Below are 56390 nucleotides of genomic sequence, written 5' to 3'. Positions count from 1 at the left end.
CCCTTCACAACGACCTTGCGGGTGATCTCGCCTGCGGCGATGATCTTGGCCGACAGCGACAGCTCGCTCACCAGACCGGCCTGCTTCAGAACCAGCAGATCGATCTCGTCGACCGGCAGGTTGTTCAGGTCCGACAGGCGAACTTCGCCCACGAAACGACGCGTCAGCGACTTGAAACCACGCTTCGGCAGACGACGTTGCAGCGGCATTTGACCGCCTTCGAAGCCCACCTTGTGGAAGCCGCCCGAACGCGACTTCTGACCCTTGTGACCACGGCCGGCGGTTTTACCCAGACCCGAACCGATGCCACGGCCAACGCGGCGCTTGGCGTGCTTGGCGCCTTCTGCCGGCTTAATCGAATTCAATTCCATTTTGCCCTCGCTCAGTCGACGATCTTCACAAGGTACGAAACCTTGTTGATCATGCCCCGCACAGCGGGCGTATCCTGCAACTCGCTGACCGAATTGAGGCGACGCAGGCCCAGACCCTTGACGGTGGCGCGATGGTCTTCGCGCGTACCGATCAGGCTCTTGACCAGCTTAACTTTCACAGTTTGCTGCGACATATTGATCACCCTTAGCCGAGGATCTCTTCCACCGACTTGCCACGCTTAGCGGCGATGTCAGCAGGAGTCGATTGTTTCTTCAGGCCATCGAGCGTGGCGCGGACCAGGTTGTACGGGTTCGTCGAGCCAAGGCTCTTCGTCACCACGTTGGTCACGCCCATCACCTCGAACACCGCACGCATCGGGCCACCAGCGATCACGCCGGTACCGTCCTTCGCCGGCGACATCAGGACGCGCGAGGCGCCATGCTGGCCGAGAACGTTGTGTTGAAGGGTGCCGTTCTTCAGAGCAACCTTGAACATGTTGCGGCGGGCTTGTTCCATTGCCTTTTGAACGGCAACCGGGACTTCCTTCGCCTTGCCCTTGCCCATGCCGATGCGGCCATCGCCGTCACCAACCACGGTCAACGCGGCAAAACCGAGAATACGGCCACCCTTCACAACCTTCGTGACACGGTTGACCGCGATCATCTTCTCGCGAAGGCCGTCGTCGCGTTCGTCAGCCTGAACTTTCGCTTGCATCTTTGCCATGACGGATCCTTACTTAGAACTTGAGGCCGGCTTCACGGGCAGCGTCGGCCAGAGCCTTGACGCGACCGTGATAGCGGAAGCCCGAGCGGTCGAAAGCCACGCTTTCGATGCCGGCAGCCTTCGCCTTTTCGGCGATACGACGACCGATCAATGCAGCAGCGGCAGCGTTGCCACCCTTGCCTTCCTTGTCGCCCAGTTCCTTGCGCACTTCGGCTTCCAGCGTCGAAGCGCTGGCCAGCACTTGCGTGCCGTCTTCCGAGAAAACTTGCGCGTAAATGTGCACGTTGGTGCGATGCACGGAAAGGCGATGCACCTTTTGAGCTGCCAGCTTGATACGAGTCTGGCGAGCGCGGCGCACACGAGATTGTTTCTTGTCCATGTTTCGCACCCTTACTTCTTCTTGGTTTCCTTGAGGATCACCACCTCGTCCGCATAGCGGACGCCCTTACCCTTGTAGGGCTCGGGCGGACGGTAACCGCGAACTTCCGCAGCCACTTGTCCGATGCGTTGCTTGTCAACGCCCTTGATGATGATCTCCGTCTGCGTCGGGGTCTCTGCCTTCACGCCTTCCGGCATGGCATGCACGACATCGTGCGAGAAACCCAGCTCGAGCTTCAGGTTGTTACCTTCAGCCTTGGCACGGTAACCCACGCCAACGAGTTGCAGCTTCTTTTCGAAACCCTTGCTCACACCGGTCACCATGTTGTTGACCAGTGCACGTTCCGTACCATACAGCGCGTTCGCTTCACGGCTTTCGTCTGCCGGGGCGAAGGTGATGGTGCCGTCTTCGATCTTGACGTTCACGAGGGCGTTCACGCCGCGGGTCAGCGAACCCAGGGCACCCTTGACCGTCAGCACATTGCCAGCCAGCGTTGCTTCAACGCCCTTCGGCAGCGCAATGGGACTCTTACCTACTCGAGACATTTCAACTCTCCTCGGTTAGGCCACGTAGCAGATGACTTCGCCGCCCACGCCAGTGGCGCGTGCCTTGCGATCCGTCATCACGCCCTTCGGGGTCGAGACGATTGCAACGCCCAGGCCATTCATGACCTGCGGGATGTCGTTGCGGCTCTTGTACACACGCAGACCCGGGCGCGAAACGCGCTCGAGGCGCTCGATCACCGGACGGCCAGCGTAGTACTTCAGTGCGATGTTCAGCACCGGCTTGGTTTCTTCTGCTTCAACCGCGAAGTCTTCGATGTAGCCTTCGTCCTTCAGGACCTTGGCGATCGAGACCTTCAGCTTGGACGAGGGCATCTTCACCGATGCCTTCTCAACCATCTGAGCGTTGCGGATGCGAGTCAGCATATCGGCGATAGGATCGCTCATGCTCATGGTGCTTCTCCTATTACCAGCTTGCTTTGGTCACGCCCGGGATTTCGCCACGGAAGGCGATTTCACGGATCTTGTTACGGGCCAGGCCGAATTTGCGGAACGTGCCGCGCGGGCGACCGGTCAGCTCGCAACGATTGCGTTGACGCGTCGGGTTGGCGTTACGCGGCAGCTGTTGCAGCGCCAGACGTGCTTCATAACGCTCGTCTTCCGACTTGCTGGTGTCTTCGATGATCGCTTTGAGGTCAGCACGCTTGCCAGCGTACTTCGCCGCCAGACGGGCGCGCTTCTTTTCGCGTTCGATAAGTGCCAGTTTAGCCACGATTACCTCAGTTACGGAACGGGAATTTGAACGCCGACAGAAGAGCCTTGGCTTCTTCGTCAGTCTTCGCAGTCGTGGTGATGCTGATGTTCAGACCACGCAGTGCGTCGATTTTGTCGTACTCGATTTCGGGGAAGATGATCTGTTCCTTCACACCGATGTTGTAGTTGCCACGACCGTCGAACGCACGACCCGAAATACCACGGAAGTCACGCACGCGCGGCAGAGCCACGGTGATGAAACGATCCAGGAATTCGAACATACGCTCGCCGCGCAGCGTCACCATCGTACCGATCGGGTAACCTTCGCGGATCTTGAAACCGGCGATAGCCTTGCGAGCCTTCGTCACCACCGGCTTCTGGCCGGCGATCTTCGTCAGGTCGCCAACGGCGTGCTCAATGATCTTCTTGTCAGCGACGGCTTGACCAAGGCCCATGTTCAGGGTGATCTTGGTGATGCGCGGCACTTCCATGACGGACTTGTAACCGAACTGCTTCGTGAGCTCGGCGACAATCTTGTCCTTATAGAATTCTTGCAAACGGGCCATTATCTATACTCCCTGCGACTTAGGCACCGACGACCGCACCGGTCGTCTTGAGGAAGCGGACCTTCTTGCCGTCTTCGACCTTGATGCCCACGCGCGACGGCTTGCCATTGGCATCCACCAGCGCCACGTTCGAAACGTGGATCGGCATCGTCTTGTCGACCACGCCACCTTGCGTGCCCTTCATCGGGTTCGGCTTGACGTGCTTCTTGGCAACGTTCACGCCCTCGACGACCAGCTTGTCACCATCAACGGCCAGAACCGTGCCACGCTTGGCCTTGTCCTTACCCGTCAGAACGATGACTTGGTCACCCTTGCGAATCTTGTTCATGTGTCGGCTCCTTACAGCACTTCCGGGGCCAGCGACACGATCTTCATGAAGCGTTCGGTACGCAGTTCACGCGTAACCGGTCCGAAGATACGGGTGCCGATCGGCTCGAGCTTGGTGTTAAGCAGCACGGCGGCATTGCCGTCGAATTTGACCAGCGAGCCGTCCTGGCGACGCACGCCCTTGGCGGTGCGCACGACCACTGCGTTGTAGATTTCGCCCTTCTTGACGCGACCACGCGGGGCAGCATCCTTGACGCTGACCTTGATGATGTCGCCAATGCCGGCGTAGCGACGCTTGGAGCCGCCCAGCACCTTGATGCACATCACTTCGCGCGCACCGGTGTTGTCGGCTACTTCGAGCCGGGTTTCAGTTTGAATCATGGTGTTATCTTCCCAACTTAATCCGACACATAAGCGTCGGTCAGTCTTGGTCCCCGTCAGCACCAAAGGGTGCCGTTTGGGTTGAGTCGTTCAAAAGTGGACAACCTTGCTACCTCATCCAGACCCGTAGAGGATACGGATCGGCCTCGGAAGCCATCCACTTCCTTGCGAAACCAAAGACCGGTTTTGGCGAAAGAAGCGGAAAGTCCGGAATTATACAATGATAATTCCGGACTTGCAAGTCAAGCCTTCGCTTCAGACTGCCTTAGATGATACGGGCAGCTTCCACGAGACGGGCAACCGTCCAGGCCTTGGTCTTCGACAGCGGACGGGATTCTTGAATCTCGACCAGGTCGCCTTCCTTGTACTGGTTGGTTTCGTCGTGCGCGTGATACTTCTTCGAGCGCACGATGTACTTGCCGTAGAGCGGGTGCTTCATTTGACGCTCGATCAGCACGGTAACCGTCTTGTCCATCTTATCGCTGACAACGCGACCAACGAGGGTGCGCTTCAGCGAAGTCTTAGCGGTATCGTTCATTTCTGGCTCGCCTTCTCAGTCAACACGGTACGCACACGCGCGATGTCCTTGCGCACCTTCTTCAACTGGCTGGTGTTGCTCAGCTGTTGGGTGCCCGCTTGCATGCGAAGACCGAATTGGGCCTTCAACAGATCCGACAGTTCCTTGTTCAGGCCGTCGACATCCTTGGCACGAAGTTCGGATGCTTTCATTTCAAATTCTCCCTTCAGGCGCCAAGGCGACGTACGAAGAACGTCGTCTGAATCGGCAGCTTGGCTGCGGCCAGGCGGAACGCCTCGCGCGCCAGCGCTTCATCCACACCGTCCATTTCGTACAGCATCTTGCCCGGCTGAATCTCGGCGACGTAGTACTCCGGGTTACCCTTACCGTTACCCATACGCACTTCTGCCGGCTTTTGCGAGATCGGCTTGTCCGGGAAGATACGGATCCAGATACGGCCACCACGCTTGATGTGGCGGGTCATAGCACGACGAGCAGCTTCGATTTGACGAGCCGTCAGACGACCACGACCGACCGCCTTCAGGCCGAATTCGCCGAACGACACTTCGTTGCCACGGGTGGCGACGCCAGTGTTACGGCCCTTCTGCTCTTTGCGATACTTTCTGCGTTTCGGTTGCAGCATGATTATTCTCCAGTCTTGGCGTCGCCTTCAGGCTTGCCAGCCGGACGGCGTGCACCACCGCGCTTCGCACCGGCCTTGTCGCCAGCGTCGTCACGACGGGGGCGACGGTCGCCCGGACGCGCGTTGCGGCGCGGACGCTTTTCTTCGGCCGGCTCTTCAGCCACCGGAGCGTCGTTGCGGCCCAGCGTGTCACCCTTGTACACCCACACCTTGATACCGATGATGCCGTACGTCGTCTTCGCTTCCGAGGTTGCGTAGTCGATGTCAGCGCGCAGCGTGTGCAGGGGCACACGACCTTCACGGTACCACTCGGTACGAGCGATTTCGATGCCGTTCAGACGGCCAGCGCTCATGATCTTGATGCCCTGGGCACCCAGACGCATCGCGTTCTGCATCGCGCGCTTCATTGCGCGACGGAACATGATACGGCGCTCGAGCTGCTGAGCGATCGAGTCGGCGATCAGCTGCGCATCGGTTTCCGGCTTGCGGATTTCTTCGATGTTCACGTGCACGGGCACGCCCATGCGCTTTTGCAGCTCAGCCTTGAGGATTTCGATGTCCTCGCCCTTCTTGCCGATCACAACGCCCGGACGCGAGCTGAAAATCGTGATACGTGCATTCTTGGCCGGACGCTCGATGACCACGCGGCCAACCGAAGCGTTCTTCAGCTTCTTCTTCAGGTAATCGCGAACGCCGATATCTTCCTGCAGCATTTTCGCGAAATCCTGGTTGTTCGCGTACCAACGCGAAGCCCAGTTACGGCTGACAGCCAGACGGAAGCCAGTCGGATGAATTTTCTGTCCCATCGTGACCCCTTAGTTGCCCAGCGTCACAGTGATGTGACAGGTTTGCTTCTCGATGCGGTTACCACGGCCCTTGGCGCGCGCGGTGAAACGCTTGAGCGAGGTCGCCTTGTCAACGTAGATGCCCTTAACGCGCAGCTCGTCGATGTCAGCACCTTCATTGTGCTCGGCGTTGGCGATTGCCGACTCGAGCACCTTCTTGATGATGACCGCGGCCTTCTTCGGCGAGAAGGTCAGAACATTGAGCGCACGCTCCAGCGGCAGGCCGCGAATCTGGTCAGCGACCAGACGCGTCTTCTGCGCCGAGATACGGGCACCGCGATGAATTGCTTTCACTTCCATGATCGGCCCCTTATTTCTTCGCCTTCTTGTCGGCCGCATGGCCCTTGAAGGTACGGGTGAGAGCGAACTCACCCAGCTTGTGGCCGACCATGTTTTCCGTCACGTACACCGGCACGTGTTGACGGCCATTGTGCACAGCGATCGTCAGACCGATGAAATCGGGCAGGACGGTCGAACGGCGCGACCAGGTCTTGATCGGCTTCTTGTCACGCGATGCGGCTGCTGCTTCCACCTTCTTCAGCAGATGAGCGTCGCAAAACGGACCTTTTTTAACAGAACGAGTCATTTGCTAGCTCCAATTAACGCTTCTTGCGACGCTGAACGATCATGCTGTCGGTGCGCTTGGTCGAGCGGGTACGCTTACCCTTGGTATGCTGACCCCACGGGCTGACCGGATGACGACCAGCAGCCGTACGACCTTCACCACCACCGTGCGGGTGATCCACCGGGTTCATCGCCACACCGCGAACGGTCGGGCGAATACCGCGCCAACGCTTTGCACCGGCCTTGCCCAGTTGGCGCAGGCTGTGCTCTTCGTTACCGACTTCACCGATGGTGGCGCGGCACTCGATGTGCACGCGACGGACTTCACCCGAACGCAGACGCACTTGAGCGTACGTGCCTTCACGAGCCAGCAGCATGGCGGACGTACCAGCAGCACGGGCGATTTGCGCGCCCTTGCCCGGCAGCAGTTCGATGCCGTGAATCGTCGTACCGACCGGAATGTTACGGATCGGCAGCGTGTTGCCAGCCTTGATCGGCGCTTCCGAGCCGCTCACCACTTGCTGGCCGACGGTCATGCCCTTCGGTGCAAGGATGTAACGACGCTCGCCGTCGGCGTAGCACAGCAGTGCGATGTTCGCGCTGCGGTTCGGGTCATACTCAAGACGCTCAACCTTCGCCGTGATGCCGTCCTTGTTACGACGGAAGTCGACGATACGGTAGTGCTGCTTGTGACCGCCACCCATATGACGGGTGGTGATGTGACCGTTGTTGTTACGGCCAGCGGTCTTGCTCTTGGTATCGAGCAGCGGGGCGAACGGCTTGCCCTTATGCAGATCCTTGTTGACGACCTTGACCAGCGAACGGCGGCCCGGCGACGTCGGTTTCGTTTTGACGAGTGCCATGATTACTTGGCCTCCGCTTCAAAATTGATTTCCTGACCCGGCTTCAAGCTCACGTAAGCCTTCTTCTCGTGGTCGCGACGACCCATGAAGCGGCCAAAGCGCTTTTGCTTGCCCTTACGGTTCAGGATTTGCACCGACTCGACTTCAACCTTGAAGAGAAGCTCAACAGCAGCCTTCACTTCTTGCTTGTTCGCGTCGCGTGCAACTTGGAACACCACTTGTTCATTCTTGTCAGCCACCAGCGTCGCCTTCTCGGAGATCACCGGCGCGAGCAAGACCTGGTACAGACGATGGTCGTTTTTACGCACGTCGCTCATGACAGCATCTCCTCAATCTTGGCGATCGCGCCCTTCGTCAGCAGCACCTTCTTGAAGTAGATGAGCGACAGCGGGTCGGCGAAACGCGGCTCGGTGACGGCAACGTGAGCCAGATTGCGCGAGGCCAGGAACAGGTTCTCGTCCACGCTATCCGTGATCAGCAGCACCGACTCAAGGCCCATGGCCTTGATCTTTTCAGCGAGCAGTTTGGTCTTCGGGGCATCAAGCTTGATGTCTTCGACGACCGACAGACGACCTTCACGGGCGAGCTGCGACAGAATCGAGCACACACCGGCGCGGTACATCTTCTTGTTGACCTTGTGGGTGAAGTTCTCTTCCGGCGAATTCGGGAAGATACGGCCACCGCCGCGCCACAGCGGGCTCGACGACATACCGGCACGAGCACGGCCCGTACCCTTCTGACGCCACGGCTTCTTCGTCGTGTGCTTGACCTGTTCACGGTCCTTCTGCGCACGGTTGCCGCTGCGGGCGTTGGCTTGATAAGCCACCACAACCTGATGGATCAGCGCTTCGTTGTAGTCACGGCCGAACACGACGTCCGACGCGTTGACAGCAGCGCCTTCCTGACCTTGCTCATTCAGGAGCTTCAGTTCCATTGTTACGCTCCCTTCGCGAGTTTGGCTTTGACGGCCGAGGTCACGAAAACCTTGCCTTCGTTGGCGCCGGGAACGGCACCCTTCACGAAGATCAGGCCACGTTCAGCGTCAATGCGCGCGATTTCGAGATTCTGCACCGTCGTCGTGACGTCACCCAGGTGACCCGTCATGCGCTTACCCGGGAACACACGACCCGGATCCTGCGCCATACCGATCGAACCCGGAACGTTGTGCGAACGCGAGTTACCGTGCGATGCGCGACCCGAAGCGAAGTTGTAACGCTTGATGGTACCGGCGTAGCCCTTACCGATCGACACGCCTTGCACGTCGACCTTCTGGCCCACCTGGAACAGGTCGACACCGACCACTGCGCCCGGCTGCAGTTCAGCAGCTTTGGCAGCATCGATGCGGAATTCCTTGAGGATTTCACCGGCTTCGACACCCGCTTTCGCGTAGTGACCGGCGGCGGCTTTGGTCACGCGCGTGGCGCGACGATTGCCGAAAGTGACTTGAACGGCGGTATAGCCGTCCGTTTCATCCGTCTTGATTTGCGTCACACGGTTGTTAGACACGTCGAGCACGGTGACGGGAATCGAATCGCCGTCGTCCGTGAAAATACGCATCATGCCAACCTTGCGACCGACAAGGCCAAGGCTCATGATTTTCTCCATTCCCGACTGCGATTGGCCGGGGCTAAATGACAAAAGGATGGTCCACGGACGTGGGCCATCTTTTCAAAACTACACTTGAGCCCGCCATTATAGGCGGACTTTTATCGCTTGACAAGTGTTGCTAAATCACATAACAAAAGCCCCGCCGGGTCCAGCATTGGCGGGGCTTTCGAGAGCGAAACCGCTCGCAAGCCTTACTGCAGCTTGATTTCGACGTCGACGCCAGCCGGCAGGTCCAGCTTCATCAGCGCGTCAACCGTCTTGTCCGTCGGATCGACGATGTCCATCAGGCGCTGGTGCGTGCGGATTTCGAGCTGGTCGCGCGACGTCTTGTTGACGTGCGGCGAGCGCAGGATGTCGAAACGCTCGATGCGCGTCGGCAGGGGCACCGGGCCCTTGACGATCGCGCCGGTGCGCTTGGCGGTTTCAACGATTTCGGCGGCCGACTGGTCGATCAGGCGGTAGTCGAAAGCCTTCAGGCGGATACGAATCTTTTGGTTCTGCATGGAAATTCTCCAAAGAGCGTGGCAACCCTCGTTCGGGCGCCGGGTAAATCACAAAGAGCGAACAGAATGACGATGACGAAGGGCCGAAACCCTTCGCCATCCATCGATCCGTATTAGGCGACGATCTTGGCAACGACGCCCGAACCCACCGTACGGCCACCTTCGCGGATGGCGAAGCGCAGACCTTCGGTCATGGCGATCGGAGCGATCAGCTTGACGGAGATCGAAACGTTGTCGCCCGGCATGACCATTTCCTTGTCGGCCGGCAGGCTGATCGAGCCCGTCACGTCCGTCGTACGGAAGTAGAACTGCGGACGGTAGTTGTTGAAGAACGGGGTGTGACGACCACCTTCATCCTTCGACAGCACGTACACTTCGGCCGTGAATTCCATGTGCGGCTTGATCGAGCCCGGCTTGGCCAGAACCTGACCACGCTGAACGTCTTCACGCTTCGTGCCGCGCAGCAGAATACCGACGTTGTCGCCTGCCTGACCTTGGTCGAGCAGCTTGCGGAACATTTCAACGCCCGTGCAGGTCGTCTTGTCGATGTGCGGCTTGTCGCCGTCCATCTTGATACCGACGATTTCGATTTCTTCGCCGACCTTGACGACGCCCGACTCAACGCGACCCGTCACCACCGTACCGCGGCCCGAGATCGAGAACACGTCTTCCACCGGCATCAGGAACGGCTTGTCGACAGCGCGCTCCGGCGTCGGGATGTACGAATCCAGCGCGTCGGCCAGGTTCATGATGGCCACTTCGCCCAGTTCGCCCTTGTCGCCTTCCAGCGCCAGCTTGGCCGAACCCTTGATGATCGGGGTGTCGTCGCCCGGGAACTCGTACTTCGAGAGGAGTTCGCGAACTTCCATTTCGACCAGCTCGAGCAGCTCGGCGTCGTCGACCATGTCGCACTTGTTCAGGAACACGATGATGTACGGAACGCCAACCTGACGGGCCAGCAGGATGTGCTCACGCGTTTGCGGCATCGGGCCGTCAGCAGCCGAGCAAACCAGGATAGCGCCGTCCATCTGGGCAGCACCGGTAATCATGTTCTTGACGTAGTCGGCGTGGCCCGGGCAGTCAACGTGTGCGTAGTGGCGCGTAGCCGTTTCGTACTCGATGTGTGCCGTGTTGATGGTAATGCCGCGTGCCTTTTCTTCCGGCGCTGCGTCGATTTCGTCGTACTTCTTGGCTTCGCCGCCGAACTTGGCCGACAGAACCGTTGCGATAGCAGCCGTCAGGGTGGTCTTGCCGTGGTCAACGTGACCGATGGTACCGACGTTCACGTGCGGCTTGGTCCGCTCGAATTTTTCCTTTGCCATTTCCGAATCCTCAGATACTGAATAGACGATTAAACAGTGTGACGGGCGCTGCATCGCATGATGCAGACACCCCTCAATTCAATTACTTGCTCTTGGCGCTGATGATGGCTTCGCTCACGTTCTTCGGAGCTTCAGCGTAGTGCTTGAACTCCATCGTGTACGTGGCGCGGCCTTGCGTGGCCGAACGCAGCGCGGTCGAATAACCAAACATTTCCGACAGCGGAACTTCGGCGCGCACGATCTTGCCGCCGCCGACCATGTCGTCCATGCCCTGGATAATGCCGCGACGGCTCGACAAGTCGCCCATCACGTTACCCATGTAGTCTTCCGGCGTTTCCACTTCCACAGCCATCATCGGCTCGAGAATGACCGGGCTGGCGCGGCGCATGGCTTCCTTGAAAGCCATCGAACCGGCCATGCGGAACGCGTTTTCGTTCGAGTCCACATCGTGGTACGAACCGAACGTCAGGTGAACCGTGACGTCGACCACCGGGAAGCCGGCGAGAACACCGCTCTTCAGGGTGTCCTGGATACCCTTGTCAACGGCCGGGATGTATTCACGCGGAATCACACCACCCTTGATCTCGTCGATGAACTTGTAACCCGCGCCCTGCTCGCTCGGCTCAAGCGTAATGACAGCGTGACCGAACTGGCCGCGACCGCCCGACTGCTTGACGAACTTGCCTTCCACATCGGCTGCCGACTTGCGAATGGTTTCGCGGTAGGCAACCTGCGGAGCGCCGATGTTGGCTTCCACGCCGAATTCGCGCTTCATGCGGTCCACCAGAATTTCGAGGTGGAGCTCGCCCATACCCGAAATGATGGTCTGACCCGATTCTTCATCGGTTTGCACGCGGAACGACGGATCTTCCTGCGCCAGGCGGTTCAGGGCGAGGCCCATCTTTTCCTGGTCGACCTTGGTCTTCGGCTCGACAGCCTGCGAAATCACCGGCTCCGGGAACACCATGCGCTCGAGCACGATCGGGGCCGACGGGTCGCACAGCGTGTCACCGGTCGTTGCATCCTTCAGGCCGACGGCAGCGGCGATGTCGCCAGCGCGCACTTCGTCGATTTCTTCACGCTGGTTCGCGTGCATCTGCACGATACGGCCCAGGCGTTCCTTCTTGCCCTTGACCGAATTGAGCAGCGTGTCGCCCTTGTTCACAACACCCGAGTACACGCGGAAGAAGATCAGCTGACCAACGAACGGGTCCGTCATGATCTTGAACGCCAGCGACGAGAACTTCTCGTCGTCCGAAGCCTTACGCTCGGCCGGCTGTTCCTTGTCGTCCGTACCCTTGACCGGCGGAATATCGACCGGCGACGGCAGGAAGTCGATCACGGCGTCCAGCATACGCTGCACACCCTTGTTCTTGAACGCGGTACCGCACAGCATCGGCTGAATTTCGCAGGCGATGGTACGCAGGCGCAGGCCTTCAATGATGTCAGCCTCGGAGAGGTCGCCCTCTTCCAGGTACTTGTTCATCATCTCTTCGCTCGACTCGGCAGCCGCTTCGACCATGCCTTCACGCCACTTCTTGGCTTCGGCTTGCAACTCGGCCGGAATGTCGGTGTAGTCGAACTTCATGCCCTGGGACGCTTCGTCCCAAATGATCGCCTTCATCTTGATGAGGTCGACCACGCCCTTGAAGTTTTCTTCCGCGCCGATCGGCACCACCACCGGCACCGGGTTTGCCTTCAGACGGTTCTTCAGCTGGTCATAGACCTTGAAGAAGTTCGCGCCGGTACGGTCCATCTTGTTGACGAACGCCAGACGCGGCACGCCGTACTTGTTGGCCTGACGCCAAACGGTTTCCGACTGGGGCTGCACGCCACCCACGGCGCAATACACCATGCACGCGCCATCGAGAACACGCATCGAGCGCTCGACTTCAATCGTGAAGTCGACGTGCCCCGGGGTGTCGATGATGTTGATGCGGTGCTTTTGATAGTTGTTGGCCATGCCGGACCAGAAGCAGGTCGTGGCAGCCGACGTAATCGTAATGCCACGCTCTTGTTCCTGCTCCATCCAGTCCATCGTCGCCGCGCCATCGTGCACTTCACCGATTTTGTGGTTCACACCGGTGTAGAACAAAATGCGCTCGGTCGTCGTGGTCTTACCTGCGTCGATGTGAGCGCTAATACCGATGTTGCGGTAGCGCTCGATAGGGGTTGTACGAGCCACTTTAAGCCTCTTTCAATGTAGCCGCCATTTTTGAGGGGGCTACTAACACAAACGGGCGAGGCGCAATTTCTCATGCGCACCCGCCCCGGTTTCTGCTCTAGGTACTGCTTGCCAGCGTCAGAAGCGGAAGTGCGAGAATGCCTTGTTGGCTTCGGCCATGCGGTGAACTTCGTCACGCTTCTTCATGGCGCCGCCACGGCCTTCCGAGGCCTCGATCAGCTCACCTGCCAGGCGCAGGGCCATCGACTTCTCGCTACGCTTTTTCGCGGCCTCACGCAACCAACGCATCGCCAATGCCATACGACGCGACGGACGCACTTCGACCGGAACCTGATAGTTTGCACCGCCAACACGGCGGCTCTTGACTTCAACCACCGGCTTCACGTTGCCGAGAGCGGTGTTGAAGACTTCCAGCGGATCCTTGCCCGCCTTGGTTTGGATCTGCTCGAAAGCACCATAAACGATGCGCTCTGCCACCGACTTCTTGCCGGCAAGCATGAGCACGTTCATGAATTTAGCGACTTCAACGTTGCCGAACTTCGGATCGGGCAACACTTCGCGCTTGGGGACTTCGCGACGACGCGGCATGATTTCTTCCTTAATTGATTCAGTTGGAGCCAGGCTCCAGGCCACCTACTAGCCATTCGCTGGCCGAGTGACCACTTACTCAGTGACGATGCACCACCATCACCGAACGTATATCCGCTAAGCCGCTTAGGCCTTCGGACGCTTCGCGCCGTACTTCGAACGGGCCTGCTTACGGTCCTTGACGCCTTGCGTGTCGAGGCTACCGCGCACCATGTGGTAACGCACACCCGGCAAGTCCTTCACACGACCGCCGCGAATCAGCACGACCGAGTGTTCCTGCAGGTTGTGGCCTTCACCACCGATGTACGAGATGACTTCGAAACCGTTCGTCAGGCGCACCTTGGCAACCTTACGCAGAGCGGAGTTCGGCTTCTTCGGCGTCGTGGTGTACACGCGAGTGCACACGCCGCGACGCTGCGGGCAGTCCTGCAGTGCCGGGCTCTTGCTCTTGATTTGAGCAGAGGTGCGCGGCTTGCGGACCAATTGGTTAATCGTTGGCATTGTGATTTCCTAAACGTGTCAAAAGCATGAAGGCCAAGGCGGGCCGTCATGCGACCTTACTGCATACTCCCGGCTACCCCTGCGGATCATCCGCACCTAAACGCTTGATGCATAAGCACTTTGCATTAGGCACGGCCATGCCGCCGGAAAAACCGGAGCCTGCGACTATACCTGTGCCCCGCGCAAGTGTCAACGCACTTTCGCGTGTGTTCGCCTCGTAAGTCGTTGATTGTTAACGTCCAAACACAGGTCCAAAGACAGGTTCGCGCATCGGTTCGACGTCGGGGTGGCACCTGTCAAATTCAAGTCTTGCGACCCACATGTATGCAAACTACACTGCATACACCGCGAATTCACGCGCAAATATCCATACATAATACCGACATCGCTATGGAAGGCTCCCACGACACTCTGCGCGCCACCTTCTGGAAACCCGCCCTCTCGGCAGGCAAAGGCCCTCGATATCTGCGTCTGGCGAGCTTTATCGAGCAATCCGTCGCCGATGGCCGTCTGCGCCCGGGCGACCGGTTGCCGGCCCAGCGGGAGCTGGCGTCGTGGCTGGGCATCGATTTCACGACGGTCACCCGCGCCTACAACCGTGCGCGCGATCGAAACGCCATCGAAGGCCGCGGCCCGCTCGGCACGTTCGTGAGTACACCGCGCGTGGCCCTCGATCAGGTGCTCGATCTGGGCATGAACATTCCGCCCGCGCCCGCCGGGCTGTTCCTCGGAGAACTGCTGCAAAAGGGCATGGACGACGTGCTGCGCCACACCGACGCCTCCATGCTCATGGCCTATCAGTTGGGAGATGGCGGTGTGGCGGACCGCCAGGCGGGCGCGCTGTGGCTCGCGCCGATGCTCGGTCAGGTCGAGCCCGCCGACGTGCTTGTCTGTCCGGGCGCCCAGGCCACGTTGGCCGCCTTGCTGCTCATGGACACCGCACGCGACGAGACGCTCCTGTGCGAGCCGATCATTTATCCGGGCGTTCGCAGCGCAGCCCGCTCGCTCGGCCGCCGACTGGAAAGCGTGGCCGTCGACGACGACGGCATGCTGCCCGATGCCCTCGCCGCGGCCGCCCGGCAACACAACGCGCGCCTCGTCTATCTGAACCCCACGCTTCAGAACCCGACCACACGTACCATGCCGGAGCGCCGCCGCCGCGAGCTGGTCGCGCTCGCCGAGCAACTCGATCTGACATTCATCGAAGACGATCCCTACTGGCGCCTGACCCCGGATGCCCCACCGCCGCTCGCCCGTCTCGCGCCGCATCGCGTTCACTATGTTTCGACGCTGTCGAAGTGCCTCACCCCGGGCCTGCGCACCGCCTATGTCCGGCTCGCCCACGGTCCCGCACGCGACACCTTCCTGAACACGCTGCATTCCTTCGCGCTCATGGCCCCGCCCCTGATGGCGGGACTGGCCACCCAGTGGATTCATGACGGAATGGCAGATCGCATCATGAACGGCGTGAGAGAAGCCGCCGCGCAACGTCAGGCAATCGCGGCGGACATTCTCGGAGACGGCCTCACCGCCCCGATTCAGGGCATTCATCTCTGGCACGCCCTGCCTGCGCCGTGGACCGCCCGCGAGTTGACCATCGCGGCTCGCGCCGAGGGGCTGGCCGTCACCCCTGCCGACGCCTTTTGCCTCACCTCCGATGCCCCGAACGCCATCCGCATCTCGCTGGGCGGGGTGCGCGACCCCGAGCGCCTCGCAAGCGCGCTCAGGCGCTTGCGGTCGTTGCTGCGTGAAGCGCCGCCGAGCTTGCGCGCCGCCATCGTCTGACGGATGGGGCATGTGCGTCGGGATTGCAAATGAAGGCGTCCCGACACGACAGCCCGAATTCGGACAGCAGGAATACTCCGGCCACCACGGCAACGCCCTTTGCCCTCAACCGGAGTGACGACGATGCATTTTTCGCTTGGAGAATGGTTGACGACCGCCCTGACGTTCACGAACGGGTGGACCGTGCCAACCGGACACACCTGGAATCTCGCGACGACGCTCACGCGTGCCGCCTCGGCGCCGAATCACATCGGTTTGCCGAGCGGCCCGGCGAGCAGATCGCCGCTCGACCGGGCTCAGCCACTGCATCACGGACCCATCACGCGCGCCCAGGTTTTCGCCGAGCGACTGGCGCACGTGCGGCCGATATGCGTGGTGGGCAGTCGAGACGATCAGGAGAATTGCCTGCTCGATCTCCCGGCGGATGTGCATCTCGATGTCAGCGCGACACGCCTGCTGCTGGCCGGTTGCGAAGCCTCGCTCCCCGCCGGGCTGAGCAAGGCACTGGCCGAAGACGGACGCAACGCCAGTTCACTCGAACGGCGCTTCTTCGAGGCACACGCCGCCGAATCGCAAGGTCCGTACGCCGTACCCGCATTGGTCCGTCGTCTGAACAAGCGCCTCAATCAGCTGATGCCAGGGTGGCAACGACTGCTGCGCAGAACGAACGCGTACCTCCAAGTGCCACAACTCACGTTCCAACGCGTGATCACCAGCGAGCAGGAAGCCCGCCGCCATGGCATTCAAGTGCCGTTTACTCGGCCGGACCTCCACCTCCCCTTGGGTGAGCCCGTCGCGCACGACGCCATGCTCGGCGCGTACCTGCGGATACCAGCCGATGGCGTGACACATACGTTGTTCGTTTCGCTGCGCCTGCCCCAGACCCTGGAGATCATCGAACAGACACCGCAAGCGCATGCCGCGGCACGGTTCACCGATCTGTTTGGCGATATCCCGGCTCACTTTCAGACATCGAACCTGCGAATGCGCACCGTGGCGCATTGCGACGATCTCGTTGAGGCGCTTGCCGAGCATCTCCACCTGGGTCACCGGCGCTATCGCGAGTTCGCCTATGGCGCGACGCGCGAAGCCCTTGCGCCCACCTCGCATTCGCAAGTTCGCCAACGCCTCTGCCCGCGGGCCCGACCGCTGGCGACGTCTCCGCCACGCCCGGGCGAGCCGGACCGGGCGACCGCCGGCCCGTCGCCCTCGATGTTGAAGACGGCGAAGGCGACCGAGACGGCGAAGCCAGCGCCCACCTCCACCGCGCCCGACACCATGCACGCGCCACCACGCCGACGCCCCTCGCAGCGCGACCAACCGTCGCTGCGGGAGCTCGAATGGGCGATCGCCGAGCTGGAGCGACTCGACACGCTATACACGGTACAGGGTCGCCCCCGCTACGGCTGACGCGGTTCGTCCAACGCGAAGGCGGTCGCCCCGGCGCGACGGCGGATAAACGTCGAATGAGCGCCAAACGGCACGCGCACGGGATAGCGGACGACGAACGTGAACGCCCCCCCTGAGTCAAGCTATCAATTCCGCTAGCCGATTCTGTCGCGTCAGGCGTAGCCGCTGTCACTCGCCACGTTTTGCACGACACGACGAATTCGTACACTCCCTCATTTCGGCGGTAGCATTGACGCCATTCGTCCAGACACGAGTTCCCTCCCCGCCATGCAGGCAAGTTTCGAGAAAGACAGCATTCTGGTGCTCGATGTCGACGGCACGCTGACCGATTCGGTACGTATCCACCAGCGCGCACTGCTCGGTGCCATGGAGTCCCTGGCATTCGAGGCACTGAATACGGACTGGGGCAGCTACCCGCACCACACCGACACCGGGATTCTGATCCACGCGCACGTCGAGAATGGCCGCGCATTGCCGCTGCCGCACGATCTGGCCCGTTTCGAGCACGAAATCGACGAACGTTTCACCGCCCTGCTCAATGCGCACGGTCTCGCCGAAATTCCCGGCGCACGTGCGTTCGTCGAGGCGGCCCACCGGTCACGATGGGGCGTGGTGTTCGCCACCGGCGGCATTCGTCAGGTAAGTCACCGCAAACTGCGCTCGGTTGCCATCGACTACACGGACGCGATGCTGATCACGGCGTCCGAGTACAGTTCGCGCGAACAGCTCGTCGCCGAGGCGATCAAGCGTGCGCAGGTCGGTTATGGCATCACGCGCCCGCGCGCCGTGGTCTCGATCGGCGACGGCATGTGGGATCTGAAAGTTGCGCGCCAGCTCGGCATCGAATTCGTCGGCATCGGCTCGAAGCGCCAGCGTTCGCCGTTGCTCGACGAAGGCGTACCGGTCTACGACGACATGTGGGACGCCATGCATTGGCTCAATCCGGGCCGCGGGCGCGCGTCAGGTATTCGCTTGGCGTCACGCCCATAAACCGCCGGAACATGGTGGAGAACGCGCTGGGGGTGTCGTAGCCTACTTCCAGCGCGACCTGCGTAATGGGTCGTCCCGCGCCCAGCAAGGGCAACGCGCCCAGCAGACGCATCTGCTGACGCCACTCCCGGAACGGCAATCCGAACTCCGTCATGAAGCGACGCTCGAGCGTGCGACTCGACGCCCCGACCTCGACCGCCCAGTCCTGAAGACTGCGCGCGTCGGCTGGGGTACTCAGATAGGTGTCGAAGATCTTGCGCAAACGCGCATCGCGCGGCACCTGCAAATGAAGCGGCGAGTCGCTTTTCCACTCCACCTCCTGAAGCAGCAGCGCGATCACGAGCGCGTCCTTGCCGTGCGGCGACCAGTCCGGCGGCAGTGTCATCGCCCGCAAAATCAGCTCGCGCAATAGTGCGGAGACACGAATGACCACTGGCGTATCGGGCGCCGACATGCCGCAGCGTGCCGCGTCGACATACACCGTGCGCATCTCGACTTTGCCGCGCATGCGCACTTCATGCGTGACTTCCGCAGGAATCCACAGCGCCCGCTGCGGAGGAATGACCCAGAACGACGTATCCGTGCGCACTTCGAGAATCCCGGCGCAGGCATACATCAGTTGTGCGCGTCGATGGCTGTGTGGCCGTACCACGTGGCCGTCCGGGTAGTCCTTCGCCAACACGCCGACCGGACGGTCGTGAGCCTGAAACGCCAGGGGGATCTCACCGGTGATCGGCATGGGAACCAGGTCTCTCAATAGGCAAAAGGGAGCGGAAAAACGACAGACGGCGACAGACGGAAGGGGCGAAACAACGGAAGGACAAAGAGATGACGACGTCACAAGCGTAACATCGCCCACAGGCCACGACCAAGCCGAATCCGGTCCCGACTGCCTTACGGCATTACAGCCACGTCGCAGCCACATCCGCCGCTTCGAAGCCGCCTCGAAGCCGCCTCGAAGCCACTTCTCAGCCACTTCTCAGCCGCATCGCAGCCGGAATCACAACCGGGGTCACCATCAGTCGCTCACGGCTCAAAAGGGTTTGACGATGACCAGCGCGACGATTCCCGCCATGGCCACCAACACCACGGGCAACGCGCGCGTGAACAGGTTCGTCGGCGTCGGCCCGGTGTTTCGCCCCTGGCGATCCAGGCGACGCAGCGTCGCCGACAAGCGTCCGTGCAGCGCGGACACAACGATCACCAACACCAGCTTGGCCATGAACCATGGGGCATGCCACCAGTTGCCCATGACGGCAAGCACAGGCCCGGTGATCCAGACCACGCCCAACGCCGGGGACGCCATGGCGTAATCCGCGCGCCGCGCGACGCGACGCCATTCCGCCTGGACGAGGCGGGCGCCAAACGCCGTCGCCATCGTCACCAAGCCCGCGATAAGGACGATGACGGCGATCAGATGCAGCGCCTTGATCCACAGATAGAGCATCGCCTGTCTCCTGAAGGCCGCGAATGATTATTTCCATCTAAGCAAGAGTTGCTTGTGATAAGTCGCCTTTATCACGAAGAGTCACATTAATACACTGCAACTGTCGACGATGAATAACACATCGCCCCCTTCAAAAGACAGGAGAAAACATCATGAAGCGCACCCTTATTACCTCGGCTCTGGTTTCCGCAATGCTGGCCGTCTCGGCCGGTTCCGCATTCGCCAGCGACGCATTCGACGGCCCCTCGGAATTCTCGTGGGTGCCGCAGACCAGCGCCCTGAGCCGTGCTCAGGTTCGTGAAGAACTCGTTCAGGCCCAGCAAGCCGGTCTCGTGGTTCAGCACGACGCCGTGTACCCGAAGGCGGCCCCGAGCGCCCAACCGGCTGTGGCCAGCGCCGCAGTGACCGTGGGTTCGGTTGGCGGTCTGCCGCGCGTAGGCACGACCTACTTCGGTTCGTAATGTAACTCGTCGCGCCGCGCGTCTCTTCTATGACGAGAGACCGCGGCGCGACGCGCGTTCTGCGCATAACGACGCACCGGTTGCCCGGTGCACAGTGTGATCTCCGGTCTTCTCCGACCTAAGACTCCTGTCGCTGTGCGTAGCGGTTTGACGCACAGGACTTTGCCCGTCGCTTCGGCGACGGGCTTTTTTAGCGACAGGCCTGCACGAGCGCCGGTTTGTCGCTCCTCATGTCCGCCCGCCTCCCCCGCTTCCCCCGCTTCCCCCCGCTGAAAACGAAGAAGCCCGCCGAAGGCGGGCTTCCTTGTCTTGCGTCACCGCGACTTACAAAGACGACTTGCTGAAGGACTTCGCGAGGAATTCGAGCGCACGGCCGTGCGCGAGCGCCGCCGACGGCTGGTGATACGATCCGCGCGCCCAGCAATTAAAGCCGTGATCGGCCTGCGGGTACACGAATACTTCGGTGTTCGGGCGCGACTTCACCGCGTCGCTGACCTGGGTGACGATATCCGGCGTGATGTGCGAATCGAGCGCGCCGTAGTGAAATTGCGTCGGCACGTTCAAATTGGCCGCTTCGCTCAGATAGTTGTGAATGCCTCCGCCGTAGTACGGCACAGCGGCGTCGACCTGTCCGCGTGCAGCGCTCAGATACGAAAGCAGACCACCGAAGCAGTAACCGATAGCGGCGACATTGGCGCCCGTATCAAGCTTGCTGCGAAGCACCTTGACCGTCGCGCCAACGTCCTGCACGGCCTTCTCGACATCCACGGACTTGCGCAGTTCCATCGCGCGGCTCAGGTCCTCGCCCGCATAGCCCAGCTCGATGCGCGGGGCTGCGCGCCAGAAGATGTCCGGCGCCAGCACCACATAGCCGTCCGCCGCATACTGGTCGGCCACCCCGCGAATGTGTTCGTTCACACCGAAAATTTCCTGCACCAGCACCACGCCTTGCGCGTTTGCCGTTTTACCCGTCGGTGGCAATGCCAGATAGGCATCGAAGGTGCCGTCCACGGTTTCAACTTTGATCCATTGACTGTTCGACACGGAAATTGCTCCTTCAATTAGGGGGAAATGCCCGCGCCCTGCCATCTTGCACCCCCCGGGGGCGTGCGCAACATCGGGAGACGGCCGGACACGAAAACGCCGAATCAGTATAGGGATTTTTCCGCGGACGCACAGCCAGCGAAAGCGCCCGCCACGTAAGGCTCCGCGACGCTCCTTCGCACGAGAGGCCCCACGGCGGCGTCCGACGCACATGGCATCGGCATCCGTGCCTTATCCGTCGTTTCAGCAACCGAACCCGGGCGGGTTCGCCTGCATCACCGGCGTGCTCCCTTTGGGATGACCGAAAAGCATCAGCATTTGCGTTGCATCGGATGTCATGAGGGCTCCTCGAACCCTGTTTCTCCTCCCGCCTTACAAGCCGTTACCTCACGCCGTCGAGCGACACGTTGCGCGTTACGCTTGACCCCGTCGTCCGATGCTTTTCATCGAACGCATTTAATACGGAGTCCATATGATAAAGAGGTCCATGCGACAGATGGTCAATGCCCTTGCCCTGATCGTCGCAATGACGGCGGCAGTGACCAACGCCAGCGCCGCCACGGCGAGCACCGACACCCTTCCTCCCGCTGCGCCCCCTGTCACGGCAACGCGCATCGACCGTCACCCCGGCGAGATGCCACCGCCGCCGACGGGTCCGCGCTTCGGTGATCCTCGAGAGCATGGGCCGATGGGCACACCGGGTCCCGGCTTCGCTGCGATGCGTACCATCGATGAGATCGCGCATCTCTACCGGGTCGGCGGGCATCCGGAGTCCGTATTGCCGTTCTACCGCGAAACGCTCTCGCAGACGCGCGACCCCGTGCTGCGCCACCACTTGCGCGAAGCGATCGCACGAGAAGAATTGAAGCCTGCCGACACCACGGCGGCCATTGCAACGCTGCGCGCGCAGTTAAACGAAGATCTCGCCGCGCTGCCGCCCGCCGAAGCCAAGCGTCGTTAAGACGCTGATGTCACGCTCGCCCCAATGCGAGGTGAACGAGCGTCGGGCTGTTCAACGCAGCCCCATCGCATCAGAAGGTGTACTTCGCGCCGGCGTTGACAAGCACGCCGCGCGCGCCACCGGTGCCGAAACTCTTTTGGTAGGACACGCGACCATAAAGCGAGAAACTCGGGCCTTGCGTGCTGTTCACACCCAGCGAGAACAGCATCGCATCGCCGTACTTCCCTGACGTGAACATCGCGTTCGACACTTGCACGTTGGTACCACCCACGAAGGCATGAACGACGTCGAAGCCGAAATACGGTGTCACCCGTCCGGTGCTGATGTCGAACGCGCGCGTGAGTCGCACGCCGAGACGCCCGGTCACCTGGTTTTGCGAGCCGATGTTCACGGCAAGCCCGTCGGCGTCGACAACGTTATCGAAGCCGAGATGCTGACCCACGAACTGCAACTGCGGCTCGAGACTCATTCCGTACGGGAGCGCCAGCGGATAGCCGCCCTCGATGGACGCCGCATAGCTGTTCCCGCGCATCGGCGCCACGTCGCCCCGCGCGTCGGTCGTGGTGCGGCCGTTGAACCAGCCGACCGAGACGATGCCGTCGACGTACCAGCCCTTCTGGCTCTGATAAGTGCCATACCCATAGAGCCGGTAGGTGCTCGCGCGCGTGGAACTCGGCCCGTCGATGGCGTTCGGGTCGTAGTGCAGCCACCCCATCGAGCCCGCGGCACCGAAGCGCCACGTGCCGTCATCGGTGAAGTGCTTGAACAGATTGCCACCCACCTGAATGGCCCCGTAATCGGCGCTCATGTCGTAACCGAACGCCTGAAAGCTCTGGTTGGAACGATATTTGAAGCCACCGCCATAGCCGCGCATGAACATCTCGCCGGGGCCGCGGTCACGCCCCAGTTCGCGATCGTCGCGCACTTCCCCCAAGCGTCGGTGCAAGGAGTCAATGTCCATCAACCCGGCCTGCAGAAACGCCACCGGCGCGCTCAGATAGGACGCCACTTGCGGCGCCACCTGGCGGCGCGCGTCCGGCGGCACCGGGTCGTCGATCTCTCCGCCCGGATTGCCGGGCTCCTCCGGATCGACCGGCCCTTCCGGTTCCACATAGGCACTTTGCAGTCGATAGTCCCAATGCCCGGTTCCCGTACTCACGAGATTCTGCGAGCCCTCGGCAGTACCGTGGGCCGACCCGGGGCCGTAGGCATACAGGCGGTATTCATAGGGCGAGTTGGGTGCAACGACATAGCCGCCTGCAAGCCGGAAGGCGTTGAACGTCGACGCCCCCGCCACCTGTACCACCGAAATCCCCTCGTCGTTCGTGATCACGCCGCTGGGCGAGGTCAGCTTCCCGGTGCTGCCCGAGGTCGGTTTGATTTGCAGCAGCGTCGTGCCGCTGGCCGAGCCCTGAATCAGCAACCGGTCACTGTACTGATTCGACAGCGCGCCGCCTTCGTTCAGATAGGTGTTGAGCGCCACCGTGCCGTTATTGCCCACATAGCTGTTGCCGATGGTCACGTTGCGGTACGACCCCTGGCTCGTCGGTGCCGAAGTGAGCTGCGACGTGACCGGGAAATCGATCAGGCTGTTCGCGTTGTTCAGCTCGGTCACGTTGGATGACCCCATCACGTGCCAGACGCTGTTGTTGCTCAGATTCACCACGGAGGTGCTGTTGGCGTCGGTGTAGATTCGTCCGGTCAGCGTGGAGTTGCTTGCGTCCAGATTCAGGGTGGCGCCGAGACCCGAGCGGGTGGTCGCATTGATCGCACCGCCGCCGCCACTGAGCGTCGAGTTGACGAGGTTGACGTTGGCGATGCCGCCGTAAGCCCACAGCGCCACACCGGTGTCCGACGTCACCGTCGTGTCCTGCAACGTCATGTTGTAACCACCGGCACGCAGCGGCGCCGCCCGGCTGCCCGATACCAGCGCGAGGGACGGTGCGGGAATGTCGCTGCCGAGTTCGGTCGGCGTCGCAGGAATCGGCGTATCGATGGCAAGCGGCGGCGGCGGGTCGCTCGACGGCAGCAGCGGTGTCGTAGCGGGCATGGGCGGCAGCCCCGGCGTCGGCGCCGACACCGTCACGCCGGTGATGGAGGCCGGTGCGTCGAACACGATGGCGGCAGTGTTCGTGCCCGACGCACGAATCGTTGCCCCCGCAGCATTGAATTGCCCGCCGTTCTGAATGCGCACAGCGTACGCGTTGGTGCCCGACGTGGTGAGCGACGTGCCATCCCCGGTCGCCGTGCTTCTCAGCAAATTGACCGTGCCGGCATTGGCGTAGATGCCGTAAGTGCTGGCCTTGTCCGTCGTAATCGAGCCACCGGCGAAATTGGTCGTGCTTCCCGTCCATCCATAGATGCCGTAGGCCTGTGCGCCATGCGTTGTAATGGCGAAGTCCGACAGATTCACGGTGGCGGCGCCGGTACCCGAGAGCAGGCCGTAGGCCGTCTGCCCTTGCGTGGTGATGGAACCGCCATTGAGCGTGGCCGTCGTGCTTCCCGAGATCCACATACCGTAGGCCGACGTGCCAAGCGTGCTCACCGCGACCTGCGAACCGGTGACAGTGGACGTGCCGTTCACGAGCAAACCGTAGGTGGCGTTCTGCGTCGTCGACAGGCTCAGCCGATTGAGATTGCCGAATGCTGTGCCTATGCGCACCGCGTGACTGCCCGCGCCGGTCGTCTGAACCGTCACGGTCCCGGCCGTTGCCGAATCCGTGTTCGTGTTGAGCGTGCCGCCCGACTCGGCATTGAGCCCGAGCGCACCGGCCACGCCGGTCTGGATCAGCGAATTGCCGTTGATGGTGGCGGTGGACCCGTTGTAGACCTGCACACCGCCCGCCCCCGACACCTTGGCCCCGTTCGCCGTGATCGTCGAATCCGTGAGCGTGATGTTGCTGCCGCCCCAGGAGCGCACGCCCCAGCTGTCCTGACCGTTCACCGTGATCGACGTTCTGGTGAGATCGATGAACGACCTCGCGCCATATGGACGCATGCCATCCGCGCCGGTGCCGGTCGTCACGATCGTGACGTCGGATCCCGTTAGCCAGGAACTTCCCGAAGCCGACTCCGGCATGTAGACGCCGTGCACCGATGTTCCATTGCCGGTCAGCAGCACCCCCGCCGTGCTGGCGACGATGTTGACCGTCCCGTTGGCGATATAAAGTGCGTCGTTGGGCGCACCGAACTGATAGTCGGAGGTGATCGCCACCTGCCCCGGCGTGCCGAGATTCGGATTGATCGTGACACTCGCGCCGCGAAATACCGAGACGCCTGCCCCACCGAGGTGCGTCGGGTACGGCGGCACGGGATGGATCGTCACACTGCCCTGAATCTCACCTACGGGCACGACACTGCCATCGTAAAACTGCTCGTAGGTCAGGACGGTGCCCGACTCGATGACCGGCGTCGGATAAATCTGCGCCCTGACATCAGTCGCTGACAAAAACACCAGAGAGACTGCCACCGCAAGGGGGTGAAGACGGGGCGTGCGTTCGCGCATGGCGTGAGTCACTGTAGCTCCTTGGGAAAGGGAGACAAGCGGACACAACGAAAGCCGTACGAAGCAATACAGACAATACGAAGTACTACGAAGCTGCCATAGAAATAGCAAATGGCGTTGAAGACGGATTAACGTCCGCTCGTTAAGTAAACACTAAACCAATCGCAATGAAAATCACAGCGCAATGGCGTCTCGAAACGCCGCGGATACAGGAACTACCGAGAATCAGGAATTTAAATTGTTAGTTTCGGCGTGCTTATAGTAATTTTAATTACCGGAACGTTGCTTAATCGTTTCTTTTGGCGCCTATTTTGGCGTCTCGATTTAGCGTCGCGTTTTATCGCCTCTTATTACCATCTCTTTTATTGAGTCGCTTGATTGCGCCCCGTGATCGCCTCTATGGAACCGCCCCCCTATCCCCGTTCGCAAAAATGGCGATCGACTCGTAACCAATGCGCCCACTAGGCCGCGCGCATGATGTTTTCGTTCCACTTCGGCAACCAGTCGAGCAAAAACTCGGCGAAACCTTCCGCGGCCGGTGACGCCGCACGCGAGAGCGGACGATACACGCACACCTGACGAATCGTCTCCGGCGCGATCACCCGGCGCATTTCCAGCCCGAACGCATTCGCCAGCGCCGCCACGTACCCTGGCGTGAGCGTCGCGGCGAGTCCTTGCGACGCGACGCCAAGCGCCGTCGTCACGTTATCGACGACATCGATGGACGTGATGCGCGCGTCCGGCGGCGCGGACAAGCGCATTTGCGCAACGCTGCGCTCGTGATCGCGCCCGGCGGCGACGAGCGGCGTGTCGCGCAGGTCGGTCCATTTCACACGCCGGCGGCGTGCGAGCGGATGCTGCGGTGCACACCACAACACCCACGGACTGTCGAACGCGGGTGTTCCGGCGACATGCGCGCCCGTCGCGCGATTCGGGCCAATGGCAATGTCGAGATCGCCATTGGCGACATGATCGATAAGCGCATCGACCGGGGTATCGACTACGCGCACCACCACCTTAGGACGCGAGGCCGTGTACTCCCGAATCGCGGCGGGCAACGCCATGCTCGCCAGCACGAGCGGCGCGCCGACACGCACGATCCCGGCAGCACGATTGCGCAGATCGTCGGCGGTCTTCTCGGCGGCCTGCACATGCCGCAGCACCGATTCGGCGGACGCGAGGAAATCCCGGCCCGCACTCGAGAGCGCCACACGTCGCGTGGTGCGGTCGAAAATGCGGAAGCCGAGCACCGACTCCAGTTCCGCCACCAACTGACTCACTGCGGAGGAGGTGAGTCCCAGACGATTGCCCGCCTCGGCGAAGCTGTGTAATTCGGCAATGGCCACCAGCGCTTCGAACTGGCGCAACGTAACGCGGGTCAGGGGCATGGCGTTTCGATTATCAAGTTTCACTTACGAATGGACCAGAATCGATTGATTGTTCCGCAAAGGGGCGTCGCCCACAATCGATTTTCAAAATTCCCCCAATGAATCCATTGAGCATCGAGACGGAGCCAGCCGCATGCATCGAGCCGCAACGCGCCCCCTGTTTTCTCATGTCGACGCCTACCCCGGCGACCCCATCCTCGGTCTGAACGAAGCGTTCGGTCACGACCCCCGCCCGCACAAGGTCAACCTGTCCATCGGCATCTATTTCGACGACGACGGACGCCTGCCGGTCATGCAGGCCGTGCGCGAGGCGGAGGCGGCCGTGCTCTCCGATATCGGCCCGCGCCCCTACCTGCCGATGGCGGGCACTGCGCTGTACCGCAACGCCGTGCAGGCTCTCGTCTTCGGCGAGGACAGCGCCGCGCGACGCGAACAGCGCATTGCGACACTGCAAACCCTGGGCGGCGGCGGTGCACTGCGCGTGGGCGCGGACTTCCTGAAGCGCTACTTCCCCGGGAGCACCGTGTGGATCAGCGACCCGAGCTGGGACAATCATCGCGTGGTGTTCGAGAGCGCCGGTTTTCCGGTTCATTCCTACCCCTATTACGACGATGCCACCGGCGGCCTGCGCTTCGACGCCATGATGCAGACCATCGCCGCGCTGCCGCCGCACAGCATCGTGCTGCTGCATGCCTGCTGCCACAACCCGACGGGCGTCGATCTCTCGCATGCGCAGTGGCAAGCGCTCGTGCCCGTGCTGCACGAGCGCGGCCTGATCGCCTTCGTCGACATGGCGTATCAGGGATTCGGCGACGGCCTCGATGCTGACGCCTTTGCCGTACGCGTGCTCGCCGACGCCGGAGTGCCGACGGTCGTCGCCAACTCCTTCTCGAAGAATTTCTCCCTGTACGGCGAGCGATGTGGCGCGCTGTCGGTGGTGTGTGCGACGGCGGACGAAGCCGCGCGCGTGTTCGGCCAGCTCACCGGCACCGTGCGGGCGAACTACAGCAATCCGCCCACGCGCGGCGCGCGGCTCGTCGCGCAAGTCCTCACCACGCCCTCGCTGCGACGTGCGTGGGAAACCGAACTCGACGGCATGCGCGAGCGCATCGCCGCAATGCGCTCGCAGATTCACGCGCGGCTCGCTCCGCATGTCGATGGCGAGGCGCTGTCGCGCTATATCGCGCAGCGCGGCATGTTCACCTACACGGGCCTGTCCCCGGCGCAGGCCGACACGCTGCGCGAGTCGCACGGCGTGTACCTGCTGCGCTCGGGCCGCATGTGCGTGGCCGGGCTGAACACGCGCAACGTCGACACCGTCGCGCAGGCCATCGCCCGGGTGATGACGCAGTAAGGCGTCATGCAACACGGCGAGCATGCCCGCCGCAAGGCGCATGCGACATCGACATAACAACGACTGGAGACAATATGAATACTGCCTCGGCTGCCGGCGTCCACATCGAACAGGACACCCCCTCACACACCTGGCGCGCGGTGATATCGGCGTCCATCGGCAACGCGCTCGAATGGTTCGATCTGGTCGTGTACGGTTTTTTCGCCGTCACGATCGCGAAGCTGTTTTTCCCGGCGCACGACGACACGACCTCACTGCTGCTGACGCTGGGCACCTTCGGCGTGTCGTTCTTCATGCGACCGCTGGGCGCCATCGTGATCGGTGTCTACGCGGATCGACGCGGGCGTCGCGAAGCCCTGACGCTGACCATTTTGCTGATGATGGCGGGCACCGCCATCATCGCGTTCATGCCGACGTATGAAACCATCGGCGTGCTCGCGCCCATGGGCATTGTGCTGGCGCGCATGATTCAGGGCTTCTCGGCGGGCGGGGAATTCGGCAGCGCCACGGCGTTTCTCGCCGAACATGCGCCGCAGCGACGTGGTTTCTTCGCGAGCTTTCAGGTCGCCAGTCAGGGGCTGACGACCTTGCTCGCCGCCGGCTTCGGCGCGGTGCTCACGAGCACGTTGTCCCCGGAGCAGATGCAGAGCTGGGGATGGCGCGTGCCGTTCCTGTTCGGCCTGCTGATCGGCCCGGTGGCGTATTACATCCGTCGCCACGTGAGCGAGACGCCCGAGTTCCTGGAAGCCGAACCCACGCAAACGCCGCTGCGCGACACGCTGGAGCAGCAAAAGATGCGTCTGCTGCTGGCGGTCGGCGTCGTGGTCGTCGCCACGGTCTCGACCTATCTGGTGCTGTACATGCCGACGTACGCGATCAAGCAATTGGGCCTGCCCGCCTCGGTCGCCTTTGCTGCCACGGTGGCGACGGGCATCGTGCAGATGTTCCTGTCGCCCGTCGTGGGCGCGTGGTCGGATCGGGTGGGACGGGCAAGGCCGATGATGATTGCCGCCGCCTTGTTGCTCGTCGCGATCTGGCCCATGTTCTGGCTGCTGTCGACGTATCCGAGCTTCGGCATGATGCTTGCGCTGCAAACCTTGCTGGGCGTGCTCATGACGATCTACTTCGCCCCCCTGCCCGCGTTGGCGTCCGAGATCTTTCCGGTGAAGACGCGCACGACGGGCCTGTCGCTCTCGTACAACCTGTCGGTCACGTGCTTCGGCGGCTTCGCGCCGTTCATCCTGACATGGCTGATCAACGCGACGGGCAGCAAACTCGCACCGAGCTTCTACATGATGGCCGCTGCCACCGCAGGACTGATCGCGCTGAGTCAGGTGTATCGGCACACCGGTGTACGCTGACCTACGACAACTCGCTTCGGCTCACTGCGGATACAGCCCATGGACCCGCCCGAAGAGGCGGGTCAGTCCGAGCAACGCATCGATGTTCGGTGTCGGCACCGACACGCGCTGACCGATCTCTCGCACCACGCTGACCAGCGCATCGAGTTCGATCGGACGATTGGCTTCCACGTCCTGCAACATCGACGTTTTGAACGCCCCCAGCTTCGCCGTCACCAGATGCCGGTCTTCCGGCGACTGGTCGATGGCGCAACCGATCTTCGCACCGATCGCCGCCGCTTCGCGCATGGCCGCCGAGCAAAACTCGCGCACCAACGGATCGTCCAGCAAGCGGTCGATGGTCGCGCCCGTGATGGCGGACACCGGGTTCATCGTCAGGTTGCCCCAGAGCTTGTACCAGATATCGAGCCGCACATTCTCCGACGCCTTCGCCTCGAACCCTGCGCGCTCGAGCAACCCCGCCAGACGTTGCACACGCTCGCTCGTGCCGCCTGACGGCTCGCCGATGATGAGGCCTCGCCCCATCTTGTGATCGACCAGTCCCGGCTCGGGCGTGGAGGCGCTGGCGTGCACCACGCAACCGATCACGTTCGCCAGCGGGATCGCCGCACCGATGGCGCCCTGCGGATCGACGCTCGCGAGCGGCGCGTCGCCGAATGGCGCCACGCCCTTGCAGAACCACCACGGCACGCCGTTCATCGCGGGCAAGACCAGCGTTTGCGGGCCGAGCAACGGCACGACCGCCGAGGCGACCTGCAACAGCGCGGGCCCCTTCACCGCGATCACGACCAGATCCTGATGGCCAAGTTTTGCAGCGTCCTCCAACGGGTGCGCCGCAGCCACGGGCGCCGTGGCCAGCGCCTCGCCCTGCTTCACCCGCCACCCACGCTCGCGCAGCGCCGCGAGCGTGGCCCCGCGCGCGAGCGCACTGACCTGCGCCTCGCCCGCAGCAGCCAGCTTCTGCCCGATCAGGCCACCGATGGCGCCCGCACCAATGATCGTCACCTTCATGCGCTTTTTCCCTTGATCCCTTGCTCTGGTTGATGTGCCGCGAGGCGGTAGTTTTCCTTGAACCGCTCCGGCACACGTTCATCGAAACCCAGCGCCACACGGCGCACTTCAGGACTGTCCCCCGGCGGATGCCCCACACCGAGCGCCGCCGCACGCGGCGCGTCGATCTGCACCACGCGCCCGGCGAGACGCCCCAACCCCGTAATCTCGCACTCGACCAGATCGCCCGCATCCACCGAACGCGAATGGCAGGGCGTGCCCATCAATATCACGTCGCCCGGCAGCAGCGTGATATGGCGGGCAATGTCCGCAATCACATAATGCGGGCCCCAGATCGTTTCGTCGCCGATATGGGCTTCCTGCACCACGCGCCCGTTGCGATAGGTCCGCAGCGTCTGCTCGAACAGGTTCACCCCTCGCACGATACCCGGTCCGATGGGCAGCAGCGTATCCGCCCCTTTGACCCGCAGCATCGATCCCTGGTCGGTATCGCGAAAATCCTGCAATCCCATATCCAGCGCCGGGCAGAAACCTTCGATGTAATCCCACGCCTCATCGGGCAACACATTACGACACGTTCGCCCGATCACGACCGCATATTCGCTTTCGTAGTTCAGATACCGGCAGTCCGCCGGCTTCAGAATCTGGCCGCCATGACCGTTGAGCGAAGTCGGCGGCTTGGTGAAATACGTCGGAGTATCGGTGGGTTTCGGCCGGTTACGCGTCTCCATGCTACGCGAGCGATAGGAGATGTGCACCGCAATGATCTTCGAGGGATTGACCGGCGGCAGATGCGTGAGCGTTTGTGAGTCGTCTGGATCGACCAGACGTCCGTCGTCCAGGCGCAGCATGCCCCGATCGTCGCCGGACTCGACGAGGGTGCCCCAAAATGCGCTGCCCCCCAGCAACACGTGGCGACGCTCCACACGCGGGCCGCGCATGACGGCGGGCAATTCGCGCAAGGGAAATTCGAAATCCATAGTCTCGCCTTGTCAGAGGGTATCGAACCAGATGTGCACGTTGCCCGTGCCGCGCGCGTTCTCGTAATCGGACAGGACGGTGCCCGCGCTGCGGCACTCGGCCCCGCCCAGCGCGCCGACCATCTGCAAGTAATGCGCGCCGTGTGCTTCCCATGGACGTTTCCGATAATCCGTCTCCCAGTCCGCCAGAATCCGGTCGTGTCGCCCTTCGCGAAACGCTTCGATGGCGCGCTTGTCGCTCTCGATATTTTCCGGACGCGACACGTTGCTCTCGTGAAAAATGCGTGGGTGATTGGGCTTCCAGTCAATGCCGTTGAACTTATGGCTCAATGCGCCGGACGCCAGCATGACGACCCGCAAATCGCTGCGGCGAATCGCCTCGCCGATCACTTCGCCCGATTGCAGGAAGTGCTGCGTCTCGCAGTTCTGGCACGAGCTGACGGTGACGATGGGCCATGCGTCGAGTCGCATCTGCTTGATGACGTTGATCGTCGGGTAGTGGCGCGGCAGATCGGGATGCTGCACCGCCCGGGCGCGCACGCCCCGCTCGCGCGCCACCGCCTCGACGCCCAGCGCCAGTTCGGGATGCCCCCGGTAGTCGTACGGCACGCCGTGCAGGTACCACGGCATCTCGTCCGAGACGTACATGCCCGAGTACTGCGCGCCGCCATCGATCAGGTGATAGCCCGTGGTGAACCAGTGCGAATCGAAAATCATCACGACATCCGGGCGCACCGCCGCGATGCGCTCACGCACGCGCGCGTAGCCCGGAATCAAGTCCGAGTCCGCCCCCGCCCCCTGCAATACGCGGAACTCCTCACATTGCATCAGGCCGGGGTGATGCGACACCAATGCCGCGCCGACGATCTGTCCCATCGTGCTCTCCTCCTTTCCTTGTCTTATGGTGTTCAGCGCCCTTAGCGATGGCTAAAGCTCGCTTTGAACGGCTGTTTCGGTACGACGATGTCCTTCACGTCGCAAAAGAATTCGAAGCTCCAGTCCCCCCCTTCGCGGCCCACACCGGAGCGCTTGATGCCACCGAACGGGGCGGCGAGATCGCGAATGCCGAAGCTGTTGATCCAGATAAAACCGGTGCGCACGCGCGCGGCAATGGCAACGGCATGGGCCTCGTCGCCGTAGCAGACACCTCCCAGTCCGTAGTCGGTGCCATTGGCCATGTCGACGACCTCGTCGTCGCTCGCGAATGTCTGCAAGGTCAGCACCGGGCCGAAGACCTCCTGTTGCACGATTTCGTCGTGCTGGTGCAGGTCCGCGAGCAGTGTGGGCGCGAAGTACTGCGCACCGAAGGCGTGACGCGTGCCGCCCCACAACACGCGCGCCCCGCCCGCCACGGCGCGCTCTACGAACCCCTGCACCCGTTCGAGCTGGCGCATGTGAATGATCGGGCCGACCTCCGTTGCCGCGTCGCGCGGATCGCCCACGACAAGGCGAGAGACGACATCGCGCAGCTTTTGCGTGAACGCGGAGGCAACGTCTGCATGCACGAGCAGGCGCGTGCCTGCAAGACATACCTGCCCCGCATTGCGATACATCAGTGCGGCAGTGGCGGCAGCGGCGTCGAGATCGGCGTCCGCCAGCACAATGAATGCCGACTTGCCACCGAGCTCCAGGCTGCACGGCACGAGGTTCGCAGCCGCAGTCGTCGCGATCCATTTGGCCGTGGCGACCGATCCGGTGAACGAGATGCGGGCGAGCCGGGCATCGCTCACCAGCGCCGCTCCGGTCTGCGCGCCCGAGCCTTGCAACAGGTTGAAGACGCCCGGCGGCAAGCCCGCTTCGTGCGCGCAATCGGCAAGCAACGACGAGGTCAGCGGCGCCCATTCGGGCGCCTTGAGCACGACCGTATTCCCGGCGGCGAGCGCGGGTCCGATCTTCCAGGTGGCCAGCATGAGCGGGGAATTCCACGGCGTGATCACGGCAACCGCGCCCGCCGGGTCGTGCCGCACCAGATGGCGCGCCTGCGGCGTGTCGATCACGCGATCCTGCAACGTCAGCGCGTGCTCGGCAAACCAGGTGATGTTCTGCATGGCGCGCGGCACGACACCGTGCGCCATGCGTGAGCGAAGCACACCGGCGTCGGCGCTCTCCAACGTGGCGAAGGCGTCGGCGCGGCGCCCGATGGCCTCGGCGAATCGCTGAAGATACGGCTGACGTTGCGCAGCGCTGAGCGCCGCCCACGCGGGAAACGCCGCGCAAGCCGACGTCACGGCCGCATCCACGTGCGCCTGATTGCCGCTCGCGATGTCGCCAAGCAGGGTCTGGTCGATAGGACAGACGCATGCGAACGTCTCGTCCGACGCCACGCGACGTCCGTCGATGTAATGATCCGGCGACACCGATACGCCGGCGATCGCTAAACGGGTAGCACTCATGCCATGTCTCTTGAGGAAGGAATTCGGGGGCGGGCGGTCAGCGCGGGCTGCTGCTGACGTTGCGGCTGTCCTTGCTACTGCCATCCTCCGGGACGGCGAACTTTGCGGCCAGCGCACGGCTCGCCGTGGCGAGTAACGTCGTGTCGATACCCACGGCGACGAACGTCACGCCGAGGTCGAGGTAGTGGCGCGCGAGCGTTTCGTCGACGCACAGAATGCCGGCCGCCTTGCCGGTACTGCGAATACGGGCAATACCGTCTTCGATGGCCTTGCGCACTTCAGGATGCGCGGCCTGACCGAGATGGCCCATCGACGCCGCGAGATCGGCGGGTCCGATGAAAACGCCGTGCACGCCGTCGACCGATGCAATCTCTTCGACCTGCGCCAGGGCGTCGGCTGTCTCGACCTGCACGAGCAGACAGGTGGCGTCGTTCGCGGCGTGCAGATAGTCTTCGTAGCGATTCCAGCGCGAGGAACGCGCCAGCCCGCTGCCCACGCCGCGCGTGCCCTGCGGCGGGTAGCGCGTGGCGCTCGCGAGCTCGCGCGCCATGGCGGCGGACGCCACCATCGGCACAAGCAATGTGGTCGCACCGATTTCGAGCACCTGTTTGATGAGGGCGGCATCGCCATGCGGCAGACGCACGACCGGATGCGTGGGATACGGCGCCATCGCCTGCAACGTCGCGAGCATGGTGCGCAGATCGTTCGGGGCGTGTTCGCCGTCGATCACGAGCCAGTCGAAGCCGCTGCCCGCGCACAGCTCGGCGGCGTAAGGCGTGGCGAGCCCCATCCACATGCCGATCTGACGCTTGCCGCGCGCGAGCGCCTGTTTAAAGGAGTTCGGGGGTGTTTTCATGACATCGCATCCTGAGATTGTTGTTTTCGCTCGCACTTGCGCCCGAGGCGCTCAATCGAAGCGCACACCGATCGCCCCAAGCGGGCCATAGTCCGCATGGAAGACATCGCCCGCGGCACATGCCACGGGACGCGTGAACGACCCGGCGAGCACGATCTCTCCGGCTTGCAACCCTTCGTCGAAGGCGCCGAGTTTGTTGGCAAGCCACGCAATGCCGTTGCCCGGATGATTCAGTACCGCCGCGCTCAGGCCGGTCTCTTCGATGACGCCGTTGCGATAGAGCAGCGCACCGGCCCAGCGAAGGTCGATGGCGTCCGGTTTCACGGGACGCCCACCGAGAATCACCGCCGCGTTCGCCGCGTTGTCGGCAATCGTGTCGAAGACCTTGCGTGGCGCTTTCGTGTGGCGATCGAAGAGTTCGATGCGACCGTCGATGAGTTCGAGCGCGGGCGTGACCCATGCGGTGGCGTCGAGCACGTCGAACAACGTGACGCCGGGCCCCTTGAGCGGCTTCGCCAGGATGAACGCCAGTTCCACCTCCAGACGCGGGACGATGAATCGCGAGGCTTGCAGCGTAGCGCCATCGGCGACGAGCATGTCGTCGAGCAGCGTGCCGTGATCGGGTTCGGTAATCTGTGCGGCCACCTGCATCGCGCGCGACGTCAGTCCGATCTTGTGGCCGATCACGCGGCGGCCTTCAGCAAACTTCAGCGCGAGCCACGCCTGGGAAATCGCATAGCTGTCGGCAATCGTCATCTCGGGATGACGGCGCGAGAACTGCATCACGGGCGTGCGGGTGCGTTCGGCCTCGTGCAATTCGCGGGCAAGGGCCTGATGGGTCGCGGCGTCGAGTTTCGGCATCGCGGGGGTCTCCGTGGGGTTCGTCGACAGGCACGCCCGAGCGGAAAGGGCAGCGGCGTCTGTGCGTCCGATGGGTTCGGCAGGATGGGTAAGGCCCTATTCTTGCGGCGGCCCGGGGCGCAAACAATCAATCGATTTTGGGCGATTGATAAGTAAAACTGGATAATCCGGACGACACGCGCCGACGAACATGCGCCACGCCGCCCGCGCTCCATGGCGTTCGACGCGCTCCAAGATCCGTGGAATGTCGTACGTTCGCCACACCTTCAACTGACCGTTGAGCCGAATGCGTCTCCACGCGGCAGCAACGCCGTATCGCTTCCTGTCGCGCCTTCTTCGGGCTTCTCGATCCCATAGCGCGACTTTTGTCTGCAAAGTCCGCATTCCCGCGATCTCGCGCCGCCCGGTTTTGCCTTCGCCGCGTCGGGGCGAAGCAACGCGCACCGGAATTCAGCGAGACCCATCAAAAATGAGAGTGATTTGCATTTATAATTCGCGGCGCTTTATTACAACGCATTACCGATAACGATCCGCTTCGCCGTCGCCGCGCCCGCACCGTGTCGCACGGCCTTGCACGCCACACTCGCCACACACTCTCGCAGTCACGAAGGTCAGCCAAGATGAAGATGTCCGTCAGTCGCCGTGCACGCGCCGCCCGCCCCGCTCTCGTGCAAGGTCCCCATCGCCTCGCCCCTCAAACCCTGCCCCAGGCCGCCGCTCGCGTAACCGCGTGCGCCGCGGCCCTGTTCATGGCAACGCTCGGCATGGCCCACGCCCAGCAGGCCACGGCAGCTGCCGAAGCTAAAGCCGACGTCGAGCTCGGCACGGTCAACGTGTCCGGCGACTGGCTCGGCACAGGGCTGGATACCAGCGCGAAGACATTTCCGGGGGCTCGCACGGTCGTCAAGAAGGAGCAGATCGAAGCGTCCGGCGCAGCGAGCATTGGCGATGTCATGCGCCGTATTCCCGGCGTGCAGGCGACCGACAACTCCAGTAGCGCCGGTAGCGCCATCTCGCTGAACATCGGCGTTCGTGGTCTCGCAGGCCGTTTCAGCCCGCGCTCCACGGTGCTGCTCGACGGCATCCCGCTGGCCGTGGCGCCCTACGGCCAGCCGCAACTGTCGTTCGCGCCGGTGAGCCTGTTCAACATCGAGAGCATCGACGTGGTTCGCAGCGGTGGCGCGGTGCGTTATGGTCCGCAGAACGTCGGCGGCGTGATCAACTTCAAGACCCGCTCGATTCCGAACACGCCGGGCTTGAGCGCAGACGCCACCGTTCGCGAGAACATGTACACCACCGGCGGAGGCGCCAACACGCAGTACGGCCTGTTCCTCGGCACACAGATGGATAACGGTCTTGGTCTCGCCCTGCTGTATTCCGGCATGGTCGGGCGCGACTGGCGCACGGGCAGTAACGAGAACGTGAACGACGTGGCATTGAAGTGGCGCTACGACATCACGCCGAGTCAGCAGGTGTACGGCAAGCTTTCGTACTACGACGCCAAGTCGATGACACCGGGCGGTCTGAGCGCCGCCCAGTACAACGCCGATCCGTTTCAGAACACGCGTCCGAACGACTATTGGAGCGGTAACCGCACCGGTCTCGACGTCGGCTATCTGAATACGATTTCCGACACGCAGGAATTCGAGATCCGTACGTTCTACAACGAAAGCTACCGTCAAAGCTCGCTCACGAACCTGTCGGTGCTGCCGCTCGTGACCGTTCACCAGCCGCGCAACTATGAAACGTTCGGCATCGAACCGCGTTACACGCAGCGCCTGTTCTTCGGCCCCACGGCACACGACGTGACGGTGGGTTACCGCTACGTTCACGAACGCGGCGACGACAATAACTTCAACGTCAATGTCGCCAGCGGCAAGACGTCGGCCACCACCACGTTCTACAACTACACGAGCGCCAACGCGTTCTACATCGACGACCGCATGGCATGGGGCAACTGGCGCTTCACCCCCGGCGTGCGTTATGAATTCATCTCGTCTCAGCGTGTCGACAAAGCGTCCGGCAGCACCTTCCGCACGGATAACAACAAGCCGCTGCCCTCGGTGAACCTGTCGTATCTGGTCAATAGTGCGTGGACGATCTTCGCGGACTACAGCACGTCGTTCGGGCCGGTGCAGAACACGCAGCTGAACTCGATGTCCGCCACGAATCCGCTGCAGCCGGAAGTCGCCCGCACCTTTGAAATCGGCACGCGCTGGACCGACGCGCGCTGGAAGGCGGAACTCACCGCCTTCAAGATGAAGTTCGACAATCAGATTCTGCAGGTGCCGAACGTCAGCCCGGCGACCTTCCAGAACATTGGCGCAACGAATCACGACGGCATCGAAACTGCGCTTGATTACACCTTCGACCGGGACAGCGTGTTGCGCGGCCTGAACCTGTACGCGAACTTCACGTACGTGCGCGCCATCCAGAAGTCCGGCGCGACGGCGGGTCTGGACGTGCCGTTCTATTCGCGCTTTACCGACACGCTCGGCGCACGCTACGAGATCGGTCAGTGGACGTTCAACGTCTCGACGACACACCAGAGCTCGCAGTACGCCGACCTCGCCAACACCGAAGCGCAGTCGGCGGACGGCACGAACGGCAAGGTGCCGGGGTATCGCGTGTGGAATCTGCAGGCCATGTACAAGTTGCCGTTCTACAAGAACGCCGACATCACGGTAGGTCTGAACAACGTGTTCGACAAGCGCTTCTACACGCGCAACACGGACCAGAACGGCGGCATCATGGTCGGCGCACCGCGTATGGTCTACGTGCAGGGGCACTTCGGGTTCTGATCGGGTTCCGAGTCCGATCCGGCCCGGTTGCCCGGCGTCAAAAAAAACGGCTCACTTTGCGTGAGCCGATTTTCTTTGGTGTCGACGATGTGCGCCAACGTGTGCCGATGTGCGCCGATGTGCCTACTTCGTCCGGCCGTAGTCGTCCTGGAAACGCACGATATCGTCTTCGCCAAGATAGGCGCCCGACTGGACTTCGATGAGCTCCAGCGGCACTTTGCCCGGATTCTCGAGACGATGCGTGGTGCCCACCGGGATATACGTCGATTGATTCTCCGTGAGCAGTACCGTGCTCTCGCCGTTCACCACGCGGGCAGTGCCCTTGACCACCACCCAATGCTCCGAGCGATGGAAGTGCATCTGCAAGCTCAGCGACGCGCCGGGCTTCACGACGATCTTCTTCACCTGGAACCGGTCGCCCACGCAAATGCCTTCATAGTCGCCCCAGGGACGGAAAACACGCTGGTGGAACACCGACTCCGAACGACCGTCGGCGACGAGCTTCTCGACCACGCGTTTGACATCCTGCACATGGTCCTTCGACGTGACCATGACGACGTCCGGCGTCTCGACGATCACGAGATTGTCCACGCCGATGGCAGCCACCATTCGGCTTTCGCTGCGCACGTAGCTGTTCTTGACGCCGTGCACGACAACGTCGCCGATCAGGCTGTTGCCGTCTTCGTCGCGTTCGGCAATCTCCGCGACCGCCGACCATGAACCGATATCGTTCCATCCGAGACCTTCGGCGTCCACCACGGCGGCGCGGCGCGCCTTCTCCATGACGGCGTAGTCGATGGAGTCCGAGGGACAGGCCTCGAGACTCGCCTTGTCGAGACGGAAGAAATCGATATCCGCCGCGCCGAGCTCGACAGCGGCTTTGACCTGCCGAAGCATCTCGGGCGCGAGGCGTTCGAGTTCGCCCAGATAGGTGGACGCCCTGAACATGAACATGCCGCTGTTCCAGTAGCAGTCGCCTGCGGCGATCAGCTCGGCCGCTTTGGCGGCGTCCGGTTTCTCGACGAACTGGTCGATGTTGAAACCGCTCGCGCACACCTGCGTGGCGCTGCCACGACGGATATAGCCGTAGCCGGTATGCGGCGATGTCGGGGGAATGCCGAAGGTGACGAGATAACCGTCGTCGGCCAGCGTGCGGGCCGCGCGCACCGCTTCGAGGAATTTGGCCTCGTGCGCGATGGCGTGATCCGAGGGTAGCACGAGCAGCGTGGCGTCGGCGTCCTGACGCTGGGCGATCAGCGCCGCCACGGCGACGGCCGGTGCCGTATTGCGCGCGACGGGTTCGAGCACGATGGCGCTCGGCGCCGTATCGATGGCGCGCAACTGCTCGGCCACGAGAAAGCGTTGTTCGTTGTTGGAGATGATCAGCGGCGCCACGGCGCCGTCGAGCGCGCGCACGCGCCTGACCGTCTGCTGGAGCAATGTGTCGGAGCCGGCAAGCGCGAGATATTGCTTGGGATAGCTGGCCCGCGACAGAGGCCATAAACGTGTACCACTACCGCCGCACAGAATTACAGGAGTTATCGCCATATTCCGGTTCGTAGGAGGCTACGCCACATCGCTGGGAGGGAGCGGAAATTATATCGTTGTTTCAAGTACTTAAAACGACATTGCGATGACGCTTGCCGCTGTTTTACCGTCGCGCAAAAGAAAAACGGCACCCCGCAAAGGGTGCCGTTTCCTTGTCGCGTCACATCAGGTGGGAAGTTCCGGCGCTCGCCGGCGCTCCCCGCCCTGATGTCATACCGCTTACTCTGCGGTCGGCTCTTCCACCGACGTGGGCATCGGGGCAAACGCCTCTTCCAGAGCGATCTGGTCGTGACGCTCGCGATCCGACGTTTCGCGGGCCTTGCGGGCCTTGTGATACGCCAGACCCGTACCTGCCGGGATCAGACGGCCGACGATGACGTTTTCCTTCAGGCCACGCAGGTCGTCCTTCTTGCCCATGATGGCGGCTTCGGTCAGCACGCGCGTCGTTTCCTGGAACGATGCCGCCGAGATGAACGAGTCCGTCGACAGCGATGCCTTGGTAATACCCAGCAGCACGTTCTCGTACTGCGCCGGGCGCTTGTCCGCGGCAATCATGGCGTCGTTCTCGTAGAGCATGTCCGAACGCTCGACCTGCTCGCCGATGATGAAGCGCGTATCGCCGTTGTCGGTGATCTGCACACGACGCAGCATCTGGCGAACGATCACCTCGATGTGCTTGTCGTTGATCTTCACACCCTGCAAACGGTACACGTCCTGCACTTCATCGACGATGTAGCGCGACAGCGCTTCGATACCCTGCAAACGCAGGATGTCGTGCGGGTCGGCCGGGCCGTCCACGATCATTTCGCCCTTGTTCACCACCTGACCGTCGTGCACCAGCACCTGCTTTTCCTTCGGAATCAGGAATTCGTGCTGGTTGCCGTCCAGATCGGTAATGACCAGACGCTGCTTGCCCTTGGTGTCCTTACCGAACGACGTGGTGCCCGTGACTTCGGCCAGAATACCGGCGTCCTTCGGTGCACGCGCTTCGAACAGCTCGGCCACACGCGGCAGACCCCCGGTAATGTCGCGGGTCTTCTGCGCTTCGGTCGGGATACGTGCGAGCACTTCACCCACCGGCACGTGCTGACCGTCCTTGATGGTGATCAGTGCGCCCACCTGGAAGCCGATCGTCACAGGATGATCGGTGCCCGGGATCTTCACTTCCACGCCATTCTCGTCGAGCAACTTGACCTGCGGACGCACGTTCTTCGACGCCGGACCACGACGCTTCGGATCGATCACGACCAGCGTGGACAGACCCGTCACATCGTCGATCTGCTTGGCGACCGTGACACCTTCCTCGACGTTCTCGAACTTGGCGAAGCCGCCGTGTTCGGTAATGATCGGGCGCGTCAGCGGATCCCACGTGGCCAGTTGGGCACCGGCCTTGACCTGTGCGCCGTCCAGTTGCAGCAGCGTGGCGCCGTACGGCACCTTGTGACGCTCGCGCTCGCGACCGTGATCGTCCGTGATCAGGACTTCGCCCGAACGCGAGATCGCGATCTGCTCGCCCTTGCCGTTCGTCACGTAACGCATGGTTGCCGTGAAGCGAACCGTACCGTTCGACTTGGCTTCGATCGACGAGGCCACTGCCGCACGCGACGCCGCGCCACCGATGTGGAACGTACGCATCGTGAGCTGCGTGCCCGGTTCACCGATCGACTGCGCGGCGATCACACCCACCGCTTCGCCGACGTTCACACGCGTACCACGGCCCAGATCGCGGCCATAGCATGCGGCGCACAGACCGAAACGCGTATCGCAGGTCAGCGGCGTGCGAACGCGCACTTCGTCGATACCCAGCGTTTCGATCATTTCGACGACGTCTTCATCGAGCAGCGTGCCCGCTTCGTACACCGTTTCCTGCGTTTCCGGATTCACGACATCGGCCACAGCCACACGACCCAGGATACGGTCACGCAGGGCTTCGACCACTTCACCGCCCTCGACCAGCGCCTTCATCGCCACGCCGTTGCTCGTGCCGCAATCGTCTTCGACCACGACCAGATCCTGAGTCACGTCGACCAGACGACGCGTCAGGTAACCCGAGTTTGCCGTCTTCAGTGCCGTATCGGCCAGACCCTTACGTGCACCGTGGGTCGAGATGAAGTACTGCAACACGTTCAGGCCTTCGCGGAAGTTCGCGGTAATCGGCGTCTCGATGATCGAGCCGTCCGGCTTGGCCATCAGGCCACGCATACCGGCGAGCTGGCGAATCTGGGCGCTCGAACCGCGAGCACCGGAGTCGGCCATCATGTAAATCGAGTTGAACGACTCCTGCTCCACGACGTTGCCATCGCGGTCGGTCGTCTTCTCCTTCGAGAGCTGCTCCATCATCGCCTTACCCACGGCGTCACCGGTAGCACCCCAAATGTCCACGACGTTGTTGTAACGCTCTTGCGCCGTGACCAGACCCGACATGTACTGACGGTCGTATTCCTTGACCTTCTTCGATGCTTCGCCGATCAGCTCTTCCTTCTTCGTCGGCACGAGCATGTCGTCGACGCAGATCGAGATACCGGCACGCGTTGCCAGGCGGAAGCCCGACTGCATCAGCTTGTCGACGAAAATCACCGTCTCGCGCAGACCGCAACGACGGAACGCCGTGTTGATCAGCTTCGAGATTTCCTTCTTCTTGAGCGACTTGTTCAGCACCGAGAACGGCAGGCCCGGCGGCAGAATTTCCGACAGGATCGCGCGGCCGACGGTCGTCGGGTACAGCGTGACCTTCGGCGTCTTCTCGCCCGTTTCCGGATCGACCGTGTACTCCGTGATACGCACGTTCACACGCGAAGCCAGTTCGACTTCCTTGTTGTCGTACGCACGCAGCACTTCCGAGACGTCGATGAACGACAGGCCTTCGCCCTTGCCGTTGATCTTGTCGCGGGTCGCGTAGTACAGACCCAGCACGATATCCTGCGACGGCACGATCGACGGATCGCCGTTGGCCGGGAACAACACGTTGTTCGAGGCCAGCATCAGGGTACGCGCTTCCATCTGCGCTTCGAGCGACAGCGGCACGTGAACGGCCATCTGGTCACCGTCGAAGTCGGCGTTGAACGCCGCGCAAACCAGCGGGTGAAGCTGAATTGCCTTGCCTTCGATCAGCACCGGCTCGAACGCCTGAATACCCAGGCGGTGCAGCGTCGGTGCGCGGTTGAGCATGATCGGGTGTTCGCGGATCACATCTTCGAGGATGTCCCACACCACCGGCGTCTGGTTCTCGACTTCCTTCTTCGCGGCCTTGATGGTCGTGGCCACGCCCATCACTTCCAGTTTGTGGAAGATGAACGGCTTGAAGAGTTCGAGCGCCATGAGCTTCGGCAGACCGCACTGATGCAGCTTGAGCGTCGGGCCCACGGTAATCACCGAACGGCCCGAGTAGTCGACGCGCTTACCCAGCAGGTTCTGACGGAAACGACCGCTCTTGCCCTTGATCATGTCGGCCAGCGACTTGAGCGGACGCTTGTTCGCACCGGTCATCGCCTTGCCGCGGCGACCGTTGTCGAGCAGCGAGTCCACGGACTCCTGCAGCATGCGCTTTTCGTTGCGCACGATGATGTCCGGGGCCTTGAGCTCGAGCAGACGCTTCAGACGGTTGTTACGGTTGATGACGCGGCGATACAGATCGTTCAGGTCCGAGGTCGCGAAGCGGCCACCGTCGAGCGGCACCAGCGGGCGCAGCTCAGGCGGGAGCACCGGCAGCACTTCGAGCACCATCCACTCGGGCTTGATGCCCGAGCGCTGGAATGCCTCGAGCACCTTCAGGCGCTTGGCGTACTTCTTGATCTTCGCTTCCGAGCCCGTGGCCTGCAGCTCGGCGCGCAGATGCTCGACCTGCTGGTCGATGTCGATCGAGCGCAGCAGCTCGCGCACGCCTTCCGCGCCCATCTCGGCACGGAATTCGTCGCCGTATTCCTCGACCTTGTTGTAGTAATCCTCCTCGGTCATGATCTGGCAACGCTTGAGCGGCGTCATGCCCGGTTCGAGGACCACGTACGCTTCGAAGTACAGCACGCGTTCGATGTCGCGCAGCGTCATGTCGAGCACCATGCCCAGACGCGACGGGAGCGACTTCAGGAACCAGATGTGCGCAACCGGCGAAGCCAGTTCGATGTGGCCCATGCGCTCACGGCGCACCTTGGCCAGCGTCACTTCCACGCCGCACTTCTCGCAGATCACGCCACGGTGCTTCAGGCGCTTGTACTTGCCGCAAAGGCATTCGTAGTCCTTGATCGGACCGAAGATCTTTGCACAGAACAAACCGTCGCGCTCGGGCTTGAAGGTCCGGTAGTTGATCGTCTCCGGCTTCTTCACTTCACCGAACGACCACGAGCGGATCTTGTCCGGCGAAGCCAGACCGATCTTGATCGCGTCGAACTGTTCGTCCTGCTGGACTTGCTTGAATAGATCGAGCAAAGCTTTCATTGCTTTCTCCTGTTGCCTGAACGCGATTAACCGCGCTCCAGGTCGATATCGATACCGAGCGAACGGATTTCCTTGACCAGCACGTTGAACGACTCCGGCATACCGGCATCGATCACGTGATCGCCCTTGACGAGGTTCTCGTACACCTTCGTACGACCCGTCACGTCATCCGACTTCACCGTCAGCATTTCCTGCAGCACATACGATGCGCCGTAGGCTTCCAGTGCCCACACTTCCATTTCACCGAAGCGCTGACCACCGAACTGAGCCTTACCGCCCAACGGCTGTTGCGTCACCAGCGAGTACGGACCGGTCGAACGTGCGTGCATCTTGTCGTCGACCAGGTGGTGCAGCTTGAGCATGTGCATGAAGCCGCAAGTGACCGTACGCTCGAAGGCTTCACCGGTGCGACCGTCATACAGCGTGACCTGGTTCTTCGACTTGGTCATGCCGAGTTCCTTCGCGATGTGATCCGGGAACGCCAGATCCAGCATGCGACGGATTTCCTCTTCATGCGCACCGTCGAACACCGGCGTCGCGAACGGAACACCGTTCTGCAGGTTGCGAGCGAGCGACATGACTTCGTCGTCCGACAGGCTGTCGATATCTTCTTGCTGACCGCTCTCGTTGTAGATCTTCGTCAGGAACTTGCGAATTTCCTGGACCTTGGTGTGCGCTTGCAGCATTTCGCCGATGCGCCAGCCCAGACCCTTCGCTGCCCAGCCGAGGTGCGATTCGAGAATCTGACCCACGTTCATCCGCGACGGCACGCCGAGCGGGTTGAGCACGATGTCCGCCGGACGGCCGTCGGCCATGTACGGCATATCCTCGATCGGCACGATCTTCGAGACCACACCCTTGTTACCGTGACGGCCGGCCATCTTGTCGCCAGGTTGCAGACGACGCTTGACCGCCAGGTACACCTTGACCATCTTCAGCACGCCCGGCGGCAGTTCGTCGCCTTGCGTGAGCTTCTTGCGCTTCTCTTCGAAGGCGAGGTCGAACGAGTGACGCTTCTGCTCGATCGATTCCTTGATCTGCTCGAGCTGTTGCGCACCTTCGTCGTCCGCCAGACGAATGTCGAACCAGTGGTAGCGATCCAGATCGGCCAGGTATTCCTTGGTGATCTTGGTGCCCTTGGCCAGTTTCTTCGGGCCGCCGTTGGCCGTCTTGCCAACCAGGAAACGCTCCAGACGCTGGAATGCGTCGCCTTCCACGATACGCAGCTGGTCGTTCAGGTCCAGGCGGTAGCCCTTCAGCTCATCGTCGATGATCTGCTGAGCACGCTTGTCGCGCTGGATGCCTTCACGCGTGAACACCTGCACGTCGATGACGGTGCCGCTCATGCCCGACGGCACGCGCAGCGAGGTGTCCTTCACGTCCGAAGCCTTCTCGCCAAAAATCGCGCGCAGCAGCTTTTCTTCCGGCGTGAGCTGGGTTTCGCCCTTCGGCGTGACCTTGCCCACCAGCACGTCGCCCGCTTCGACTTCCGCACCGATGTACACGATGCCCGACTCGTCCAGACGGCTCAGTTGCACTTCCGCCAGGTTCGAGATGTCGCGCGTGATTTCTTCCGGTCCGAGCTTCGTGTCGCGAGCGACCACGTTCAGCTCTTCGATGTGGATCGACGTGTAACGGTCTTCCGCAACGACACGCTCCGAGATCAGGATCGAGTCTTCGAAGTTGTAGCCGTTCCACGGCATGAACGCGATCAGCATGTTCTGACCCAGCGCCAGCTCACCCAGGTCGGTCGACGCGCCGTCGGCGATCACATCGCCGCGCGCCACCTTGTCGCCCACTTCCACGATCGGGCGCTGGTTGATGTTGGTGTTCTGGTTCGAACGCGTGTACTTGATCAGGTTGTAGATGTCCACGCCGACTTCACCGGCAACGGCTTCATCGTCGTTCACGCGAATCACCACACGGCCGGCGTCGACGTAATCGACCACGCCGCCACGGAATGCCTGCACGGTCGTACCCGAGTCGACTGCCACCGTACGTTCGATACCCGTACCGACGACCGCCTTTTCCGGACGCAGGCAAGGCACGGCCTGGCGCTGCATGTTCGAACCCATCAATGCGCGGTTCGCGTCATCGTGTTCGAGGAACGGGATCAGCGAGGCTGCGACCGAGACGATCTGCGACGGCGCCACGTCCATGTACTGGATGCGGTCCGGCGTGACCATCAGCGTTTCGCCGGCTTCACGCGACGACACCAGTTCGTCGGTGAGTTCGCCGTTGGCGCCGATCGACGCGTTCGCCTGAGCGATCACGTAACGACCTTCTTCAATGGCCGACAGATAGTCGATCTGGTCGGTGACCTTGCCGTCCACCACCTTGCGATACGGCGTTTCCAGGAAGCCGTATTCGTTCAGGCGGGCGTACAGTGCCAGCGAGTTGATCAGACCGATGTTCGGACCTTCCGGCGTTTCGATCGGGCACACGCGGCCATAGTGGGTCGGGTGCACGTCGCGCACTTCGAAGCCTGCGCGCTCGCGCGTCAGGCCGCCCGGGCCCAGTGCGGAAACGCGACGCTTGTGCGTGATTTCCGACAGCGGGTTGGTCTGGTCCATGAACTGCGACAGCTGCGACGAACCGAAGAACTCGCGAATGGCCGACGAAATCGGCTTGCTGTTGATCAGGTCGTGCGGCATCAGGTTTTCCGACTCGGCCTGACCCAGACGTTCCTTCACAGCGCGCTCGACACGCACCAGACCGGCGCGGAACTGGTTTTCCGCCAGTTCGCCGACACAACGCACACGGCGGTTGCCCAGGTGGTCGATGTCGTCGACTTCGCCGCGGCCGTTACGCAGATCCACGAGGATCTTGATGGTCGCGAGAATGTCGTCGTCTTCCAGCGTCATCGGTCCGAGCACTTCGTCGCGGCCGACACGGCGGTTGAACTTCATACGACCCACCTTCGACAGGTCGTACGCTTCTTCGCTGTAGAACAGACGGTTGAACAGGGCCTCGACCGCGTCTTCGGTCGGCGGCTCGCCCGGGCGCATCATGCGGTAGATCGCGATACGCGCTGCTGTCTGGTCTGCGGTTTCGTCGATACGCAGCGTGGCCGAGATGTACGAACCCTGATCCAGATCGTTCGTGTACAGCGTCTGGATGTCCGACACGCCCGACTCGCGCAGCTTGACCAGCACGCTTTCGGTGATTTCGTCGTTGGCGTTGGCGATCACTTCACCGGTATCGCCATCGATCACGTTCTTCGCGAGCACACGGCCGAGGAGATAGTCTTCCGGCACCGAGATGAACTTGGTGTTGGCGTTCTCCAGGTCGCGGATGTGTTTCGCGTTGACGCGCTTGTCCTTCTGGACGATGACCTTGCCTTCGCGATCCGTAATGTCGAAACGCGCGACTTCACCGCGCAGACGCTCCGGCACGAACTCCATCTGCGCGCCTTCCGGCATCAGCTTGAAGTTGTCGAACACGAAGAAGTTCGCGAGGATCTGTTCCGGCGTCAGGCCGATAGCCTTGAGCAGGATCGTGACCGGCATCTTGCGACGGCGGTCAACGCGGAAGTACAGGATGTCCTTCGGATCGAATTCGAAGTCGAGCCAAGAACCGCGGTACGGAATGATACGCGCGGAGAACAGCAGTTTGCCCGAGCTGTGCGTCTTGCCCTTGTCGTGTTCGAAGAACACGCCAGGCGAGCGGTGCAGCTGCGAGACGATGACACGTTCCGTGCCATTGATGACGAAGGAACCCGTCGATGTCATGAGCGGAATTTCGCCCATGTACACTTCCTGTTCCTTGACTTCCTTCACTACCGGCTTGTTCGGCGATTCCTTGTCGAGAATCACCAGACGAACCTTGGCGCGCAGGGCCGAGCAGAAGGTCAGGCCGCGCTGTTGACATTCCTTGACATCGAACGCGGGAGTGCCGAGCAGATAGCTGACGAACTCGAGGCGTGCGAACCCGTTGTGAGAAACGATCGGGAAAATGGAGGAGAAGGCTGCTTGCAGACCCTCCGGCTTCCGCTCCGATGCAAGCGTATCGGCCTGCAAGAACGATGTGTACGAGGCGAGCTGGGTGGCCAGCAAAAACGGCACCTTGTGCACGGTCGGACGCTTCGCAAAACTCTTGCGAATGCGTTTCTTCTCGGTGAAGGAATAGTGCATTACGATCTCCGAATCACTACGCTGACGACGACGGCAGGCATCGTCAACGGGTGTTCATCGACTGAGACCAGACGTCCCCCACGGCGGGCTTGCCGCGGAGCAACGAGCTTGGTGGTTGGCCGCTACCAACCGCTGGCTGACGGCGACGGATGCCTGTGTTGCCCGTCGCCCGACCAAACTTGCCTTCTGCAGTCGCTTCAGAAGACAAAGAGAAAACCGTCATGGATCGCATGCCGAGCATGTTCCATCGCGATTTTTTCTTTGGCCTCTCGGTCACTTCTTCAATGCGGCATAACGGCCGTCATTGCGTGCCACTCAGGGTGGAACATGCGTTTGAAACGTTGCGAGCAAACCCTTGCCCGACGAAATCGCTTGATTTTCAAACACTTGGCGCAGATTCACGCCGGCTTTCGAATTTGGAATCCCAATTTTGGGATTTGCATCTCCTGAAAGCACAAAAAGGCTGACGACATTTCGTCGCCAGCCTTCCCTACGCGCAGAGTCGAATTACTTGACTTCGACCTTGGCGCCGGCTTCTTCCAGCTTCTTCTTGGCTTCGTCAGCAGCAGCCTTGTCGACGCCTTCCTTGACAGCCTTCGGAGCGCCATCAACCAGATCCTTGGCTTCCTTCAGGCCCAGGCCGGTGATTTCGCGGACGGCCTTAATGACGCCGACCTTGTTTGCACCGACTTCTGCCAGGATGACGTTGAATTCGGTTTGCTCTTCAGCAGCAGCAGCACCGCCGCCAGCGCCAGCCGGGCCAGCAACTGCCAGGGCAGCAGCCGACACGCCGAACTTCTCTTCGAACGCCTTGACCAGGTCGTTCAGTTCCATAACCGACATCGCGCCTACGGCTTCGATGATTTCGTCTTTCGTGATTGCCATTTGTAAAACTCCTAGATTGTGTTCGGACCGAAGTCAGCGATCGTGTAACCGAAGAGAGAATTAAGCAGCTTCCGCTTGCTTCTTCTCTGCCACGGCAGCCAGGACGCGAGCAAAGCCGGAAACCGGCGCTTGCATGACACCCAGCAACTTCGCGAGCAGTTCGTCGCGGCTCGGGATCGAGGCCAGCGCTTGCACGCCTGCCTTGTCCATCACCTTGCCGTCGTACGAGCCGGCCTTCAAGATCAACTTGTCGTTGCCCTTCGAAAAGTCGTTCAAGACTTTCGCAGCGGCTACGGGATCCGTCGAGATACCGTAGATCAGAGGACCGGTCATCTGCTCAGCCAGGTCAGCAAATGCAGTGTTTTCCACTGCACGACGTGCCAGCGTGTTCTTCAGAACGCGCAGGTAGACGCCTTGCTGACGCGCGTTGGCGCGAAGCTTCGTCAGATCGCCAACCGTGATTCCGCGATATTCAGCCACAACGATGGTCGAAGCGGCGGCGACTTGCGCCGAAACTTCTGCCACGACGGCTTTCTTATCATCAAGATTAAGTGCCACGGTTAACCTCCAAAATTGACATCACCTCATGGTGATGCCGTTCCACTAACGGCTTACCGACATGTCTGGAGTTTCAACCCCCGCACCGGTTGCCCGCGTGCGACGGCTTGACTGCATAACTTGTTCGGGTTCGCCATCTGCGTTGGCTGGCGTATTAAGGGAGTGTCAGTGAATGCCCATTCCCGCCAACGGTCTTTGATAACCGGAAGCGATCTCCGAAGATGCCGCTTCCGCCCAAAGTCTTTTGCTACAGGCTGTCGATCTCAAGGATCTCAGCCATCGCAGGGGACGCCATCACCCCGCGATTGCGATGTCTCGCTTAGGCCGTCAGGCTGGCCTGGTCCACACGCACGCCAACGCCCATCGTGCTCGACAAGGCGATCTTGCGCAGGTAGACACCCTTGCTCGAAGCCGGCTTCGACTTCGTCAGGGCTTCCAGCAGGGCCGAAAGGTTCTGTTGCAGAGCCGCCGGTTCGAACGATGCGCGACCGATCGTGGCGTGGATGATACCGGCCTTGTCGACGCGGAATTGCACCTGACCAGCCTTGGCGTTCTTCACTGCCGTGGCCACGTCCGGGGTCACCGTGCCAACCTTCGGGTTCGGCATCAGGCCGCGCGGGCCGAGAATCTGGCCCAGCGTACCGACGATACGCATCGTGTCCGGCGAAGCGATCACGATGTCGAAGTCCATGTTGCCGGCCTTGATCTGCTCGGCGAGGTCTTCCATACCAACGATTTCAGCGCCGGCAGCCTTGGCTTGCTCAGCCTTTTCGCCTTGGGCGAAAACAGCCACGCGAACCGACTTACCGGTACCTGCCGGCAGAACGACCGAACCGCGAACCACTTGGTCCGACTTCTTCGCATCCACGCCCAGCTGGACGGCGACGTCGATCGACTCGTCGAACTTGGCGCTTGCGCATTCCTTGACCAGGGCCAGAGCGTCGCCGACCGGGTACAGCTTGTTACGGTCGACCTTGGCGGCCAGTGCTTGTTGACGCTTAGAGATCTTAGCCATTACAGACCCTCCACCGTGATGCCCATCGAACGTGCGCTGCCAGCGATGGTGCGAACCGCAGCGTCCAGATCGGAGGCGGTAAGGTCAGGCATCTTGGTCTTCGCGATTTCTTCCGCTTGTGCGCGGGTGATCTTGCCCACCTTATCGGTGTGCGGCTTGGCCGAACCCTTTTGCAGGTTGGCAGCCTTCTTGATCAGCACCGTTGCCGGCGGGGTCTTCAGGACGAACGTGAAGCTCTTGTCCGCGAAAGCGGTGATCACCACCGGAATCGGCAGACCCGGTTCGAGGCTCTGCGTTTGCGCGTTGAACGCCTTGCAGAACTCCATGATGTTCAGGCCACGCTGACCCAGGGCCGGGCCCACGGGGGGCGACGGATTGGCTTTACCTGCAGGAATCTGCAGCTTGATAAAGCCGATGATTTTCTTTGCCATGGTTTACTCCGGAACGAATATGTGGCGCATATTCGGGGTTGAGTCATAGCGCGCTTTCACCGGAAACCTGGCTACTGACGCTCCTCGGCGACGGGTGTCACCAACGCAAAAACGCGCCGGACGTCGCGCCGGCGCATTTTATTCTTAGATCTTTTCGACTTGTCCGAACTCCAGTTCTACCGGAGTTGCCCGTCCAAAGATGGTGACGGATACGCGGAGGCGGGCTTTTTCGTAGTTCACTTCTTCGACCGAGCCGTTGAAGTCCGTGAAAGGACCATCCTTGACTCGAACCAGCTCACCCACTTCGAACAACGTCTTGGGACGCGGCTTTTCAACCCCATCCTTGATTTGCGACATGATCTTGTCGACTTCTGCCTGGCGAATCGGCGTCGGACGGTTACCCGTGCCGCCGATGAAGCCCGTGACCTTGGGTGTGTTCTTCACCAAGTGCCACGATTCGTCGGTCATCTCCATCTCGCACAGCACGTAGCCGGGGAAGAAACGACGTTCGGTGACTTTCTTATGGCCAGCCGTGGTTTCAACAACTTCTTCGGTCGGGACAAGAATCTGACCGAAGTAATCTTGCATACCGCCACGCGTAATACGCTCTTGAAGCGCTTTGGCTACGCTTTTTTCCATGCCGGAGTAGGCATGAATGACGTACCAGCGCTTCTTGCTCGGTGCAGCTCCGGTATCAGACATATCACTTCCAGCCTAGAATCAAAGAGAACACCGCCCATTCAATCGTCTTGTCGCTGATCCACAGATACAGCGCCATCACGATGACGAACGCGAAGACAATCGCAGTCGTTTGGGCGGCCTCTTTACGGGTCGGCCAAACGACCTTACCCACTTCCTTGTACGCATCCTTAGCAAAAGCCAGGAAGCCCTTGCCGGTTTGCGACATCAATGCCACAAAAGCTGCAATCACCAGAATGACAACGATGGCGGCAACGCGCACATACAGCGCCTGTTGCTCCAAAGTGTAGAACGCGACGACGCCGGCAACGACCAGCAGCCCGGCCACGGCCAGCAGCAGCTTGTCGCCAGTCGTACGTACAGTTTCTACAGGAGAATTCGCCATTTCCAGCTTGCAGACAGTTGTTTGGCAGGGGCAGAGGGAATCGAACCCCCAACCTTCGGTTTTGGAGACCGACGCTCTGCCAGTTGAGCTATACCCCTAAAACAGCAGAGGGGCCAGCCGCCAAAAGCTGACCCCGTAAGCGCGGACCGTTAAGGTACCGGCTTAAGCTACGATCGTTGCAACCACGCCGGCGCCGACAGTACGGCCACCTTCGCGGATTGCGAAACGCAGACCTTCGGTCATGGCGATCGGAGCGATCAGCTTGACCGTGATCGAAACGTTGTCGCCCGGCATGACCATTTCCTTGCCTTCCGGCAGGCTGATCGAACCCGTCACGTCCGTCGTACGGAAGTAGAACTGCGGACGGTAGTTGTTGAAGAACGGGGTGTGACGACCACCTTCATCCTTCGACAGAATGTAAACCTCGCCCGTGAAGTCCGTGTGCGGCTTGATCGAGCCCGGCTTGGCAAGAACCTGACCACGCTGAACTTCTTCACGCTTCGTGCCGCGCAGCAGAATACCGACGTTGTCGCCTGCCTGACCTTGGTCAAGCAGCTTGCGGAACATTTCAACGCCCGTGCAAATCGTCTTGACCGTCGGGACGATACCGACGATTTCGATTTCTTCGCCGACCTTGATCACGCCCGACTCAACGCGACCCGTCACCACCGTACCGCGACCCGAGATCGAGAACACGTCTTCGACCGGCATCAGGAACGTCTTGTCGATAGCACGTTCCGGCGTCGGAATGTACGAATCCAGCGCATCGGCCAGAGCCATGATGGCCACTTCACCCAGCTCGCCCTTGTCGCCTTCCAGCGCCAGCTTGGCAGAGCCCTTGATGATCGGCAGATCGTCGCCCGGGAACTCGTACTTGGTCAGAAGTTCGCGAACTTCCATTTCGACCAGCTCGAGCAGCTCGGCGTCGTCGACCATGTCGCACTTGTTCAGGAACACGATGATGTACGGCACGCCAACCTGACGGGCCAGCAGGATGTGCTCACGCGTTTGCGGCATCGGGCCGTCAGCAGCCGAGCAAACCAGGATAGCGCCGTCCATCTGGGCAGCACCGGTAATCATGTTCTTGACGTAGTCGGCGTGGCCCGGGCAGTCAACGTGTGCGTAGTGGCGGTTAGCCGTTTCGTACTCGATGTGCGCGGTGTTGATGGTAATACCGCGTGCCTTTTCTTCCGGCGCTGCGTCGATTTCGTCGTACTTCTTGGCCTGACCGCCGAACTTCGACGACAGGACCGTTGCGATAGCGGCCGTCAGGGTGGTCTTGCCATGGTCAACGTGACCGATGGTGCCGACGTTCACGTGCGGCTTAGTCCGCTCGAATTTTTCCTTTGCCATTTCCGACTCCTAACGGGTTATCTATTGCCGAGGTTGCTCGGCATGTTGATTGCCGCGCTTCACTATCTTTTGGTGCCCATGGGCAGGATCGAACTGCCGACCTCTCCCTTACCAAGGGAGTGCTCTACCACTGAGCCACATGGGCGAATCCTGTACTGCTACTTCGTCTGCGCGTCACCTGGAGCGGGTGAAGGGAATCGAACCCTCGTCATAAGCTTGGAAGGCTTCTGCTCTACCATTGAGCTACACCCGCTTGGATTCTGACTCTCGCCACTTGGTAACAAGCGCCGGAGACTCATGTTTCCGGCGCTTATTACTTCCGCATTCTGGTGGAGGAGGTTGGATTCGAACCAACGTAGGCGTAAGCCAACAGATTTACAGTCTGCCCCCTTTAGCCACTCGGGCACCCCTCCGCAGAGAATTTGCAATTATGGAGATGTCCCCTCGCCTTGTCAACACCTTCGACGCATTAAATATGCAGTTTCTATGCCTGCCCTTCATCAAAATTTAGCTACGTGCGGCAAGTCGTTGATTTTTCGCGATATATGCAGATTCGAGAGGCGCCCTCCCGCTGCTCGGCCACCCCTTCCTGCCGAAAGGACCTCGACCGGCAACATTGGCATTGCGATTCGTCGATTTGCGCCCGCTCCCAGCGGGGATAAGCTGTCGATCCGCCGACAGCTGACTTCGCCTTCCTGCACTCCCGACGGAAATAGTCATTCTTGGATCGTTGCAGCCATCTACGGCGATATCCAGCGACAGCACTGAGCCGCCATTACGCGCCCAAACCCAACTGGTGTTGACCTGCCCGTGGAATTTCGTACCAAAGAAATCTAGAGAATGGCTCCTCAGCTCATGAGGAGTTGGTATGAAGAAAAGCCGGTACAACGACGAGCAGATTGTTCGGATACTTCATGAGGCAGATCGAGACACGATGCCCGAGGTGGCTAAGCGCCACGGCGTGAGCGAAGCGTCGATCTACGCGTGGCGCAAGCGCTTCGGTGAAATGGTCAGCGACGACGTCAAGCGCCTCGAAGCACTAGAGGGGGAGAGCGTACGACTGAAGAAACTGGTCGCCGACCGGGCACTCGATATCCAAGTTCTGAAGGAGATCGGCGCGAGAAAGTGATGAGCGTGCAGGCTCGCTGTGAGCAAGCCCGGTTTGCGATGGCGCGGGGCTTGAGCCAACGGCGCACGTGCACGCTGATGCAGGTCAGCCGTTCGAGCTTGGGTTACGAGCTCAAGATGCCGAGCAAGAACGCGCCAGTGATCGATGCGATGCGAGCATTGTCGGGGCAATTCCCGCGCTTCGGTTCGCACCGCATTCGAGTGTTACTAGGGCGCGAAGGCATCGTGCTCGGTCGTGAGCGATGTGCTTCGTTCTGGGCGCAGGCGGGTTTGCAAGTGCCCAAAAAACATCGCAGACGCCGCGTTGCAGGCAGTCGTCCAAGGCCCCACGCACCGGCGGCTCGCAACTCGGTTTGGTGCTATGACTTCGTGTTTGACGCCTGCGCGAATGGCCAACAAGTCAAATGCCTGACGGTGGTCGACGAATATACGCGGGAATGCCTGGCGATCGACGTGGCGGGATCAATTCGCTCTCGTCGAGTCGTTGAAGTGCTAAGCCGGTTGATCAGCGTGCACGGCGCGCCCCGTTGTCTTCGGCCGGACAATCGGCCGGAATTTGTCAGCACAGCGCTGTTGAAGTGGGCGATCCAGGAGCGGATCGAGACAGCGTTGATTGATTCGGGCAAGCCTTGGCAGAACGGATCCAACGAGAGCTCCAACGGGAAGTTCCGTGACGAATGTTTGGCGATGGAGTGGCTTCGCAATCGGATTGAAGCGAAGATCGTGATCTAGGACTGGCGGACGCAACACGACGAGGCGCGCCCGCATTCGAGTTCGCGGTACCTGCACCCAACGAATTCCGTCGGGTTAGCGAATGTAGTTCAACCACCGGGGCCGCGATTTTCTAAACGCCAGTGGTACGAAAATATCCGTCAGGTCAGACGCTCCTATATGAGGGCATCGCCCGGCCCCGGCGTCGCAAGGGTCGGCCTCTAGCTCGATGCGAAGCTATCGCGCGGAGGAACCAATGAACGGGGTAGCTACGAGGATCAACCGGGCGCCAACCGAGCCTCAGGACTTATAGCGTTCCCAATGCACGCGCCATGCGATGGACTGGAGTGGCGTGAATGCGG

55 protein-coding genes, 4 tRNA genes and 1 pseudogene (1 of these 60 running past the window's edge) are annotated in these 56390 nt (G+C 61.5%); 10 read left to right on the top strand and 50 right to left on the bottom strand.

Going from position 1 to position 56390, the window contains the following annotated elements; genetic code table 11:
• The 25 genes from rplO to rpsL all read right to left on the bottom strand — a co-directional run.
• Window positions 1–371, bottom strand: partial view of a 50S ribosomal protein L15 gene (gene rplO / locus PCA31118_RS20895; RefSeq protein ID WP_039393709.1) — the 5' portion only. 64 nt of this gene lie to the left of the window's left edge; 371 of the gene's 435 nt are visible here — the first part of the coding sequence; it begins with the start codon at window positions 369–371; its stop codon lies beyond the left edge, outside the window.
• Window positions 372–382: 11 nt separating this feature from the next.
• The gene (gene rpmD, locus PCA31118_RS20890; protein WP_023593832.1) at window positions 383–565 is read right to left on the bottom strand and encodes a 50S ribosomal protein L30; all 183 of its coding nucleotides are present in this window, start codon (window positions 563–565) and stop codon (window positions 383–385) included.
• 11 nt (window positions 566–576) lie between these two features.
• On the bottom strand, window positions 577–1095 hold the full coding sequence (gene rpsE / locus PCA31118_RS20885) for a 30S ribosomal protein S5 (protein ID WP_039393711.1): 519 nt from the start codon (window positions 1093–1095) through the stop codon (window positions 577–579).
• A 13-nt stretch (window positions 1096–1108) separates the two neighbouring features.
• A complete protein-coding gene (gene rplR / locus PCA31118_RS20880) occupies window positions 1109–1474 on the bottom strand; it encodes a 50S ribosomal protein L18 (RefSeq protein WP_010804121.1) in 366 nt (121 codons plus the stop codon).
• Window positions 1475–1485: 11 nt separating this feature from the next.
• Window positions 1486–2019, bottom strand: coding sequence for a 50S ribosomal protein L6 (gene rplF, locus PCA31118_RS20875; RefSeq protein WP_023593831.1), 534 nt, complete (start codon window positions 2017–2019; stop codon window positions 1486–1488).
• Between the two features lie 15 nt (window positions 2020–2034).
• Window positions 2035–2430, bottom strand: coding sequence for a 30S ribosomal protein S8 (gene rpsH, locus PCA31118_RS20870; protein WP_010804123.1), 396 nt, complete (start codon window positions 2428–2430; stop codon window positions 2035–2037).
• A gap of 13 nt (window positions 2431–2443) precedes the next feature.
• The gene (gene rpsN, locus PCA31118_RS20865) at window positions 2444–2749 is read right to left on the bottom strand and encodes a 30S ribosomal protein S14 (RefSeq protein ID WP_039393717.1); all 306 of its coding nucleotides are present in this window, start codon (window positions 2747–2749) and stop codon (window positions 2444–2446) included.
• A 7-nt stretch (window positions 2750–2756) separates the two neighbouring features.
• Window positions 2757–3296 (bottom strand): 50S ribosomal protein L5, encoded by a 540-nt coding sequence (rplE, locus tag PCA31118_RS20860; RefSeq protein ID WP_023593829.1) that lies wholly within the window; start codon window positions 3294–3296, stop codon window positions 2757–2759.
• A 19-nt stretch (window positions 3297–3315) separates the two neighbouring features.
• Window positions 3316–3624, bottom strand: a complete 309-nt coding sequence (gene rplX / locus PCA31118_RS20855; RefSeq protein WP_023593828.1) for a 50S ribosomal protein L24 — start codon at window positions 3622–3624, stop codon at window positions 3316–3318.
• Window positions 3625–3635: 11 nt separating this feature from the next.
• Window positions 3636–4004, bottom strand: coding sequence for a 50S ribosomal protein L14 (gene rplN / locus PCA31118_RS20850; protein WP_010804127.1), 369 nt, complete (start codon window positions 4002–4004; stop codon window positions 3636–3638).
• Between the two features lie 265 nt (window positions 4005–4269).
• Complete coding sequence (gene rpsQ, locus PCA31118_RS20845) at window positions 4270–4542, bottom strand: 30S ribosomal protein S17 (RefSeq protein WP_039393722.1); 273 nt, start codon at window positions 4540–4542, stop codon at window positions 4270–4272.
• Entirely contained in the window at window positions 4539–4733 is a 195-nt protein-coding gene (gene rpmC, locus PCA31118_RS20840; RefSeq protein WP_010804129.1) for a 50S ribosomal protein L29, read from the bottom strand. The genes rpsQ and rpmC overlap by 4 nt, the downstream gene beginning before the upstream one ends.
• A 14-nt stretch (window positions 4734–4747) precedes the next feature.
• A complete protein-coding gene (rplP, locus tag PCA31118_RS20835) occupies window positions 4748–5164 on the bottom strand; it encodes a 50S ribosomal protein L16 (RefSeq protein WP_010804130.1) in 417 nt (138 codons plus the stop codon).
• 2 nt (window positions 5165–5166) lie between these two features.
• Window positions 5167–5970 carry a 30S ribosomal protein S3 gene (gene rpsC / locus PCA31118_RS20830; protein WP_039393724.1) on the bottom strand — a complete coding sequence of 268 codons (804 nt, stop codon included), beginning with the start codon at window positions 5968–5970 and terminating at the stop codon, window positions 5167–5169.
• 9 nt (window positions 5971–5979) lie between these two features.
• On the bottom strand, window positions 5980–6309 hold the full coding sequence (gene rplV / locus PCA31118_RS20825; RefSeq protein ID WP_023593826.1) for a 50S ribosomal protein L22: 330 nt from the start codon (window positions 6307–6309) through the stop codon (window positions 5980–5982).
• Between the two features lie 10 nt (window positions 6310–6319).
• The gene (gene rpsS, locus PCA31118_RS20820; protein ID WP_010804133.1) at window positions 6320–6595 is read right to left on the bottom strand and encodes a 30S ribosomal protein S19; all 276 of its coding nucleotides are present in this window, start codon (window positions 6593–6595) and stop codon (window positions 6320–6322) included.
• A 13-nt stretch (window positions 6596–6608) separates the two neighbouring features.
• Window positions 6609–7436, bottom strand: a complete 828-nt coding sequence (gene rplB, locus PCA31118_RS20815) for a 50S ribosomal protein L2 (protein ID WP_044457326.1) — start codon at window positions 7434–7436, stop codon at window positions 6609–6611.
• Between the two features lie 2 nt (window positions 7437–7438).
• Window positions 7439–7753, bottom strand: a complete 315-nt coding sequence (rplW, locus tag PCA31118_RS20810; protein WP_010804135.1) for a 50S ribosomal protein L23 — start codon at window positions 7751–7753, stop codon at window positions 7439–7441.
• A complete protein-coding gene (gene rplD / locus PCA31118_RS20805; protein WP_010804136.1) occupies window positions 7750–8370 on the bottom strand; it encodes a 50S ribosomal protein L4 in 621 nt (206 codons plus the stop codon). The genes rplW and rplD overlap by 4 nt, the downstream gene beginning before the upstream one ends.
• A 2-nt stretch (window positions 8371–8372) precedes the next feature.
• Window positions 8373–9029 carry a 50S ribosomal protein L3 gene (gene rplC, locus PCA31118_RS20800; RefSeq protein ID WP_150626955.1) on the bottom strand — a complete coding sequence of 219 codons (657 nt, stop codon included), beginning with the start codon at window positions 9027–9029 and terminating at the stop codon, window positions 8373–8375.
• 206 nt (window positions 9030–9235) lie between these two features.
• The gene (rpsJ, locus tag PCA31118_RS20795) at window positions 9236–9547 is read right to left on the bottom strand and encodes a 30S ribosomal protein S10 (RefSeq protein WP_010804138.1); all 312 of its coding nucleotides are present in this window, start codon (window positions 9545–9547) and stop codon (window positions 9236–9238) included.
• A gap of 113 nt (window positions 9548–9660) precedes the next feature.
• Window positions 9661–10869, bottom strand: coding sequence for an elongation factor Tu (gene tuf, locus PCA31118_RS20790; RefSeq protein ID WP_150626954.1), 1209 nt, complete (start codon window positions 10867–10869; stop codon window positions 9661–9663).
• An 82-nt stretch (window positions 10870–10951) separates the two neighbouring features.
• The gene (gene fusA / locus PCA31118_RS20785) at window positions 10952–13054 is read right to left on the bottom strand and encodes an elongation factor G (protein WP_044457330.1); all 2103 of its coding nucleotides are present in this window, start codon (window positions 13052–13054) and stop codon (window positions 10952–10954) included.
• Window positions 13055–13171: 117 nt separating this feature from the next.
• Complete coding sequence (gene rpsG / locus PCA31118_RS20780) at window positions 13172–13642, bottom strand: 30S ribosomal protein S7 (RefSeq protein ID WP_023593821.1); 471 nt, start codon at window positions 13640–13642, stop codon at window positions 13172–13174.
• A 126-nt stretch (window positions 13643–13768) separates the two neighbouring features.
• On the bottom strand, window positions 13769–14143 hold the full coding sequence (gene rpsL, locus PCA31118_RS20775) for a 30S ribosomal protein S12 (RefSeq protein ID WP_010804142.1): 375 nt from the start codon (window positions 14141–14143) through the stop codon (window positions 13769–13771).
• A 390-nt stretch (window positions 14144–14533) separates the two neighbouring features.
• On the opposite strand from rpsL, the gene PCA31118_RS20770 reads away from it, so the two are divergent.
• The 3 genes from PCA31118_RS20770 to PCA31118_RS20760 all read left to right on the top strand — a co-directional run bounded on the left by PCA31118_RS20770 (window position 14534) and on the right by PCA31118_RS20760 (window position 18328).
• The gene (locus tag PCA31118_RS20770; RefSeq protein WP_150626953.1) at window positions 14534–15928 is read left to right on the top strand and encodes an aminotransferase-like domain-containing protein; all 1395 of its coding nucleotides are present in this window, start codon (window positions 14534–14536) and stop codon (window positions 15926–15928) included.
• Window positions 15929–16051: 123 nt separating this feature from the next.
• Entirely contained in the window at window positions 16052–17338 is a 1287-nt protein-coding gene (locus PCA31118_RS20765) for a hypothetical protein (RefSeq protein WP_150626952.1), read from the top strand.
• 267 nt (window positions 17339–17605) lie between these two features.
• Window positions 17606–18328: an HAD family hydrolase gene (locus tag PCA31118_RS20760; protein ID WP_150626951.1), complete on the top strand. Its 723-nt coding sequence runs from the start codon at window positions 17606–17608 to the stop codon at window positions 18326–18328.
• Here PCA31118_RS20760 and PCA31118_RS20755 read toward each other — a convergent pair.
• Both PCA31118_RS20755 and PCA31118_RS20750 read right to left on the bottom strand, forming a co-directional pair.
• Complete coding sequence (locus PCA31118_RS20755; protein ID WP_150626950.1) at window positions 18276–19067, bottom strand: AraC family transcriptional regulator; 792 nt, start codon at window positions 19065–19067, stop codon at window positions 18276–18278. The genes PCA31118_RS20760 and PCA31118_RS20755 overlap by 53 nt on opposite strands.
• A gap of 294 nt (window positions 19068–19361) precedes the next feature.
• Entirely contained in the window at window positions 19362–19775 is a 414-nt protein-coding gene (locus PCA31118_RS20750) for a CopD family protein (protein ID WP_150626949.1), read from the bottom strand.
• A 152-nt stretch (window positions 19776–19927) separates the two neighbouring features.
• Between PCA31118_RS20750 and PCA31118_RS20745 the strand changes: the two genes are divergently transcribed.
• Entirely contained in the window at window positions 19928–20236 is a 309-nt protein-coding gene (locus PCA31118_RS20745) for a DUF4148 domain-containing protein (RefSeq protein ID WP_150626948.1), read from the top strand.
• 324 nt (window positions 20237–20560) lie between these two features.
• Here PCA31118_RS20745 and PCA31118_RS20740 read toward each other — a convergent pair whose 3' ends face one another.
• On the bottom strand, window positions 20561–21325 hold the full coding sequence (locus PCA31118_RS20740) for a dienelactone hydrolase family protein (RefSeq protein ID WP_150626947.1): 765 nt from the start codon (window positions 21323–21325) through the stop codon (window positions 20561–20563).
• 427 nt (window positions 21326–21752) lie between these two features.
• Between PCA31118_RS20740 and PCA31118_RS20735 the strand changes: the two genes are divergently transcribed.
• Entirely contained in the window at window positions 21753–22241 is a 489-nt protein-coding gene (locus PCA31118_RS20735) for a hypothetical protein (protein WP_150626946.1), read from the top strand.
• A 70-nt stretch (window positions 22242–22311) separates the two neighbouring features.
• On the opposite strand, the gene PCA31118_RS20730 is transcribed toward PCA31118_RS20735, so the two are convergent.
• The gene (locus PCA31118_RS20730; RefSeq protein WP_150626945.1) at window positions 22312–25758 is read right to left on the bottom strand and encodes an autotransporter family protein; all 3447 of its coding nucleotides are present in this window, start codon (window positions 25756–25758) and stop codon (window positions 22312–22314) included.
• Window positions 25759–26207: 449 nt separating this feature from the next.
• On the bottom strand, window positions 26208–27134 hold the full coding sequence (locus tag PCA31118_RS20725) for a LysR family transcriptional regulator (RefSeq protein WP_150626944.1): 927 nt from the start codon (window positions 27132–27134) through the stop codon (window positions 26208–26210).
• Between the two features lie 157 nt (window positions 27135–27291).
• Here PCA31118_RS20725 and PCA31118_RS20720 point away from each other — a divergent pair, with 157 nt between their 5' ends.
• Window positions 27292–28488 carry an amino acid aminotransferase gene (locus PCA31118_RS20720; protein ID WP_150627026.1) on the top strand — a complete coding sequence of 399 codons (1197 nt, stop codon included), beginning with the start codon at window positions 27292–27294 and terminating at the stop codon, window positions 28486–28488.
• Between the two features lie 74 nt (window positions 28489–28562).
• The gene (locus tag PCA31118_RS20715) at window positions 28563–29849 is read left to right on the top strand and encodes an MFS transporter (RefSeq protein WP_150626943.1); all 1287 of its coding nucleotides are present in this window, start codon (window positions 28563–28565) and stop codon (window positions 29847–29849) included.
• Between the two features lie 21 nt (window positions 29850–29870).
• On the opposite strand, the gene PCA31118_RS20710 is transcribed toward PCA31118_RS20715, so the two are convergent.
• The 6 genes from PCA31118_RS20710 to hpaH are packed head-to-tail and all read right to left on the bottom strand — an operon-like array spanning window position 29871 to window position 35950.
• The gene (locus PCA31118_RS20710; RefSeq protein ID WP_150626942.1) at window positions 29871–30860 is read right to left on the bottom strand and encodes a 2-dehydropantoate 2-reductase; all 990 of its coding nucleotides are present in this window, start codon (window positions 30858–30860) and stop codon (window positions 29871–29873) included.
• A complete protein-coding gene (locus PCA31118_RS20705) occupies window positions 30857–31840 on the bottom strand; it encodes a fumarylacetoacetate hydrolase family protein (RefSeq protein ID WP_150626941.1) in 984 nt (327 codons plus the stop codon). The genes PCA31118_RS20710 and PCA31118_RS20705 overlap by 4 nt, the downstream gene beginning before the upstream one ends.
• A 12-nt stretch (window positions 31841–31852) precedes the next feature.
• Window positions 31853–32716 (bottom strand): DODA-type extradiol aromatic ring-opening family dioxygenase, encoded by an 864-nt coding sequence (locus tag PCA31118_RS20700; protein WP_150626940.1) that lies wholly within the window; start codon window positions 32714–32716, stop codon window positions 31853–31855.
• 41 nt (window positions 32717–32757) lie between these two features.
• Window positions 32758–34233, bottom strand: a complete 1476-nt coding sequence (locus PCA31118_RS20695; RefSeq protein ID WP_150626939.1) for an aldehyde dehydrogenase family protein — start codon at window positions 34231–34233, stop codon at window positions 32758–32760.
• A 37-nt stretch (window positions 34234–34270) separates the two neighbouring features.
• Entirely contained in the window at window positions 34271–35089 is an 819-nt protein-coding gene (gene hpaI, locus PCA31118_RS20690) for a 4-hydroxy-2-oxoheptanedioate aldolase (protein ID WP_150626938.1), read from the bottom strand.
• A gap of 51 nt (window positions 35090–35140) precedes the next feature.
• Window positions 35141–35950, bottom strand: coding sequence for a 2-oxo-hept-4-ene-1,7-dioate hydratase (hpaH, locus tag PCA31118_RS20685; RefSeq protein ID WP_150626937.1), 810 nt, complete (start codon window positions 35948–35950; stop codon window positions 35141–35143).
• 749 nt (window positions 35951–36699) lie between these two features.
• Here hpaH and PCA31118_RS20680 point away from each other — a divergent pair.
• Window positions 36700–38751 (top strand): TonB-dependent receptor family protein, encoded by a 2052-nt coding sequence (locus PCA31118_RS20680; RefSeq protein WP_150626936.1) that lies wholly within the window; start codon window positions 36700–36702, stop codon window positions 38749–38751.
• Between the two features lie 123 nt (window positions 38752–38874).
• Here PCA31118_RS20680 and PCA31118_RS20675 read toward each other — a convergent pair whose 3' ends face one another.
• The 3 genes from PCA31118_RS20675 to rpoB form a co-directional block, all read right to left on the bottom strand.
• A complete protein-coding gene (locus PCA31118_RS20675) occupies window positions 38875–40299 on the bottom strand; it encodes a mannose-1-phosphate guanylyltransferase/mannose-6-phosphate isomerase (protein ID WP_150626935.1) in 1425 nt (474 codons plus the stop codon).
• Window positions 40300–40518: 219 nt separating this feature from the next.
• Window positions 40519–44730 (bottom strand): DNA-directed RNA polymerase subunit beta', encoded by a 4212-nt coding sequence (gene rpoC / locus PCA31118_RS20670; RefSeq protein ID WP_150626934.1) that lies wholly within the window; start codon window positions 44728–44730, stop codon window positions 40519–40521.
• Between the two features lie 26 nt (window positions 44731–44756).
• Window positions 44757–48863, bottom strand: coding sequence for a DNA-directed RNA polymerase subunit beta (gene rpoB, locus PCA31118_RS20665; RefSeq protein ID WP_044457348.1), 4107 nt, complete (start codon window positions 48861–48863; stop codon window positions 44757–44759).
• 221 nt (window positions 48864–49084) lie between these two features.
• Between rpoB and PCA31118_RS20660 the strand changes: the two genes are divergently transcribed.
• On the top strand, window positions 49085–49330 hold the full coding sequence (locus PCA31118_RS20660) for a hypothetical protein (RefSeq protein ID WP_150626933.1): 246 nt from the start codon (window positions 49085–49087) through the stop codon (window positions 49328–49330).
• A gap of 40 nt (window positions 49331–49370) precedes the next feature.
• Here PCA31118_RS20660 and rplL read toward each other — a convergent pair whose 3' ends face one another.
• The 11 genes from rplL to PCA31118_RS20605 all read right to left on the bottom strand — a co-directional run bounded on the left by rplL (window position 49371) and on the right by PCA31118_RS20605 (window position 54602).
• Window positions 49371–49748, bottom strand: coding sequence for a 50S ribosomal protein L7/L12 (rplL, locus tag PCA31118_RS20655; RefSeq protein ID WP_023593799.1), 378 nt, complete (start codon window positions 49746–49748; stop codon window positions 49371–49373).
• Between the two features lie 60 nt (window positions 49749–49808).
• The gene (gene rplJ, locus PCA31118_RS20650; RefSeq protein ID WP_039393778.1) at window positions 49809–50306 is read right to left on the bottom strand and encodes a 50S ribosomal protein L10; all 498 of its coding nucleotides are present in this window, start codon (window positions 50304–50306) and stop codon (window positions 49809–49811) included.
• A 319-nt stretch (window positions 50307–50625) separates the two neighbouring features.
• Window positions 50626–51321, bottom strand: a complete 696-nt coding sequence (gene rplA / locus PCA31118_RS20645; RefSeq protein WP_044457349.1) for a 50S ribosomal protein L1 — start codon at window positions 51319–51321, stop codon at window positions 50626–50628.
• Window positions 51321–51752 carry a 50S ribosomal protein L11 gene (gene rplK, locus PCA31118_RS20640; protein ID WP_039393782.1) on the bottom strand — a complete coding sequence of 144 codons (432 nt, stop codon included), beginning with the start codon at window positions 51750–51752 and terminating at the stop codon, window positions 51321–51323. Before rplK ends, rplA begins: the two co-directional genes overlap by 1 nt.
• A gap of 144 nt (window positions 51753–51896) precedes the next feature.
• Entirely contained in the window at window positions 51897–52454 is a 558-nt protein-coding gene (gene nusG, locus PCA31118_RS20635; RefSeq protein ID WP_044457350.1) for a transcription termination/antitermination protein NusG, read from the bottom strand.
• A gap of 1 nt (window position 52455) precedes the next feature.
• A complete protein-coding gene (secE, locus tag PCA31118_RS20630; protein WP_150626932.1) occupies window positions 52456–52836 on the bottom strand; it encodes a preprotein translocase subunit SecE in 381 nt (126 codons plus the stop codon).
• A 22-nt stretch (window positions 52837–52858) separates the two neighbouring features.
• Window positions 52859–52934 (bottom strand) — tRNA-Trp (locus PCA31118_RS20625).
• Window positions 52935–52998: 64 nt separating this feature from the next.
• Window positions 52999–54189: an elongation factor Tu gene (gene tuf, locus PCA31118_RS20620; protein ID WP_044457352.1), complete on the bottom strand. Its 1191-nt coding sequence runs from the start codon at window positions 54187–54189 to the stop codon at window positions 52999–53001.
• A 70-nt stretch (window positions 54190–54259) separates the two neighbouring features.
• Window positions 54260–54334, bottom strand: a tRNA-Thr gene (locus tag PCA31118_RS20615).
• 34 nt (window positions 54335–54368) lie between these two features.
• Window positions 54369–54442: transfer RNA gene (locus PCA31118_RS20610), tRNA-Gly, on the bottom strand.
• Window positions 54443–54516: 74 nt separating this feature from the next.
• Window positions 54517–54602, bottom strand: a tRNA-Tyr gene (locus tag PCA31118_RS20605).
• A 455-nt stretch (window positions 54603–55057) separates the two neighbouring features.
• Between PCA31118_RS20605 and PCA31118_RS20600 the strand changes: the two are divergent.
• Window positions 55058–56109, top strand: a pseudogene (locus PCA31118_RS20600) (IS3 family transposase); the annotation flags it as partial.
• Window positions 56110–56390 lie beyond the last annotated feature (281 nt).

Origin of the sequence: Pandoraea captiosa, from assembly GCF_902459775.1 — a bacterium.
GTDB classification, from domain to species: Bacteria; Pseudomonadota; Gammaproteobacteria; order Burkholderiales; family Burkholderiaceae; genus Pandoraea; species Pandoraea captiosa.
The sequence above is the reverse complement of the archived record's forward strand: the minus strand, read 5'-3'. Positions and strand labels throughout refer to the sequence as shown.

What these genes read in the sequence shown, in the direction of transcription:
- PCA31118_RS20715 (WP_150626943.1), top strand. Translation starts at nt 28,563, where the DNA reads ATGAATACTGCCTCGGCTGCCGGCGTCCACATCGAACAGGACACCCCC.
- PCA31118_RS20675 (WP_150626935.1), bottom strand. Translation starts at nt 40,299, where the DNA reads ATGGCGATAACTCCTGTAATTCTGTGCGGCGGTAGTGGTACACGTTTA.
- rpsE (WP_039393711.1), bottom strand. Translation starts at nt 1,095, where the DNA reads ATGGCAAAGATGCAAGCGAAAGTTCAGGCTGACGAACGCGACGACGGC.
- rplE (WP_023593829.1), bottom strand. Translation starts at nt 3,296, where the DNA reads ATGGCCCGTTTGCAAGAATTCTATAAGGACAAGATTGTCGCCGAGCTC.
- rpsG (WP_023593821.1), bottom strand. Translation starts at nt 13,642, where the DNA reads ATGCCGCGTCGTCGCGAAGTCCCCAAGCGCGAAGTGTTGCCCGATCCG.
- rpsL (WP_010804142.1), bottom strand. Translation starts at nt 14,143, where the DNA reads ATGCCAACGATTAACCAATTGGTCCGCAAGCCGCGCACCTCTGCTCAA.
- PCA31118_RS20660 (WP_150626933.1), top strand. Translation starts at nt 49,085, where the DNA reads ATGGATCGCATGCCGAGCATGTTCCATCGCGATTTTTTCTTTGGCCTC.
- rplN (WP_010804127.1), bottom strand. Translation starts at nt 4,004, where the DNA reads ATGATTCAAACTGAAACCCGGCTCGAAGTAGCCGACAACACCGGTGCG.
- rpsQ (WP_039393722.1), bottom strand. Translation starts at nt 4,542, where the DNA reads ATGAACGATACCGCTAAGACTTCGCTGAAGCGCACCCTCGTTGGTCGC.
- PCA31118_RS20680 (WP_150626936.1), top strand. Translation starts at nt 36,700, where the DNA reads ATGGCAACGCTCGGCATGGCCCACGCCCAGCAGGCCACGGCAGCTGCC.
- rpsC (WP_039393724.1), bottom strand. Translation starts at nt 5,970, where the DNA reads ATGGGACAGAAAATTCATCCGACTGGCTTCCGTCTGGCTGTCAGCCGT.
- PCA31118_RS20705 (WP_150626941.1), bottom strand. Translation starts at nt 31,840, where the DNA reads ATGGATTTCGAATTTCCCTTGCGCGAATTGCCCGCCGTCATGCGCGGC.
- rplA (WP_044457349.1), bottom strand. Translation starts at nt 51,321, where the DNA reads ATGGCTAAGATCTCTAAGCGTCAACAAGCACTGGCCGCCAAGGTCGAC.
- rpoC (WP_150626934.1), bottom strand. Translation starts at nt 44,730, where the DNA reads ATGAAAGCTTTGCTCGATCTATTCAAGCAAGTCCAGCAGGACGAACAG.
- PCA31118_RS20700 (WP_150626940.1), bottom strand. Translation starts at nt 32,716, where the DNA reads ATGGGACAGATCGTCGGCGCGGCATTGGTGTCGCATCACCCCGGCCTG.
- PCA31118_RS20695 (WP_150626939.1), bottom strand. Translation starts at nt 34,233, where the DNA reads ATGAGTGCTACCCGTTTAGCGATCGCCGGCGTATCGGTGTCGCCGGAT.
- PCA31118_RS20765 (WP_150626952.1), top strand. Translation starts at nt 16,052, where the DNA reads ATGCATTTTTCGCTTGGAGAATGGTTGACGACCGCCCTGACGTTCACG.
- rpsS (WP_010804133.1), bottom strand. Translation starts at nt 6,595, where the DNA reads ATGACTCGTTCTGTTAAAAAAGGTCCGTTTTGCGACGCTCATCTGCTG.
- PCA31118_RS20740 (WP_150626947.1), bottom strand. Translation starts at nt 21,325, where the DNA reads ATGGCAGGGCGCGGGCATTTCCCCCTAATTGAAGGAGCAATTTCCGTG.
- PCA31118_RS20750 (WP_150626949.1), bottom strand. Translation starts at nt 19,775, where the DNA reads ATGCTCTATCTGTGGATCAAGGCGCTGCATCTGATCGCCGTCATCGTC.
- rplP (WP_010804130.1), bottom strand. Translation starts at nt 5,164, where the DNA reads ATGCTGCAACCGAAACGCAGAAAGTATCGCAAAGAGCAGAAGGGCCGT.
- rplF (WP_023593831.1), bottom strand. Translation starts at nt 2,019, where the DNA reads ATGTCTCGAGTAGGTAAGAGTCCCATTGCGCTGCCGAAGGGCGTTGAA.
- PCA31118_RS20770 (WP_150626953.1), top strand. Translation starts at nt 14,534, where the DNA reads ATGGAAGGCTCCCACGACACTCTGCGCGCCACCTTCTGGAAACCCGCC.
- rplB (WP_044457326.1), bottom strand. Translation starts at nt 7,436, where the DNA reads ATGGCACTCGTCAAAACGAAACCGACGTCGCCGGGCCGCCGTTCGCTG.
- PCA31118_RS20710 (WP_150626942.1), bottom strand. Translation starts at nt 30,860, where the DNA reads ATGAAGGTGACGATCATTGGTGCGGGCGCCATCGGTGGCCTGATCGGG.
- nusG (WP_044457350.1), bottom strand. Translation starts at nt 52,454, where the DNA reads ATGTCTGATACCGGAGCTGCACCGAGCAAGAAGCGCTGGTACGTCATT.
- rplK (WP_039393782.1), bottom strand. Translation starts at nt 51,752, where the DNA reads ATGGCAAAGAAAATCATCGGCTTTATCAAGCTGCAGATTCCTGCAGGT.
- rpsH (WP_010804123.1), bottom strand. Translation starts at nt 2,430, where the DNA reads ATGAGCATGAGCGATCCTATCGCCGATATGCTGACTCGCATCCGCAAC.
- secE (WP_150626932.1), bottom strand. Translation starts at nt 52,836, where the DNA reads ATGGCGAATTCTCCTGTAGAAACTGTACGTACGACTGGCGACAAGCTG.
- PCA31118_RS20725 (WP_150626944.1), bottom strand. Translation starts at nt 27,134, where the DNA reads ATGCCCCTGACCCGCGTTACGTTGCGCCAGTTCGAAGCGCTGGTGGCC.
- rpoB (WP_044457348.1), bottom strand. Translation starts at nt 48,863, where the DNA reads ATGCACTATTCCTTCACCGAGAAGAAACGCATTCGCAAGAGTTTTGCG.
- PCA31118_RS20745 (WP_150626948.1), top strand. Translation starts at nt 19,928, where the DNA reads ATGAAGCGCACCCTTATTACCTCGGCTCTGGTTTCCGCAATGCTGGCC.
- hpaH (WP_150626937.1), bottom strand. Translation starts at nt 35,950, where the DNA reads ATGCCGAAACTCGACGCCGCGACCCATCAGGCCCTTGCCCGCGAATTG.
- tuf (WP_044457352.1), bottom strand. Translation starts at nt 54,189, where the DNA reads ATGGCAAAGGAAAAATTCGAGCGGACTAAGCCGCACGTGAACGTCGGC.
- rpmD (WP_023593832.1), bottom strand. Translation starts at nt 565, where the DNA reads ATGTCGCAGCAAACTGTGAAAGTTAAGCTGGTCAAGAGCCTGATCGGT.
- tuf (WP_150626954.1), bottom strand. Translation starts at nt 10,869, where the DNA reads ATGGCAAAGGAAAAATTCGAGCGGACCAAGCCGCACGTGAACGTCGGT.
- rplD (WP_010804136.1), bottom strand. Translation starts at nt 8,370, where the DNA reads ATGGAACTGAAGCTCCTGAATGAGCAAGGTCAGGAAGGCGCTGCTGTC.
- rplR (WP_010804121.1), bottom strand. Translation starts at nt 1,474, where the DNA reads ATGGACAAGAAACAATCTCGTGTGCGCCGCGCTCGCCAGACTCGTATC.
- rpmC (WP_010804129.1), bottom strand. Translation starts at nt 4,733, where the DNA reads ATGAAAGCATCCGAACTTCGTGCCAAGGATGTCGACGGCCTGAACAAG.
- rplW (WP_010804135.1), bottom strand. Translation starts at nt 7,753, where the DNA reads ATGAGCGACGTGCGTAAAAACGACCATCGTCTGTACCAGGTCTTGCTC.
- rpsJ (WP_010804138.1), bottom strand. Translation starts at nt 9,547, where the DNA reads ATGCAGAACCAAAAGATTCGTATCCGCCTGAAGGCTTTCGACTACCGC.
- PCA31118_RS20735 (WP_150626946.1), top strand. Translation starts at nt 21,753, where the DNA reads ATGATAAAGAGGTCCATGCGACAGATGGTCAATGCCCTTGCCCTGATC.
- rplV (WP_023593826.1), bottom strand. Translation starts at nt 6,309, where the DNA reads ATGGAAGTGAAAGCAATTCATCGCGGTGCCCGTATCTCGGCGCAGAAG.
- PCA31118_RS20755 (WP_150626950.1), bottom strand. Translation starts at nt 19,067, where the DNA reads ATGCCGATCACCGGTGAGATCCCCCTGGCGTTTCAGGCTCACGACCGT.
- rplL (WP_023593799.1), bottom strand. Translation starts at nt 49,748, where the DNA reads ATGGCAATCACGAAAGACGAAATCATCGAAGCCGTAGGCGCGATGTCG.
- hpaI (WP_150626938.1), bottom strand. Translation starts at nt 35,089, where the DNA reads ATGAAAACACCCCCGAACTCCTTTAAACAGGCGCTCGCGCGCGGCAAG.
- rplX (WP_023593828.1), bottom strand. Translation starts at nt 3,624, where the DNA reads ATGAACAAGATTCGCAAGGGTGACCAAGTCATCGTTCTGACGGGTAAG.
- PCA31118_RS20760 (WP_150626951.1), top strand. Translation starts at nt 17,606, where the DNA reads ATGCAGGCAAGTTTCGAGAAAGACAGCATTCTGGTGCTCGATGTCGAC.
- rplC (WP_150626955.1), bottom strand. Translation starts at nt 9,029, where the DNA reads ATGAGCCTTGGCCTTGTCGGTCGCAAGGTTGGCATGATGCGTATTTTC.